This window comes from Serratia sp. CC22-02, assembly GCF_900182895.1.
In the GTDB taxonomy this organism is placed as follows: Bacteria; Pseudomonadota; Gammaproteobacteria; order Enterobacterales; family Enterobacteriaceae; genus Serratia; species Serratia nevei.
The window spans coordinates 341,900-398,783 of the sequence record NZ_FXUD01000001.1 but is presented as its reverse complement, the minus strand read 5'-3'; the positions used below and the strand labels follow the sequence as shown (position 1 = coordinate 398,783).

Sequence of the window (56,884 nt, the reverse complement as noted above, 5' to 3'; positions counted from 1 at the left end):
GTCTGACCTTCGGTTACATGGTGACGGACAACATCGGCGTTGAGTTGTTGGCCGCAACGCCATTCCGCCACAAGGTTACGCTGGGCGGCACCGATCTGGCGACCGTTCACCAATTGCCGCCTACGCTGATGGCGCAATACTACTTCGGCGACAAGCAGGACAAACTGCGGCCTTACCTGGGCGTCGGCGTTAACTACACCACCTTCTTCGACGAGAAGTTCAACGACTACGGCAAAAGCGCCGGGCTGAGCAACCTCGACCTGAAAGACTCCTGGGGTGTGGCGGCGCAGGCCGGCCTGGATTACAACCTGGATGAACACTGGATGCTGAACATGTCGGTGTGGTGGATGAACATCGAAACCAAAACTCGCTTCAACGATGCGAATGGCGGGCACCACAGCTTCGATACGCGTCTGGATCCGTGGGTGTTTATGTTCGGGGCGGGTTATCGCTTCTGATGAAGGCCACAGACAGGGAGGCGTTGCGCCTCCCTGTGTCGGTATTATTTAACCTGCATCACGTTTTCAACCGATTTTACGCCGGCCACGCCACGAGTGACCTGCACCGCACGGTTGGCGTCGTCGCTGGACGTCACGAAGCCGCTCAGCTGTACGCGTCCTTTAAAGGTTTCCACGCTGATCTCGCGCGACTTGATGTTTTTATCCGCCAGCAGTGCCGATTTCACTTTGGTGGTGACTACGGTGTCATCGATATAACCGCCTGTTCCCTCTGATTTTGCCGTCGGCGCGCAAGCGCTCACCGCGACCGCCACAACGGCTGCCATGCACAAGGCCGAAAGGGTTTTAAACAGCTTCATAAATTACTCTCCATGCAATGTTATGGTTGAAATTCGCTACGGTTTTTCGCCGCAGCGAGCGCATTCCCCAAATCAAACGAAGAAATGCATAGCGAACAAAGTTCATTGTGAGACAAGACCTGAGTTTGTTCAAATTTTTGCTGTAAATAAATGGAATAAACTTTGAGGGGAAACAAGCTGTTAAAGCGAGCGCCGGCGGGGCGCTCGCTGGAGAGGATCACGCCCGGGTGGCGCGCTTCATACTGCTGACGAAGGCCGCCAGCTTGGTCAGCATCTCCGCCGGGTTGGCATGGTGCTGTTCGATGATTTTGACGATTGCCGAGCCGGAGATCGCGCCGGCGGCCCCGGCCTGCAGTGCGGCCTTCACCTGCTCGGGTTCGGAGATGCCGAAGCCCTGCAGCGGCGGCGCGGCGTGATACTCGCGCAGCTTGTTCACCAGGTGATGCAGCGGCAGCTGAGCCCGGCTTTCGGTGCCGGTCACCCCGGCGCGCGACAGCAGATAGGTGTAGCCGCGGCCGTGCGAGGCGATTTCACGCAGCAGATCGTCATCGGCGTTCGGCGGGCAGATGAAGATCGGTGCGATACCGTGGCGCGCGGCGGCGGCGCGGAACGGCGCAGACTCTTCAAACGGCACGTCGGCGACCAGCACCGAATCCACGCCCACTTCGGCGCAGCGTTGGTAAAACGCATCTATGCCTTTATGGAACACCAGGTTGGCGTACATCAGCAGGCCGATGGGAATGGTCGGGTGCTTCTGGCGGATGGCCGCCAGCATCTCGAAGCACTGGGTCGGCGTGACGCCGGCGGCGAAGGCGCGCAGCGTCGCGCTTTGGATGGTTGGGCCATCCGCCAGCGGATCGGAGAAGGGGATGCCCAGCTCCAGCGCGTCCGCGCCGGCTTCGATCAGGGTGTCGATAATCTGCAGCGACAGCGCCGGATTAGGATCGCCCAGCGTCACGAACGGGACGAAGGCGCCTTCCTTGCTGCTTTCCAGACGCGTGAACAGTTGCTGATAACGTTCCATCAGATTTCTCCCCGTGCTTTCAAAATGTCGTGAACGGTAAATATGTCTTTGTCGCCGCGGCCGGACAGGTTGACCACCAGGATCTGCTCTTTCTGCGGCGTTTCACGGATCATTTTCAGCGCGTGCGCCAGGGCATGTGAGGATTCCAGCGCCGGGATGATGCCTTCATGGCGCGACAGTGCCTTGAACGCTTCCAGCGCTTCGTCGTCGGTTATCGACACGTATTCGGCGCGGCCGGTGCTGTTCAGGTAGGCATGCTGCGGCCCGACGGACGGGAAGTCCAGCCCGGCGGAAATCGAATAGGACTCTTCAATCTGGCCTTCGGCGGTCTGCATCATCGGCGCCTTCATGCCGAAGTAGATGCCGACGTGGCCGTGCTTGAGCGGTGCGCCGTGCTGGCCGGTTTCGATGCCCAGACCGGCGGGTTCCACCCCGATCAGCCCAACGTCGGCGTCATCGATAAAGTCGGCGAACATGCCGATGGCGTTGGAGCCGCCGCCGACGCAGGCGATAACCGCATCCGGCAGGCGGCCTTCGCGCTCCAGCACCTGCGCTTTGGTTTCTTCGCCGATCATGCGCTGGAATTCACGCACGATGGTGGGGTACGGGTGCGGGCCGGCGGCGGTGCCGAGCATATAGTGCGCGGTTTCATAGCTGCCGGACCAGTCGCGCAGCGCTTCGTTGCAGGCGTCTTTCAGGGTGGCGGAGCCGCTGTGCACCGGGATCACTTCCGCGCCCATCAGCCGCATGCGGAACACGTTCGGCGACTGGCGCTCGACGTCTTTGGCGCCCATATAGATGCGGCACTTCAGGCCGAGCAGCGCGCAGGCCAGCGCCGACGCGACGCCGTGCTGGCCGGCGCCGGTTTCCGCGATGATCTCGGTTTTGCCCATGCGCTTGGCCAGCAACGCCTGGCCCAGCACCTGGTTGGTCTTGTGCGCGCCGCCGTGCAGCAGGTCTTCACGCTTCAGATAAAGCTTGGTGTTGCTGCCGGCGGTGAGGTTTTTGCACAGCGTCAGCGCCGTCGGGCGGCCTGCGTAGTTCTTCAGCAGATCGATAAATTCCGCCTGAAATGCCGGATCGCGCTGGGCGCTGACAAAGGCTTCTTCCAGTTGTTTCAGGGCCGGCATCAGAATTTGCGGCACATACTGGCCACCAAATTCGCCGAAGTAGGGGTTAAGCAGCGTCATGAGATTTCCCGTTATTATCCGTTATTAATATAGAGCCGTATTCAGTAGGCGCGCAGGGTCTGGAAGACCGAGGCCAGGCGCGCGGGATCTTTGATGCCCGGTTCGCTTTCCACGCCGGAGTTGAAGTCCAGCCCGGCGCAGCCGAGCTTGGCCGCATCGACGCAGTTGTCGGCGCGCAGGCCGCCCGCCAGCATCACGTTAGTCAGATCTTCGCCTTGCAATACCGACCAGTCGAAGCGTTGGCCGGTGCCGCCGGCGCCGTTGTCCAGCAGATAGCGATCGACATGCTGCAGATCGCGCGCCGGCACCCGATCTTTCACGCTCAGCGCTTTCCAGATGCGGCAATCGGCCGGCAGGCGGGCGCGCAGGGCGCTGATATAGGCCTGGTCTTCCGCGCCGTGCAATTGCACCGCATGCAGCCCGAGGCGCTCAACGGTCAACGCCACGGTATCGACCTGGGCGTCGCAGAACACGCCGACGTACTTCAGCGGCGCGCCGGAGATCACTTCGCGGGCGCGGGTGATGTCCACATAGCGCGGTGAACGCCCAACGAAAATCAGCCCGCCGTAGATGGCGCCGGCCTGATAGGCGGCGGCGGCGTCCTGCGGACGGGTCAGGCCGCACACTTTGTTGTCGCCCAGGATCACGCGGCGCACGGCGGCGCGCAGATCGGCTTCCGACATCAGCGCGCTGCCGATCAGGAAACCGTTGGCGTAATGGCTCAGCTCGCGGATCTGCCCGTAGTTGTTGATGCCCGACTCGCTGATCACCGTCACGCCATGCGGCACGCGCGGCGCCAGTTGACGGGTGCGGTTCAGATCGATGCTCAGATCGCGCAGATCGCGGTTGTTGATGCCGACCACGCGCGCTTCCAGCGCGATCGCGCGCTGCAGCTCTTCTTCACTGATCACTTCGGTCAGCACGCCCATGTTCAGGCTGTGAGCCACCGCGGCCAGCTGGCGGTACTGTTCGTCGGTCAACACCGACAGCATCAGCAGGATGGCGTCGGCCTGATAGTAGCGCGCCAGGTAAATCTGATACGGGTCGATGATAAAGTCTTTGCACAACACCGGTTGGCTGACGGTTTTACTGACCAGCGGCAGGAAATCGAAGCTGCCCTGGAAGTATTTCTCGTCGGTCAGCACCGAGATCGCCGAGGCGAAGTCTTTATAGACCGTGGCGATCTCCACCGGATCAAAGTTCTCGCGAATCAGCCCCTTGGAAGGCGAGGCCTTCTTGCATTCGAGAATGAAAGCCGTCCGGGTGCCCTGCAGCGCGTGGTAGAAGCTGCGTTCGCTCGGTACGATGTCATTCTGAAAGCCGGCCAGGGGCTGTTGCTGTTGTCGCGCCGCGATCCATTGCGCTTTGTCGCGGACAATCTTGTGTAGCACGGTTTCCTGCATCATTTATCCTCTTGCCGCCAGTGCGATGACACGCTCATAGGCCTGCCCGCTGTTGATCATATCCAGTGCCTGCCGCGCATTTTGGCGCAGGTCTTCATGTCCGAATAACTTCAGAAGCAACGCGACGTTGGCCGCGACCGCCGCGGCGTGCGCCGGCTCGCCTTTACCTTGTAACAGCCGCGCCAAAATGTCACGGTTTTCTTCCGGCGTGCCGCCCAGCAAGGCTTCCAGCGGATAGGTTTCCAATCCGAAGGACTGCGGCGTGAGCTGGTAGCTGCTGATTTCGCCGTTGTTCAATTCCGCCACGTGCGTCGTGGCGTGGATCGCCACCTCGTCCATGCCGCCGCCGTGGACCACCGCCGCACGCTGATAACCCAGCACGCGCAGGGTTTCGGCAATCGGCAGCACCAGTTCCGGGCTGTATACGCCGATCAGCGCCAGCGGCGGACGCGCCGGGTTGATCAGCGGGCCCAGCACGTTGAACAGCGTGCGGGTCTTCAGCTGCTGGCGCACCGGCATGGCGTGGCGAAAACCGGTGTGATACTGCGGCGCGAACAGGAAGCACACGCCGAGATCGTCCAGCGCCTTGCGCGCTTCTTCCGCCGGCAGATCCAGGCGGATGCCGAACGCCGCGAGCAGATCCGAGGAGCCGGAGCGGCTAGAGACGCTGCGGTTGCCGTGCTTGGCGATCTTCGCGCCGCACGCCGCCGCCACGAAGGCGCTGGCGGTGGAAATATTGATGCTGTTGGTGCCGTCGCCGCCGGTGCCGACGATATCGGCGAACGGGTAGTCAGGGCGCGGGAACGGCTGAGCGTCGTCCAGCAGCGCTTTGGCGGCGCCGGCGATCTCTTCCGGGCGCTCGCCGCGAACTTTCATGCTGATCAACGCCGCCGCCAGTTGGCTCGGCTCCAGTTCGCCGCGCACGATGGCGCTGAACAGCTGTTGGCTTTCCTGCTGGCTCATCGACTCGGCGCGGTACAGTTTCTCAAGAATAGGTTGCATCGTCGTGTTCCTTATATTACTTCGCCAGCGCCCAGGCCAGGGTCTGCTCAAGCAGGCGCGCGCCGTGGGTGGTCAGAATCGATTCCGGGTGGAACTGGAAGCCGCACACGCGGCGACGGTCGTCGCGCACCGCCATCACCATCTCGCCGAAACGGGCGTTGACGGTAAGATCGGCCGGGATATTGCTGCCGACCAGCGAGTGGTAGCGCGCCACCGGCAGGGGGTTAGCCATGCCGGCGAACATGCCTGCGCCATCGTGAACGATTGCCGAGGCTTTGCCGTGCAGGATCTCGCCCGCCTGGCCGACCTGGCCGCCGTAGGCTTCGACGATCGCCTGGTGACCGAGGCAGATGCCGATGATCGGCAGCCGGCCGCGCAGGCGCTGCAGCAGTTCCGGCATGCAGCCCGCTTCTGACGGCGTGCCAGGGCCGGGCGACAGCATCAACACCGGCTGGGTCATGTGTTCCAGGCGTTCGATGATCACCTCGGCGGCGATCTGGTTACGGTAAATCACCACCTGGTGGCCGCTGGCGCGCAGCTGATCGACCAGGTTGTAGGTAAAGGAGTCGACGTTGTCGAGCAACAGGATATCGGCCATCAGAACACCTCCTTGGCATGGTGCGCAGTGGCGATGGCGCGCAGCACGGCACGGGCTTTATTACGGGTTTCGTCGGCTTCTGCCTGCGGGATGGAATCCAGCACCACGCCGGCGCCGGCCTGCACGGTGGCGATGCCGTCTTCAACGTAGGCGGAACGGATGACGATGCAGGTATCCAGATCGCCGGTGGCGGTGAAGTAGCCTACCGCGCCGCCGTAGCTGCCGCGGCGTGTGCCTTCGGAGGCGGCGATCAGCTGCATCGCGCGCACTTTCGGCGCGCCGCTCAGGGTGCCCATGTTCATGCAGGCCTGGTAGGCGTGCAGCACGTCGAGATCGGCGCGCAGAGTGCCCACCACCCGGGAAACCAGATGCATGACGAACGAATAGCGGTCCACCTTGGTCAGGTCGGCCACGTAGCGGCTGCCGGCCTGGCAGATGCGCGCCAGATCGTTGCGCGCCAGATCGACCAGCATCAGGTGCTCGGCCAGCTCTTTGTGGTCGGTGCGCATTTCCAGCTCGATGCGGCTGTCGAGATCCAGATCCAGCGAACCGTCCTTACTCCGGCCGCGCGGGCGAGTGCCGGCGATCGGGTAGATTTCGATTTGGCGATTGCCCGCGTCGTATTTCAACGCGCTCTCCGGCGAAGCACCGAACAGGGTGAAGTCATCATCCTGCATGAAGAACATGTACGGGCTGGGGTTGTTGTCTTTCAAGGTCTGGTAGGCCGCCAGCGGCGCCGGACAAGGCAGGGAGAAGCGGCGCGACGGCACCACCTGGAAAATCTCGCCCTGACGGATAGCCTCTTGCAGCCCGCTGACCACCGCGCCGTACTCTTCGTCGCTCTGGTTGCAGCTCAGCTGCATGTTCTCCAGCGTTTGATGCGGGATCGGCTGCGGGGTTTGTTGCAACTCGGTCTGCAGCTGTTCCAGACGTTGCTGCAAACGCTGCGCTTCACTCGCCTGCTCGCTGAAGACGCTGGCCTGCAGACGGGCCGTACCGCGTTGGTGATCCAGCACCAGCAGGGTTTCCGCCAGATAGAAGCAGAAATCCGGGCAGCGCTGATCCTGGCGCAGCGCCGGCAGGTCTTCGAAACCGGCGACCAAATCGTAGGCGAACAGGCCGCCCAGCATCACGGCTTCGCGCTCGTCCGCCGGGGAGTCCACCAGGGTCAGCAGCGTGCGCAGCGCATCGAACACCGACAGTGAACGCAAGCGGGCGTCTTCGTCCTGCACCGCGTCGATGGCCGGGAAGGTCAGTTCGCGGCCGTTGGGGCGCGCCCGATTGCGCACCTCGGGCGGCAGCGCTTCGTCCAGCAGCGGCAGCAGCGCTGCGCCGTTGGCGGTCAGCGCCTGTACGCTGACGGTATGACCCAGTGCGGTAATGCGCAGCGCGCTGTCAATCACCAGCAGGCTCTGCAGATTCTGTTTGCTGTTGATTTCCGCCGATTCCAGCAGCAGGGTGGCCGGACGAGCACCGCACAGCTGGTGGAAAATGGTGGTGGGGTCGCCCCGGTAGCTGGCTTGCGCCTTCAGCAATGTCAGTTGTGGTTTGGTGTTCATCATCGGTGGTTCCAGTGAATTCTGTCCATAAAAAAGCCCGCATCAGGTGCGGGCTCAGGAAATCTGCATTGTCAGATGACAGCTATGCGCGATTACACCGCCCGCAAGAGGGAGGTACGCCACCAACCGTGAAGAGAAATGTAGTTGTTCATTTGCCGACTCTCTCTGTTAACGCTCATCTGACACGGCCGTTGCCGTGAACTTGTGTACTAGTTAACTGGTTCGCGGCAGCAAAGTCAACCCTCTTTTTGCACAATGTTTTAGCGGTCAGCGTGAATTCTATTCATCATCCGCCCGGCGCCTGCGGCCAGGGCAGAATAGATTTCCGTCCGGCCGCCGATCGCGGGTATGATAGAAATCCAAGCCATTGCCGGATAGCCGTTTTGACAGACAGTAACCCCCAATCCACCGCTTTTACTCTGTACGACCTCCACAGCCACACGACCGCCTCCGACGGCTACCTGACGCCGACGCAGCTGGTGCAGCGGGCGGTCGAGATGCGCGTGGGCGTGCTGGCGATCACCGATCACGATACCACCGCCGGGTTGGCCGAGGCCGCCGCCGCCATTGCGGAGCAGGCGTTGCCGCTGCGGTTGGTCAACGGGGTGGAAATCTCGACGCTGTGGGAAAATCATGAGATCCATATCGTTGGATTGGGCATGGACGTCGCGCACCCGGCGCTGGTGGCGCTATTGGCGGAACAAACCGAACGCCGCAATCGCCGTGCGCAGGAGATCGGCGTGCGTCTGGGCAAGGCGCGCATTCCCGACGCCTATGCCGGCGCCCAGCGGTTGGCGGGGGCCGGTGCGGTGACCCGCGGCCATTTCGCCCGTTACCTGGTGGAGATAGGCGTGGCGGACAACATGGCGCAGGTGTTCAAGAAATACCTGGCCAAGGGCAAAACCGGCTACGTGCCGCCGCAGTGGTGTACAATAGAACAAGCCATTGATGCGATTCATCAATCGGGCGGTCAGGCGGTGATGGCGCATCCCGGCCGTTACGATCTGACCGCGAAGTGGTTGAAACGTTTGCTGGCGTATTTCGCCGAACACGGCGGCGACGCCATGGAAGTGGCGCAGTGTCAGCAGGCGCCGCATGAGCGCTCGCAATTGGCGAAATACGCCCAGGACTACCGCCTGTTGGCCTCGCAAGGCTCTGATTTTCATCAGCCTTGTTCGTGGATCGAACTGGGCCGCAAACTGTGGCTGCCGGGCGGCGTCGAGCCGGTGTGGCGCGATTGGCCGCAGCCGGGCGAGGCGGTCTGATTTTACGCGCGTGGCAACGCGCGCGGGCATCATTTTAGGAGCAAGTCATGAGTCAGCTTTTTTATATTCACCCGGACAACCCGCAGCCGCGTTTGATTAACCAGGCGGTTGACGTGCTGCGCAAGGGCGGGGTGATCGTTTATCCCACCGATTCCGGCTATGCGCTGGGTTGCATGCTGGAAGAGAAGGCGGCGATGGAGCGCATTTGCCGCATCCGTCAGCTGGACGGCAACCACAACTTTACCCTGATGTGCCGCGATCTGTCCGAGCTGTCGACCTATGCGCACGTCGATAATACGGCGTTCCGCCTGATCAAAAACAATACGCCGGGCAACTACACCTTCATTCTGAAAGCGACCAAGGAAGTGCCGCGCCGTCTGATGAATGACAAGCGCAAAACCATCGGCCTGCGCGTGCCGTCGAACCCGATCGCATTGGCGCTGCTGGAGGCGTTGAACGAACCGATGATGTCCACCACGCTGATGCTGCCGGGCAATGACTTTGCCGAGTCCGATCCGGAAGAGATCAGCGATCATCTAGGCAAGGTGGTCGATCTGGTGATCCACGGCGGCTTCCTCGGCCAACAGCCGACGACGGTTATCGATCTGACCGAATCCTCACCGGAAGTGGTGCGTGAAGGGGCGGGTGACGCGGCGCCTTTCCGTTGATGTCAATTGTTGCCACCTTGCCCATTGTCTGAAAATCGGCTGAAGCGACGCTATTTCGCATGAAAGCCGCTATTCTTGATTACTTCAGAATTGATAATGGGCAGGATGCGCAGCAATGATTAAACAGGTTTCTTTTTTAGCGGCCTTATTATTTTCCTCAATGGCAAATGCGGGGTTTTATTCGGGCAGCGGTTTGCTGGCGGAATCCGGCGGTTACGTAAAAAATAAAAACGGTGAAGCCACCGTGGCCGAAGCGCTGAATGGCGGCATGTTCATGGGATACGTCGCCGGCGTATTCGATACCTATTCCATGCAGGGCAATCGCAATATTTGCCCCGAAGCCGGGATGAGCATCGGCGTAGCCGCCGACGCGGTGATGCAATATTTGAACGAGCATCCTGAGCAGCTGCATTATTCCGCACCGTCGGTGATCATGCTGGCGTTAAGCGCCGCCTATCCCTGCGTGCGCCATTAAGTTCCTATTCCAATTCGTGCGCATTTTTTCATAAGGTGCGCTCGGACTCTTTCCGCACGAACTTCAATAGATCAATGCCTGCTGCGCTGTCACCTTATCCCCGTCGGTATTTCCCGAACGGGTCGGGGAGAGACGCGCAGGAGGTAATATGACCGCATTTCACAGCGCCAACATGGCGCTCGACTATCAGGATATCGGCTCAGGGCCGCTCACGTTGGTGCTGCTGCCCGGCTGGTGCGAGCCGAAAACCGTATTTGAGCCGTTCATCGCTCTGGCCGCCGAACGCTATCGGGTGATCAGCATCGACTGGCGCGGCCACGGCCTGTCGTCAAAAGCGGCGGGGATGTCGCTGGCGGCGGACGATTTGCTGGAAGATGTGCGTCAGCTGCTGTCGGCGCTGCGTTTGGACAACGTGATCACCCTGTCGGTGGCGCACGCCAGCTGGCTGGCGGTGGCGCTGGCCGAAGCATTGCCGCAGCGGGTACGGGGCATGGTGTTTCTCGACTGGATCATGACGCAGCCGGAGCCGGCGTTCTTTACGGCGGTGAGCCGCATGCAGCAGCCGCAGCAGTGGCTGGCGGCGCGCGACGCCTTGTTCGACTTCTGGCAGGGCGGCATCCGCCACGATCGGGTCAAACGCCATCTGGAGGTCGAGATGGCGCAGGAAGATTACCGGCTCTGGCGTGCCGCCGGCGTGGCCATCGAACAGGCCTACCGGCAATTCGGCTCGCCGCTGCAACGCCTGGCGGGAATGAGCGCGCCGCCGCCGTGCCGGCATATTTACTCGTTGGATCGCCGCGACGACTATCTGCGGCAGCAGCAGGCATTTGCCGCCGAGCAGCCGTTTTTCTCCGTGGTACGGTTAGGGGAGGCTCGTACTCACCTCGGCATTCTGGAACGGCCCGACGCGGTGCTGTGGGCGGTGGAGGATTTTTTAGCGCCGTGAACGCCGCCTGAAGGGGGGCACCGCCGATAAAGTGGGTTTCAACACCTTAGAAAGCCTGTATAATGCGCGGTTCGATCCTGATAAACGTATTATTACCGTGGTGGCGCTTGGCCGCGGCGGTTATCCCCCCGACGCCTGTGAAGGCGACATTAGAGGTTGCTCAATGAGCGAAAAGTTACAGAAAGTTTTAGCGCGCGCCGGGCATGGCTCGCGTCGTGAAATCGAAACCATGATTGAAGCCGGGCGCGTCAGCGTCGACGGCAAGGTCGCCAAGCTGGGCGATCGCGTTGAAGTGACGCCGGCGATGAAAATTCGTCTGGACGGTCATGTCCTGTCGATCAAAGAATCCGAAGAGGTGGTTTGCCGGGTGCTGGCTTACTACAAACCGGAAGGCGAGCTGTGTACCCGCAGCGATCCTGAAGGCCGCCCGACGGTGTTCGATCGCTTGCCGAAGCTGCGCGGTTCACGCTGGGTGGCGGTAGGGCGACTGGACGTCAACACCTCCGGTCTGCTGCTGTTCACCACCGATGGCGAACTGGCCAACCGTCTGATGCACCCGAGCCGTGAAGTGGAGCGCGAGTATGCGGTACGCGTGTTCGGCCAGGTTGACGATGCGAAAGTGAAGCAGCTGAGCAAGGGTGTGCAGCTGGAAGACGGCCCGGCCGCCTTCCGCACCATCAGCTTCCAGGGCGGAGAAGGCCTCAACCAGTGGTACAACGTGACCCTGACCGAAGGCCGTAACCGTGAAGTGCGTCGCCTGTGGGAAGCGGTGGGTGTGCAGGTGAGCCGTCTGATCCGCGTGCGCTACGGCGACATCGATCTGCCGAAAGGCCTGCCGCGCGGCGGCTGGGCCGAGCTGGATCTGCCGGCGATCAACTACCTGCGCGAGCTGGTGGAATTGAAGCCGGAAACGGTCAGCAAAATGCCGGTGGAGCGTGAACGCCGCCGCGTGAAGGCCAACCAGATCCGCCGCGCGGTCAAGCGCCACTCCCAGGTGGCCGGCAGCGGCCGCCGCAGTGCGCCAGGCAGCAAGCCGGGTAAACCGGGCAAGCCAAGCAAACGCAGCTAATCCCTCATTCTGGCCCCGTTCGGGGCCAGAACTTTTTGTTACCAATCGATCCCCTGTTGCGCCTTCACGCCTGCATCGAACGCGTGTTTCACCGGCCGCATCTCCGTGATCGTATCCGCCAGTTCCAGCAGATCGCGATGGCAACCGCGCCCGGTCAAGATCACCGTTTGGTGCGCAGGGCGCTCCAGCAACGCTGCCTTCAGCTCTTCCAGTTCCAGATAGCCGTAGGTCAGCATGTAGGTTACTTCGTCCAGCAGCACCAGATCCAGGCTGCTGTCGGCCAGCATGCGTTTGCCATGCTGCCACACCGCCTGACAGGCGGCGGTATCACCGGCTTTATTCTGCGTCTCCCAGGTAAAACCGGTGGCCATCACCTGGAATTCAACGCCGTGTTGCTGCAGCAGGTTTTTTTCGCCATTGGGCCACTCGCCCTTGATGAACTGGATCACCCCGGCGCGCATGCCGTGGCCAACCGCCCGGGTGACGGTGCCGAAGGCGGCCGTGGTTTTACCCTTGCCGTTGCCGGTAAACACCAGCAGCAGGCCGCGCGTGTCCTGCGCGGCGGCGATGCGGGCATCGACCTGTTCTTTCAGGCGCTGCTGGCGCTGTTGATGACGATCTTCCGCCATGAAACGCTCCTTATTATTCGGCCGCGCCGGGTTTACGGTTCGGCTGCGCGTCGAAGCTCATGCCGGTTTTGCGGCGGCTGTCTTCGCCCATCAGATACAGATACAGCGGCATGATATCGGCCGGGGTTTTCAGCTTGTTCTTGTCTTCGTGCGGGAAGGCAGATGCGCGCATTTTGGTGCGGGTGCCGCCCGGATTGATGCAGTTCACCCGCAAATTGCGGTTTTTATACTCGTCGGCCAACACCTGCATCATGCCCTCGGTGGCGAACTTCGACACCGCATAGGCACCCCAGTCTGCGCGGCCGGTGCGCCCGACGCTGGAACTGGTGAACACCAGCGAACCGGCGTGGGATTTCAGCAGCAGCGGCAGCAGCGCCTGAGTCAGCATAAAGGTGGCGTTGACGTTAACCTGCATCACCTCTTGCCACATGGTCATCGACAGGTCGGCCATCGGCGCGATGTCGCCGAGCAGGCCGGCGTTGTGCAGAACGCCGTCAAGGCGGGGGATCTGGCTCGCCAGATCGTCGGCTATCTGCCGGCATTGCTCCGGAGTGGCGTGCAGCAAGTCCAGTGTCACCACTAAGGCCGGGGCGCCGCCCTGGGCCGCGATCTCTTGTTGTACCGCCAGCAGTTTGCTCTCAGTGCGCCCCAGCAGCACCAGCTGAGCGCCGAAGCGCGCGTAGGTCAGCGCCGCTTCGCGGCCGATGCCGTCGCCGGCGCCGGTGACCAAAATGATACGTTGTTCGAGCAGATCTTGTTTGGGTTGGTAATGCACGATAAATCCTCGCCTGGGTGGCTGTTCTCCCGCGAATATCGGGGAGCAAGGGTGAAACGCGCGGCCGGGGCGGGAGCGAAGGCTCGACCGTCTGCGGGCCGCGCAGCGAATCCGTCTCATCGTATTGATGAATAATGGGTGTTATATGCCTTAATCCGTGGGCATTTTCAATGCGTAGCAGGCTGAAATGGCATTCTTTTGTAACAAAAGCACGGCGGCGGCGCCTTGGTTCGGCCTTGAATCGTCCCCATAGTGATGATCCGTGCGCAATGAATTTTCATTTAGCCGCGACAGCAGCCGCTGCGGTTGGCTAAAATGGAAAGAAGCATACTAACAACCTGTAAATAAAGGCGGAATCTGTGGAGTTTATATCTGTTTATGGCCTGTTTCTGGCCAAGGTCGCCACGGTGGTGCTTGCCATCGCCGCGTTGGCCATCCTGGCGGTCAGTTTGGGGCAACGCAAGAACCGCCAGAAAGGGGAGCTGCAGCTGACCGATCTCGGTGAACAGTATCGCGAGATGCAGCGTGATATGCGCCTGGCGCGTATGGATACCGCCGAGCAGAAGGTCTGGCTGAAACAGTTCAAGAAGCAGACCAAGGCCGACGACAAGCTGAAGAAGCAGCGCGCCAAGTCCGGCGCGGTGGAAGTGACTAAGCCGTGCCTGTATGTGCTGGACTTCAAGGGCAGCATGGACGCGCACGAGGTGACCTCGCTGCGCGAAGAGATCTCGGCGGTGCTGGCGGTAGCGTCGGCGCAGGATGAAGTTCTGTTGCGCCTGGAAAGCCCGGGCGGGGTGGTGCACGGCTACGGCCTGGCGGCCTCGCAGCTGGAGCGCCTGCGCAAAGGCGGCATTCGCCTGACGGTAGCGGTGGATAAAGTGGCGGCCAGCGGCGGCTACATGATGGCCTGCGTCGCGGATCGCATCGTGGCGGCGCCGTTCGCCATCATCGGCTCCATCGGCGTGGTGGCGCAGATCCCGAACTTCCACCGCCTGCTGAAGAAGAACGACATCGACGTGGAGCTGCACACCGCCGGGCAGTTCAAACGCACGCTGACGCTGTTTGGCGAAAACACCGAACAGGGGCGCGAGAAGTTCCGCGAAGATCTGAACGAAACCCACGAGCTGTTCAAGCGCTTCGTGCATGAGCAGCGCCCGTCGCTGGACATCGACAGCGTCGCCACCGGTGAGCACTGGTTCGGTTCACAGGCGAAAGAGAAGGGGCTGATCGACGCCATCGGCACCAGCGATGACTTGCTGATCGCCGAGCTGGACAACCACGAAGTGATCGCCGTGCGCTATACGCGCCGCAAACGCCTGATGGATCGCTTCACCGGCAGCGCGGCGGAAAGCGTCGATCGCTTGCTGTTGCGCTGGTGGCAGCGTGGTGAAAAGCCGCTGCTGTAACGGTGGCGATAGCGTGAATCAACGGGGGCCAGCTGCCCCCGTTTTCTTTTCTCAATCGACCAGGTGGTATTTTTCCGAAAGCAGATGGGCCAAATGTTTAAACATATTAAATACCGCGGTGGTTTTGGCGGTGGGCAATCCATCGGCATCCAAAAAGTATTCGCCGCGGAAAACTAAAACGCCGCTTTTTTGTTCAACGTCGGTGGCGATCATGCCGTGCAGATAATCTTCGTGTTGGCGGATGATGTTATTTGCTTCCGCCAGCAGGGCCTCGCGGCCGATAGGGGCAGTATTTGTGCGCATTTATTAGACTCCAAACTAAAAACTCTGCGCATATTCTAACGCCGGTTCGCTTTTATCCGCAAACCGACTAAGGTTTATTTGCCGTCTGGATGGCCATGGGCGGCCGCCGGTTGGCGAAATCGGTCTTTCCGTGCTAATTAGGTTGCGTGACGCTTTTTATCAGGTACAGTGTGGGATTTTGCGGCGTCGGGTGGAAGGTTTTGTTTACGCCATGAATAAAACTCACACAGCCATACTTCTGGGGCATGGGTGAATAGCAGGCAGGATCAACAACTTGCGTTCAGGTTGAGCAGTTGGGCAACCAAAAGAAAAAAATCTGTTGATCTCTTGCCAGACTGCCGCAATATAAAAAAAGAGACACGAATTGCCGCGGCACGGCGAGATAAAAGACTTCTTTTTAGAAGAAATAAATTAGGTAAAGGTAAATATGGGTAAAGCTCTCGTAATAGTTGAGTCCCCGGCAAAAGCCAAAACTATTAATAAATATTTAGGAAGTGACTACGTGGTGAAGTCCAGCGTCGGTCATATCCGTGATTTGCCGACCAGTGGCTCAGCCAGCAAAAAGAGCGCTGACTCAACCGAAGATAAAGCCAAGAAAAAAGTTAAAAAAGATGAGAAGGCGGCGCTGGTAAATCGCATGGGCGTCGACCCTTACCACGGCTGGAAAGCGCATTATGAAATCCTGCCGGGTAAAGAAAAAGTGGTCGCCGAGTTAAAATCGTTGGCGGAAAACGCCGACCACATTTATCTCGCAACCGACCTTGACCGCGAAGGGGAAGCCATCGCCTGGCACCTGCGGGAAGTGATCGGTGGGGATGACAAACGCTTTAGCCGCGTGGTGTTTAACGAAATCACCAAAAACGCGATCCAGCAGGCGTTCAAACAGCCGGGCGAGCTGAACATTGACCGCGTCAACGCGCAGCAGGCGCGCCGGTTCATGGACCGCGTGGTGGGCTATATGGTCTCGCCGCTGCTGTGGAAGAAAATCGCCCGCGGCCTGTCCGCCGGCCGCGTGCAGTCGGTGGCGGTGCGCCTGGTGGTCGAGCGCGAACGCGACATCAAGGCCTTCGTGCCGGAAGAGTACTGGGAGCTGCATGCCGATCTGCTGGCGAAGGGTGAAACTGCGCTGCAGATGGAAGTGACCCATGCGCACGACAAACCGTTCAAGCCGGTCAACCGCGAGCAGACTCACGCCGCGGTCAAACTGCTGGAAAAAGCCCGTTACACGGTGCTGGATCGCGAAGACAAACCGACCAGCAGCAAACCGGGCGCGCCTTTCATTACCTCCACGCTGCAACAGGCCGCCAGCACCCGCCTGAGCTTCGGCGTGAAGAAAACCATGATGATGGCGCAACGGCTGTATGAAGCCGGCCACATCACCTATATGCGTACCGATTCCACCAACCTGAGCCAGGATGCGCTCAACATGGTGCGTGGCTATATCGGCGACAACTTCGGCGACAAATACCTGCCGAAGGCGCCAAATCAGTACAGCAGCAAAGAGAATTCGCAGGAAGCGCACGAAGCGATCCGTCCTTCGGACGTGAACGTGCTCGCCGAGCAGTTGAAAGACATGGAAGCGGACGCGCAGAAGCTGTATCAGCTGATCTGGCGCCAGTTCGTCGCCTGCCAGATGACGCCGGCGCAATACGATTCCACCACGCTGACGGTGAAGGCCGGCGATTATCAGCTGCGGGCCAAGGGCCGTACGCTGCGCTTTGACGGCTGGACCAAGGTGATGCCGGCGCTGCGCAAGGGCGATGAAGATCGCACCCTGCCATACGTCGAAATCGGCAGCGAGCTGGATCTGCAGAAACTGATCCCGAGCCAGCACTTCACCAAGCCGCCGGCGCGCTATAGCGAAGCCTCGCTGGTGAAAGAGCTGGAAAAACGCGGTATCGGCCGTCCGTCCACCTACGCCTCCATCATCTCGACCATTCAGGATCGCGGTTATGTGCGGGTGGAAAGCCGCCGCTTCTATGCCGAGAAAATGGGCGAGATCGTCACCGATCGCCTGGAAGAAAACTTCCGCGAGCTGATGAACTATGACTTCACCGCGCGCATGGAAGACGGTCTCGATGAGGTTGCCAACAACCAGGCCGAGTGGAAAGCGGTGCTGGACGAGTTCTTCGTCGACTTCAGCGAGCAGTTGGAAACGGCGGAGAAGGATCCGGAAGAAGGCGGCATGCGGCCTAACCAGATGGTGATGACCAGCATCGACTGCCCGACCTGCGGCCGCAAAATGGGCATCCGTACGGCCAGCACCGGCGTGTTCCTCGGTTGTTCCGGCTATGCGCTGCCGCCGAAGGAGCGCTGCAAAACCACCATCAATCTGGTGCCGGAAGCGGAAGTGCTCAATATCCTCGAAGGCGACGACGCGGAAACCAACGCGCTGCGCGCCCGCCGTCGCTGCAAGAAATGCGGTACGGCGATGGACAGCTACCTGATCGACAACCAGCGCAAGCTGCACGTTTGCGGTAACAACCCGGCGTGTGACGGCTATGAAATCGAAGAGGGCGAGTTCCGCCTGAAAGGCTACGATGGCCCGGTGGTGGAGTGCGACAAGTGCGGCTCGGAAATGCACCTGAAAATGGGGCGTTTCGGCAAGTACATGGGCTGTACCAACGAGAACTGTAAAAACACCCGCAAGATCCTGCGTAACGGCGATGTCGCGCCGCCGAAGGAAGATCCGGTGCCGTTGCCGGAGCTGCCGTGCGAGAAGTCCGACGCCTATTTCGTGCTGCGTGACGGCGCTGCCGGCGTGTTCCTGGCGGCCAACACCTTCCCTAAATCGCGCGAGACCCGTGCGCCGCTGGTGGAAGAGCTGGCTCGCTTCAAGGATCGCCTGCCGGAGAAGCTGCGCTATCTGGCCGATGCGCCGGTGGCGGATGCCGAAGGCAATAAAACGCTGGTGCGTTTCAGCCGTAAAACCAAACAGCAGTACGTCTCTTCTGAAAAAGATGGCAAGGCGACCGGTTGGTCCGCGTTCTACGTGGACGGCAAGTGGGTCGAAGGCAAGAAGTAAGGCCGCTGTCCTGCCAGTAAGATGAAGAACCAGCCCCGGCGGCTGGTTTTTTTATTGGTGAAAAGCGACAAACGGATCTATCCTTTGCTGTTTTTATCCCTCCGCCACCGCCGTTTCACGTTGATACCAATGCAAAATAATCGTTATCATAGTGTGACGCGGACCTATACTTGAAGCTGCAACGTGGTATAGTGGTTATATAAAAAGTTTTTTTATTATTAAAGCTTATTAACAACGGCGTTTTCTTCACCATCAGGGTAAAACACGGTGTTTATGGCTTGTGAGTTTCAGCATACCGGGGCGACACCGATATACCTGGCTGCGGGTAAGCCGCAGTGTTTAACCTAGGATGGTATAAGATATGAAATTGCAGCAGCTTCGTTACATTGTGGAAGTGGTTAACCACAACCTGAATGTCTCCTCGACGGCAGAAGGGCTCTATACCTCGCAACCCGGCATCAGTAAGCAGGTGCGCATGCTCGAAGATGAGCTGGGCATCCAGATTTTCGCCCGCAGCGGCAAACACCTGACTCAGGTCACCCCAGCCGGCCAGGAAATCATTCGCATTGCACGTGAAGTGCTGTCCAAAGTGGACGCCATAAAAGCCGTCGCCGGTGAACACACCTACCCGGACAAAGGCTCGCTGTACGTCGCCACCACGCATACCCAGGCCCGCTATGCCTTGCCCAACGTAATCAAAGGCTTCATCGAGCGTTACCCGCGCGTCTCGCTGCACATGCATCAGGGCTCGCCGACGCAGATCGCCGAAGCGGTCTCCAAAGGGACCGCCGATTTCGCCATCGCTACCGAAGCGCTGCACCTGTACGACGATCTCATCATGCTGCCGTGCTACCACTGGAACCGCGCGGTAGTCGTGAAGCCCGATCATCCTTTGGCGGGCAAAAGCAGCATCAGCATTGAAGAGCTGGCGGCTTACCCGATCGTCACTTACACCTTCGGCTTTACCGGGCGTTCGGAGTTGGATACCGCCTTCAACCGCGCCGGCCTGACGCCGCGCATTGTCTTTACCGCCACCGACGCCGACGTGATCAAAACCTACGTGCGTCTGGGATTGGGGGTGGGGGTGATCGCCAGCATGGCGGTGGATCCGGTGCAGGATCCGGATCTGGTGACGGTGGATGCGCGTGATATCTTCACCTACAGCACCACCAAGATCGGTTTCCGCCGCAGCACCTTCCTGCGCAGCTACATGTACGACTTCATTCAGCGCTTCGCGCCGCACCTGACGCGCGATGTGGTAGACAGCGCGGTGGCGCTGCGCTCCAACGAAGAGATCGAAGCGATGTTCAAGGACATCAAACTGCCGATTAAGTAACTGTCGGCGATATCAAATCAATCCCGGTTAGGCGCCTGCCTAACCGGGTTTTTTTTAGCCCGGAAATCCGTACTGATTACCGTAAATGCCTGGTATCACAATGAAAAAAAGTCTCTGGATTGTTCTGTTCTTGTTGCTCACCCTTTTGTTGCTGCGCTACCTACCAGACGGCATTTTCGACAGCTTCGTTTCCAACAACATAGAAATTAGCGGTGATGGTGAAATAGGGATGAATAATTTCGACTCGGTTGTCATTGCCATTAAATTGGGTGTCTCTGCCATCATTGCGGCGGTTGTCCTAATAGTCTGTCGCCGCCTGGTGCGTAAACCCCGCTAAAGCTGCGAAATCTTCCCAGCCAAAACGCCGCCTCGTCGCGGCGTTTTTGTTGGCGCATTGCCTAACCCCTTGGCGGCGCTCGCACTTCCTTCCCGCTGATTGTTCCCGCCTATCGTTGTGATCAAATCGTGTTGTTATCAAAACGTTAACTTATCTTTGTGGTATCTTTAAACAAGACCTCACTGATTACCCTGTTTTAGTCACAATAAGAAATGGAGGAGCTATGTCGTCCGATCTTCGTGAAACAAGTCTGGATAAGCTGGTTGCGCTGAATAGCGAGTATTACTACTACAGCCTGCCGCTGGCGGCGAAGCAGCTGGGTGATATCGACCGGTTGCCGAAATCAATGAAAGTGCTGTTGGAGAACCTGCTGCGCCATGTGGATGGCGACACCGTGCAGGTTGACGACCTCAAGGCCATCGTTGCCTGGCTGCAAACCGGCCATGCTAACCGTGAGATCGCCTACCGTCCGGCGCGCGTGCTGATGCAGGATTTTACCGGCGTACCGGCGGTGGTGGATCTGGCGGCGATGCGCGAAGCGGTACGGCGGCTGGGCGGCAACGTCGACCAGGTGAACCCGCTGTCGCCGGTGGATCTGGTGATTGACCACTCGGTTACCGTCGATGAATTTGGCGATGACAACGCCTTTGAAGACAACGTGCGTATCGAAATGCAGCGCAACCACGAGCGCTACACCTTTTTGCGCTGGGGGCAGAAAGCCTTCAACCGCTTCCGCGTAGTGCCGCCGGGCACAGGCATCTGTCACCAGGTTAACCTTGAATACCTTGGCCAAACGGTCTGGCACAGCGACGAAAGCGGCCGCCGCGTGGCTTATCCCGATACGCTGGTGGGCACCGATTCCCACACCACCATGATCAACGGCCTCGGCATCCTCGGCTGGGGCGTCGGCGGCATCGAAGCGGAAGCGGCGATGCTGGGCCAGCCGGTGTCGATGTTGATCCCGGACGTGGTCGGCTTCAAGCTGACGGGCAAGCTCCGCGAGGGCATTACCGCCACCGACCTGGTGCTGACCGTGACCCAAATGCTGCGCAAGCACGGCGTTGTCGGCAAATTCGTCGAGTTTTACGGCGACGGGCTGGCCGATCTGCCGCTGGCGGACCGGGCAACCATCGCCAACATGTCGCCGGAGTTCGGCGCCACCTGCGGTTTCTTCCCGGTGGATGACGTTACGCTCGGCTATATGAAGCTCAGCGGCCGCAGCGCCGAACAAATCGCACTGGTGGAAGCCTACGCCAAAGCGCAGGGCATGTGGCGTAACCCGGGTGATGAACCGGTCTTCACCAGCTCGCTGGCGCTGGACATGTCAACCGTGGAAGCCAGCCTCGCCGGGCCGAAACGCCCGCAGGATCGCGTTGCGCTGCCGAATGTGCCGCAGGCGTTCAAGGCCGCTACCGAGCTGGATATCGGGGGGCACAAAGCCAATACCGACAGCAAAACCTTTACGCTGGACGGGCAGCAGCACGAACTGCGCGACGGCGCGGTGGTGATCGCAGCGATCACCTCCTGCACCAACACCTCCAACCCGAGCGTGATGATGGCGGCCGGCCTGCTGGCGAAAAATGCCGTCAAGAAAGGGCTGCGCAGCAAACCCTGGGTAAAAACCTCGCTGGCGCCGGGATCCAAAGTGGTAACCGACTACTTCGACAGCGCCAAACTCACCGCCTATCTGGAAGAGCTGGGGTTCAACCTGGTGGGGTATGGCTGCACCACCTGTATCGGTAACTCCGGCCCGCTGCCGGATCCGATCGAGCAGGCGATCAAAGAGGGCGATCTGACCGTGGGCGCGGTGCTGTCGGGAAACCGCAACTTCGAAGGGCGTATTCACCCGCTGGTGAAAACCAACTGGCTGGCCTCGCCGCCGCTGGTGGTGGCTTATGCGCTGGCGGGCAGTATGAAGATTGACCTGACCAAAGAGCCGCTGGGCGAGGGCAACGACGGTCAACCGGTCTACCTGAAGGATATCTGGCCGAGCAGTCAGGACATCGCTCAGGCGGTGGAAGAAGTGCGCACCGAGATGTTCCATAAGGAATACGGCGAAGTGTTCGACGGCGACGCCAACTGGCAGGCGATCCAGGTGGCCGGTTCGGCGACCTATCAGTGGCAGGAGGATTCTACCTATATCCGCCATCCGCCGTTCTTCAGCACCATGAAGGTGAAGCCGGATCCGGTACAGGACATCAAAGACGCGCGCATTCTGGCGATTCTGGCCGATTCGGTGACCACCGACCACATCTCGCCGGCGGGCAACATCAAGCGCGACAGCCCGGCGGGGCGCTACCTGAGCGAGCACGGCGTGGCGCCGCAGGATTTCAACTCCTACGGCTCGCGCCGCGGCAACCACGAAGTGATGATGCGCGGCACCTTCGCCAACATCCGCATCCGCAACGAAATGGTGCCGGGCGTGGAAGGCGGTTATACCCGCCATATTCCGTCGCAGCAGCAGCTGTCTATCTACGACGCCGCCATGCAGTATCAGCAGGAGAAGGTGCCGCTGGCGGTGATCGCCGGTAAAGAGTACGGTTCCGGCTCCAGCCGCGACTGGGCGGCGAAGGGGCCGCGCCTGCTGGGCGTGCGGGTGGTGATTGCCGAGTCCTTCGAGCGTATCCACCGCTCCAACCTGATCGGCATGGGGATTTTGCCGCTGGAGTTCCCGCAAGGAGTGACGCGCAAAACCCTGGGGCTGACCGGGGATGAGCAGATCAGCGTCGGCGGCCTGCAGCAGCTGCAGCCGGGCCAGACGGTGCCGGTGCACATCACCTATGTCGACGGGCGCAAGGAAGTGATCGACACCCGTTGCCGCATCGATACCGGCAATGAGCTGACCTACTACGAAAACGACGGCATTCTGCACTATGTGATCAGGAAAATGCTGTAATTAAGCAATAAAAAGGGCGCCGCAAGGCGCCCTGATTGTTTCCGCCGCGGCGGCGATCACTTCTGGTCGAGCAAATGGCCCATTTTGGCGGCCTTGGTCGCCAGGTAGTGTTCGTTCTTCGGGTTGCGGCCGACGATCAGCGGCACGCGCTCGCTGATGTTGATGCCGGCTTCGGTCAGGATCTCGACCTTTTTCGGGTTGTTGGTCAGCAAACGCACCGCGTCGACGCCCAGCAGTTTGAACATGTCGGCGCACAGGGTGAAGTCGCGCTCGTCGGCGGCGAAGCCGAGCTGGTGGTTGGCTTCCACGGTGTCTGCGCCCTTATCCTGCAGGGCATAGGCGCGGATCTTGTTCAACAGGCCGATATTGCGGCCCTCCTGGCGATGATAAAGCAGGATGCCGCGGCCTTCTTCGGCGATCTGCTCCAGCGCGGCTTCCAGTTGAAAACCGCAGTCGCAGCGCAGGCTGAACAGAGCATCGCCGGTCAGACATTCGGAATGCACGCGCGCGAGCACCGGCGCTTCGCCGGAAATATCACCGAATACCAGCGCCAGATGGTCATGCCCGGTCGCCAGTTCTTCGAATCCTACCATCAGGAAATCGCCCCAAGGTGTCGGCAGTTTAGCCTCTGCCACCCGTTTAAGCTGCATGTCACTCTCCACAAAAGCGTACGATTCAATCATTGTCGCGCATCCTAAGTCCGGTTCGGTAAATTGACCAAGACTAAAACGTGCTACGCCGATCTCTATTTCGTTAATTATCGGCTATTTTGCCACAACTTCTTGCCGGGCGGTGCTCAGCAAACCAGCAGATGGCGTTTTCTGGCCACCTATTATTGCGATAGGTTGCCTATCTGTTTAATTTTTCGCGTGTTATCAAGATTACACTCTTGTTACACTGCAGCCTGATTCACGCAGAGGAAGAATAGAATGTACGAGATAGCAAAACGCACGGCGGGCGGCGCACTGCTGCTGCTGTTGATGCCGCTGGCGGTCTGGGTATCCGGTTGGCACTGGCAACCCGGCGGCAATGAGCCGCTGCTCAAAGCGCTGTACTGGGTGACCGAAACCGTGACCTCGCCATGGGGCATTCTGACCAGCGCTATCCTCTGCGGTTGGTTTTTGTGGTGCCTGCGCTTTCGCCTGAAGGCGGCTATCGGTCTGGCGCTCCTGCTTTTCGCCGCGCTGGTGATCGGGCAGGGGGTGAAGTCGTTAATCAAGGATCGGGTGCAGGAACCGCGGCCGTTCGTGGTATGGCTGGAGCAAACCCACGGCGTGGACGGCAAATACTTCTATTCGCTGCATCGCAAAGAGCGCAGCGCGCTGGTGCGCGAGCAACTGCAGGATCAGACGCTGGTGCCGAACTGGCTGCGCAAGCACTGGCAGTTTGAAACCGGCTTCGCTTTCCCGTCGGGGCACACCATGTTCGCCGCCACCTGGGCGCTGTTGGGCGTAGGGCTGCTGTGGCCGCGCCGCCATTATAAAACCGTCGCGCTGCTGATGGTGTGGGCGACCGGCGTGATGGGCAGCCGTCTGCTGTTGGGCATGCACTGGCCGCGCGATCTGGCGATGGCCACGCTGATCAGTTGGCTGCTGGTGGTGGTTACCTGCTGGCTGGCGCAGCGCTGGTTCGGCCCGCTGACGCCACCGCCGCAAGAGCAGCAGGAAATTGCGGCGCGCAAGCCGGAATAAGCACGCTTCTCGCAGGCGCCAGTCAGGCGCCTGCCATCAACACCTTCACCCCTACCTTCTCAAAGGCCTGTATGGCGGTATTGCTGATACCGTCGTCGGTAATCAAATAGTCGATATGCTGCCAGTCACAGGGCAATGCGAACATCGACACCTTATCGATCTTGCTGGAGTCGGCAACCACATACACCGTGTTGGCTGCGTTGATCATCGCCATTTTCAGTTTGATGTCGGTTTCGCTTGGGAAACTGAGTCCGTGACGGGGTGAGATACAGGCCGTCGCGAGGAACAGTTTCTGGGCCAGCACGTTTTCGAAGAAGCTGGCGGCTTTATCCCCGGAAGTGGAGAGCGTCGGAAATTTGAACGAGCCGCCGGTCAGCAAAATGTTCACGCCCGGTTCGCCCCCCAGCTGCAGCGCGATATTGACGCCGGTGGTGATAACGGACAGTTTCTTGATGTGGCTCAGGTGATTGGCGATAGCCGTAGTGGTGGTGCCTGAATCAAGAATGATGGTGTCGCCCGGTTCGATAAAACCGGCGGCGAGCTTGCCGATGCGATCCTTGGCGGTCAGGTTGACCTGGCGTTCCAACAGCATGGCATGGGTATTTTGCTTGCCGTCGACCAGGGTTGCGCCACCGTGGAAGCGCTGCACGTAACCTTGTTGCTGCAGAACCCGCAGGTCGGTACGAATGGTCGCCTCGGTCAGCTTGAAGGTATCGGTAAGCATTTTGACCGTCGCCGAGCCGTCTTCGCGGATCATGTCGAGGATCTTTTCGCGCCGTTGCTGCATTTCCGCCAGCTGTTCGCTTTTGCTTTTCAATCGAAAGACTCCTGCACCTGTCAGTTCCCGCCGCGCGGTTTGCCACGGCAATTCCTTAATTGATGTGCTGAATTCTAGCTTGCGATTATTGATAAAGCTACGGATAAACCCGGGCAATCTCCTTTGGTTTTTATTCGAAAATCAATGAGGTCAGTAAAAAAACAGCGGTAAAAACGAACTTAAAGTAGTCTTGTGATTCATATGTAATTGTTATTTAAATATTTTAATGATTTGCGGCTTTGCCTTTTGAGTGCTTTTGTTTGAAATTTGATCTTGCCCACATTAATTATCGTTTTTGCTGCATATGATTTCCATTCGAAAATCAAAGGCGAGTTAGCGGATCGGTTTCGATGCGATAACGATAATCAAGGCGCTTAAGCAGAGGTGACGATGGACTTCCAGGCGATTAAAAACACGGCGCGCCTGGCGCGCCGATATGTGGTGACCATGAACCATAAGGCAGGCAAGGGCCATACCGGCGCCGACCTATCGGAAATCGACATCATCTGCACCTTGTATATGGCGGTGATGGATCGCAGCAATGTCCGGCCCGATCAGGATCGGTTTATTTTGTCTAAAGGGCACGGCGCCGGCGGTTTTTACTGCAGCTGCGCGGCGATGGGCCTGCTCGATCCGGCGGTGCTCGATCAGTTCATGGGCGACGACACCTTGCTGGCCGGGCATCCGGTGCGACAGAAACTGCCGGAACTGGTAGAGATTAACTCCGGCGGTTTAGGGCATGGCCTACCGATCGCCGTGGGGCTGGCGCTGGGCAACAAATTGGCCGGGCGCGCACATCGCCGCGCTTTTGTGCTGCTGGGCGACGGTGAGCTGGCGGAGGGATCCAACTGGGAGGCGGCAATGGCGGCCAGCAAATTCAAGCTGGATAACCTGATTGCCATCGTCGATCGCAACCGGCTGCAGTTGGCGGGTAAGACAGAGGCCATCATGCCGCTGGAACCGCTGGCGGAAAAATGGCGCGCTTTCGGTTTCGAAACCCTGGAGTGCGACGGGCACGATCCGGCGGCGCTGGTGGCGGCGATCCAACGCCCGAGCCAGGACAAGCCGCGGGTGATTTTGGCCAATACCGAAAAGGGTCACGGCGTGTCGTTTATGGCTAACGTTGCCGCCTGGCATCACGCGGTACCGGACGAACAACAGCTGGCGCAGGCGCTGGCGGAACTGGAGGGATGAACATGCAGGATTTACGCGATGCCGTGGTGACGGCGTTGATCGAAGAGCAGCTGGCGGGTGCAGATCTGAGCGTGATGGTCGCGGACTCCACGTCCACGTCGAAAATTGCACCTTTCGAGCAGGCTTATCCAGAGCGGGTGGTGAACGTCGGAATTGCCGAACAGAACATGGTGGGCATGGCCGCCGGCATGGCGCTCAGTGGCCGTACGGTCTTTACCGCCAATGCCGCGCCTTTTCTGTTTGCCCGTTCTAACGAACAGATGAAAAACGATGTTTGCTACACGGAAACCAACGTGAAAATGCTCGGCCTGAATGCCGGATTCGGCTATGGGCCGCTGGGGGCGACGCATCACTGCATGAACGATATCGCCATCGCCCGCACGCTGGGCAATCTCAGCGTCTATGCGCCGGCGGATGCGCGGCAAGCGGCAGAGATTGTCCGCCATGTCATCGCGCAACCCGGCCCGGCCTATATCCGCATGGACAGCGACAAGCTGCCGGTGTTGAACGCGAGCTATCACTTCCGCCCCGGAGAGCCGGAGGTGTTGCATCAGGGCTCTGACAATCTGGTGTTTTGCCTGGGGACGGTGGCTCATGAGGCGATGAAGGTACTGGCGTTGGGCGAAAATCCGACCATCGTCTCGTTGCCTTCGCTCTGGCCACTCAACGAGGCGGCGGTAGTGGCGTTGATGCGTTCGCACCGTCGGGTGCTGACCATGGAGGAGCACGCCCTCAGCGGTGGCCTGGGTACCATCATCGGTGAACTGTTGCTGCGGTATCAGCTGTCGCGACCGTTTACCGCACTGGGCGTGCCGGCTTACGAATTTACTCACAGCAGCAGCCGGGCGGCGCTGCGGCGTCAATATGCCATCGACGCTGCAGGATTACAGGCTCAGTTAACGCAATAGGGGGAATGCGATGGATCGGAACGAATACGACGTCAATTTACGCTACGGTGTCGATAGCCGGATGTCGCTGGCAGGGAAGGTTACCGTGATCACCGGCGGTCTGGGCGGCATCGCGATGGCCGCCAATCGCCTGCTGTTGGAAAAGGGCGCGCGCCTGGTATTGATGTATCCGGCCTTTGAAGAGGATAAGGCCGCGGCAGCGCTGCGAGAGTTGGGGGAAGAACAGGTGTTCTGCCAGGTATGTGACGTGACCGATTCCGACTCGGTGGCTGCCGCCTTCAACGCGGCTCAATCTCGCTTTGGTCGGCTCGATATCCTGGTCAACTGCGCGGGCTACGTCAATTTGCAGCCGGCGACGGAGGTCACGCTCGAGGAGTGGCAGCGCCATCTGGCGGTCAATCTCACCGGGCCCTTCCTGTGCTCGCAGGAACTGGCGCGCCGTGCGATAACCGCCGGCCACGGCGGGAAAATCATCAACATCGCATCACAGGCGGCCTCCATCGCCATTGACGATCACTGCGCTTACACCTCCGCCAAGGCAGGGCTGCTGGGCATGACCAAGGTGATGGCCAAAGAATGGGCGCCGCACGGCATTACGGTCAACACGTTATCGCCCACCGTGGTGCTGACGCCTATGGGAGAGAAAGCCTGGCGCGGCGAGAAGGGCGAGGCGATGAAAAAACTGATCCCGCTGGGGCGTTTTGCTTATACCGACGAAATTGCGGCGGCGATCCTGTTTTTTGCCAGCAACGGCAGCGACATGATTACCGGCGCGGACCTGATGATCGACGGCGGTTTTACCATTTGGTAAGCGGCAACCGCAGCGATCGCCAACACCAGACGATGTTCAACACAACGATAAGAGAACACCATCATGAGAAAAATAGCCACTTACCTTACCCTGCTCACCGGTTTTGCCTGCACCTCTGCCATGGCGGCGGAAAAGGGCACGATCGCCATTCTCGTCAATTCGCTGGATAACCCTTATTACTCCGCAGAGGCCAAGGGGGCCGAGAGCAAGGCCAAGTCGCTCGGTTACCAGACGCTGGTGTTGTCGCACGGCGAAGACGTTAAGCGCCAGGGGGAGCTGATCAGCCTGGTTATCGGCCGCAAAGTACAGGGTATCATTTTGGATAACGCCGATTCCCAGGCCAGCGTCGCCGCCGTGCAGCAGGCGAAAAACGCCGGTATTCCGGTGGTACTGATCAACCGCGAGATCCCGGTCGATGGCGTAGCGTTGGCGCAGATCACCCATAACAACTTCCAGGCCGGCTCGGACGTCGCCAACCAGTTTGTAGAAAAAATGGGAGAAACCGGCAAATACGCCGAGCTGACCTGCAACCTGGCGGATAATAACTGCGTCACGCGCTCGCAGTCGTTCCACAACGTGATCGACCAATATCCTGAGATGGTCAGCGTGGCGCGTCAGGATGCCAAGGGCAATCTGCTGGAGGGAAAACGCATCATGGACAGCATTCTGCAGGCGCATCCGGACATCAAAGGCGTGATCTGCGGCAACGGCCCGGTGGCGCTGGGGGCAGTGGCGGCGCTGAAGGCCGCCGGCCGGCAGGATGTCACCGTGGTGGGCATCGACGGCAGCAACGATGAACGCGACGCCATTCTCAACGGTAGCCTCTATGCCAGCGTGATGTTGCAGGCGCAGGCGATCGCCGCGCAGGGCGTTGAAATCCTCGACGGCTATTTCCAATCCGGCAGCTATACCGGCAAGGAGCGCGTGATGTTCCGCGGCATCCTGATCGGCAAAGACAATGCGCAACGGGTCAGTGACTTCAACTTCAAACCGTAATCCGCGCTGAGCGGTGTCTTTCATCACCCCGTCCCGGCGGCGGGGTGCGATCGGAGGTGTTGTTATGTCGATGCGCATTGCGCTGGCCGTCACCGTCGTCCTGACGTTGAGCGGTTGCCGTATCGTCTCGGAGAAAAAGCTGGCGGAGCTTCGCTCCCCGGTGAATCCGCATGTGGCGCAGGCGGCGGAGATTTACCGCAGCCAAATCGCCCCGCAAACGATCAAAACGGCGCAGCCGCTGGGCGAGCTGATCGCCCGGATCGCCCAGGCCAAGGATTTTGACAGCGCCTGTGGTCTGCTGGGGTACCGCGCTCAACCGGAGTTTCCTTGTTATTTCAACGTTAAGGTCAGCGGTGAAGTCGCGGCGGTGAACACCCGGTCGCGCAGCGGAAAATTAACGCTCAAACTGACCGATGCGCCGCTCAGCAGCGTGGAGGTGCAGATCGGGCCGGTTTATCGCGGTACGGCGTTGCGCGACAGCTATCGCGGCCTGAGCTACAGCGATTTCAATGACCAAGCGTTGTTCGGCGATTTTGCCAGGGCGATTAATCAGGCTTCGATCGACGAACTGGCCGGATCCCAACCCAAGGTGGGTGACCACATTACCGTGTATGGCGTATTCAGCAGCTGGCAGGCACCTGTCGAGCCGCTGTTGATCACGCCGGTACGCATTCAACCTTAAGGGGGCGTGATGAGCGAACCGGTCATTATTCAAACGCGCAACGTTTCGCGTCTCTATCCCGGCGTCACGGCATTGGATAGCGTGAGTTATCAAGTGTTTCGCAATCAGGTCAACGTGCTGATCGGCGAAAACGGCGCCGGTAAATCGACCATGATGAAGCTGCTGGCGGGGGTGGAAACCCCGTCCTCCGGCACCATCGAGCTGGAGGGAAAAGCGGTGACGTTAACCTCCACGCAGAAGGCGGAGCGGCTCGGGATCAGCATTATTTTCCAGGAGCTGAATCTGTTCCCCAACCTGTCGGTGATGGACAATATTTTTATGGCCAACGAGTTCTTCCAGCGTGGCCGCATCAATGTGGACTATCAATATCAGCTGGCCAAAGCCTTGCTGCAGCGGCTGGAGTTGGACATCGATCCGCATACGCCGTTGGGCAGCCTCGGCATCGGTCATCAGCAGCTGGTTGAAATTGCTCGCGCGTTGGCGAAGGACACCCGGGTGCTGATCATGGATGAACCAACATCGGCGCTGAGCCAGGCTGAGGTGCGCACGCTGTTTCGGGTGATCGCCGATCTGAAAAAACGCGGCGTCACCATCATCTACATTTCTCACCGTCTGGAAGAGCTGATGGAGATTGGCGATCGCATCACGGTGTTCCGCGATGGGCGTTTTGTTGCCGCCGAGCCGGTCTGCAACGTTAGCATTCCGTGGATCATCGAAAAAATGGTCGGGGAAAAGAGCAAGCACTTTGATTATTGCGCGGCAGAGCAAGGGGATGAAGTGCTGAAGGTCGAACGGTTGACGCTGCCGCGTGAAAGCGGCGGCTATTGCCTTGACGACGTCAGTTTTTCACTGCGCAAAGGGGAAGTGATCGGCATTTATGGCCTGTTGGGCGCCGGCCGCACCGAACTGTTCAAGGTGATCAACGGTGTGATGCGCCAGACCGCCGGCCGCATTCTGCTCAACGGCGAAAGCGTGGAGCGGCTGGGATTTCGTCAACGCATGGCATTGGGCATGGCGCTGGTGCCGGAAGACCGGCAGGCGGAGGGATTGGTGCAGATGATGTCGATCAAGGCCAACATGACCCTGGCCAGCCTGGGGCGCAATGCACTTCGGCCGTTGGCGGCGGCTGGGGAGTGCGCGCTGGTCGATGGCATGATCGAAAAACTGGCGATCAAGGTGAGCGACCGGGAGCTGCCAATCACCAGCCTCAGCGGTGGCAATCAGCAGAAAGTGGTGTTGGGCAAGGCGCTGCTGACCGGGCCGCAGGTGGTGTTTCTCGATGAGCCGACGCGCGGAATCGACGTCGGCGCCAAAACGGACGTTTATCACCTGATTGGCGCTATGGCACGCCAGGGGCTGGCGGTGATGTTCTCTTCGTCGGAGCTGGATGAGGTGGTCTCACTGGCCGACCGGGTGATGGTGATGGCGGACGGGAAGCTGACGGCCGATCTGCCGCGCGAACGGGCCGATCGCGAAACGCTGATCCGCGCCTCAACCCCACATGCATAAGGATAAGGCAATGCAAACCAAGTATCGGTTGTATATGTATTTGCTGCAGGCGCGCACCTTCATCGCCCTGTTGCTGGTGGTGCTGTTTTTCAGCAGCATGGTGCCGAATTTTCTGACCGTCTCCAATCTGCTGATCATGACGCAGCACGTGGCGATTACCGGGTTGCTGGCGGTTGGCATGACGCTGGTGATCCTCACCGGCGGCATCGATTTGTCGGTCGGCGCGGTGGCGGGCTTGTGCGGGATGATCGCCGGTGCGCTGTTGACCGTCGGTATCCCGCTGTGGGACGGCAACCGGCTGTTTCTCAACGTTTTCGAAGTGATCGGTGCGGTGGCGCTGTTGGGCGTATTGTTGGGGTTGGTCAACGGCACGCTGATTACGCGGCTCGGCGTTGCGCCATTCATCTGTACCCTGGGCGCAATGTACGTGGCGCGTGGGGCGGCGTTGCTGACGGCGGACGGCAAAACCTATCCCAATCTGGTGGGCATGGAAGCGCTGGGCAACACCGGTTTCGCGGCCCTGGGATCTGGCACCTTTCTGGGCATTTACAATCCGATTTGGCTGATGTTGGCCATCGTGTTGTTGGGGATCTATCTCACCAAGAAAACGCCGCTTGGGCGCTATATCTATGCGATTGGCGGCAATGAGCCGGCAGCGCGGCTGTCGGGGGTGCCGATCGTCAAAGTGAAAATGTTCGTCTATGCCTTTTCCGGGCTATGCGCGGCGCTGGTGGGGCTGGTTATCGCTTCACAATTGCAAACCGCGCACCCGATGACCGGCAATATGTTCGAGATGGACGCCATCGGCGCGACGGTACTGGGCGGTACGGCGCTGAGCGGTGGCCGCGGCAGGGTATTCGGTTCGATCATCGGTGCTTTTGTGATCGTTTTTCTGGCGGACGGCTTGGTGATGATGGGCGTCAGCGAGTTCTGGCAAATGGTGATTAAAGGATTGGTGATCGTCACCGCCGTGGTGATCGATCAGTTCCAGCAGCGTTTGCAAAGCAAGGTCATTTTGATGCAGCGCCAGGAAAAAAAAGCGGTGCAGCCGCTGGCTGAGGTGAGCCATGGCTAAAGCGGATTGCATTGTCGCGTTGGACGAGGGCACCAGCAACGCCAAGGCCGTGGTGGTGGATGCTCAGGGGACGATCGTTGCCAGGGCCAGCAGGCCGCTGACGCTGCAGACGCCGCAACCCGGTTGGGTGGAACAGCGGGGCGAGGCCTTACTGGAAGCCTCTCTGGCGGTGCTGCGGGAAGCGATTGCGTTGGCCGGGGCATCCCGTATTGCCGGTATCGCCATCAGCAACCAGCGTGAAACCGCCATCGGCTGGCGACGTTCCGACGGCCAGCCGATCGGGCCGGCCTTAACCTGGCAATGTGCGCGCGCTGCCGATTTTTGTGAACGGCTGCGGCACGATCGGCAGGCCGAAGTGGTGCGCCACGCCACCGGTCTGCCGCTTTCACCGCTGTTCTCGGCGTCGAAAATGCGTTGGTTGCTCGACCATTGCGAAGAGGGGCAACGGATGGCGGAGAACGGGGAGATCTGCCTTGGTACCATCGATGCCTGGCTGCTGTGGCAGTTGAGCGGAGGACAGGCATTCGGTTGTGATACCTCCAATGCCGCTCGTACTCAATTGCTGAACCTTGCTTCCGGCGATTGGGACGAGCGGATGCTGGCGCTGTTCAACATTCCCCGTCAGGCGCTACCGACGATCCACCCTTCCAGTCATCTGTTCGGCACGACGTTGGGATTGGAAGGCATTGCCGACGGCATTCCGATTGGCGCGATGGTGGGCGACTCGCATGCGGCGCTGTACGGCCATGCGCTTGGCCAGGCAGGGCAGGCTAAGGCCACTTATGGCACCGGATCATCGGTGATGGCGCCGATCGCCGAAGCGCTATGCGGTACGAGCGCTTTGGCAACGACCGTCGCCTGGCACGATGGTGGGCGTATGCAGTATGCGCTGGAGGGCAATATTCCCCACACCGGCGACGCCATTGCCTGGATGCTGGATATCACCGCCATACCGCCGGGGGACGAGGCGCTGTTAAGTGAGCTGCCTGTTCGCGTGCCCGACAGCGGAGGCGTTTATTTTGTACCGGCATTGACCGGGGCCGGTGCGCCCTGGTGGGACGAACAGGCGCGCGGCGTGATCTGCGGGCTCAGTCGCGGCACGCGGCGGGAACATGTGGTGCGGGCCGCTTTTGAAGCGGTGGCTTATCAAATCGCCGATGTGATCGACGTATTGCGGCAACAGCCGGGCTTTGTACTGCAGGGGTTAATGGCCGATGGCGGCCCGAGCCGCAATGACTGGCTGATGCAGTTTCAGGCCGATTTGTTGGGTTGCCCTGTGTGGCGCAGCAACACGGCGGAACTCTCGGCGCTGGGGGCGGCGCTGATGGCGATGCGCTGCCTGTGGGGGACTTCCGATCGGCAACTGGTGGCATTGTTGCCCCAACATGATGAATTTAAACCCGATATGCAGCGCCATCGGCAGCTGCAGGAAAACTACAGCGCCTGGCGGCAGGCGGTACAACGCACCTTGTGGCGGCCGCAAGCGGCTGCATTGATGACAGGAGAACAACCATGAATCGTGATTTCACGGGAAAAACCGTGGTGATTACCGGCGCATGCCGCGGCATTGGCGCGGGTATCGCCGAACGTTTCGCCAGTTTGGGTGCCAATCTGGTGATTGCATCGAATGCGGAACGCATTCTGACCACGGCGGAAACGCTGCGCCAGCGTTATCGGGTGGCGGTTCTGCCGATTATCCTCGACGTGACCGATGAAGCGCAGGTGATTGATTTTTATCGTCAGGCGTGGGAGCGATTCGGCGCGATCGACGTTTCGATTCAAAATGCCGGGGTGATCACTATCGATCGTTTTGACCAGATGCCCAAAAGCGATTTTGAGAAAGTGTTGGCGGTAAATACCACGGCGGTCTGGCTCTGCTGCCGGGAGGCGGCCAAATATATGGTCGGCCAACGCCGGGGGCGGCTGATCAACACCTCTTCCGGTCAGGGACGTAACGGGTTCATTTACACACCGCATTACGCCGCCAGCAAAATGGGCGTGATCGGCATTACGCAGAGTTTAGCGCTGGAACTGGCACCGCATGGCATCACCGTCAATGCATTCTGCCCCGGCATCATTGAAAGCGAGATGTGGGAATATAACGACCGCGTTTGGGGCGAAATTCTCAGTGGCCCGGAAAAAACCTATGGCAAAGGAGAGTTGATGGCCGAGTGGGTGGCGGGGATTCCGCTTAAGCGCGCCGGTCAACCCGAGGACGTGGCGGGCCTCGTGGCTTTCCTTGCCTCGGACGATGCCGACTATATTACCGGCCAGACCATCAATGTGGACGGCGGGTTAATCATGTCCTGACGTGACCATGTCACAAAAAGGCGGCGTCGGATCGGCGCCGCATTAACCGCTTACATTTTCCCGCCATTGCAATCCGCCCGGCCGCCCCCATATCCTTATAAATTCGACGTTTTGAGAAGCTTTCTCATCAATTTGTTCGCTAAGGCCGTTTACTGCCGAATATGCCAGCAGATATGTGGTTTTATCGTGCCGCAGGGTTTCCCTGCCGCAACGGGAAATGCTAACTTAAGGGTTAGGGACGCCACGTTTTGGCATCGTTCATCCGATTCACTCGGCATCGCGGGAAAGAATGTGAAATATTTGCTGATTTTTTTGTTGGTTCTGGTGATCTTCGTGATTTCCGTCACCTTGGGTGCGCATAACGATCAGGTGGTCAATTTTAACTATCTGGTTGCGCAGGGCGATTATCGCGTATCGACCCTGTTGGCCACGCTGTTTGGCGCCGGTTTCGTTCTTGGCTGGATCATTTGCGGCCTGTTTTACCTGCGCACGCGCATTGCGCTGGGCCGCGCCGAGCGCAAGATCAAAAGGCTGGAGCTGCAGCTTGAGCAGCCCGCTGAATCGGCGGCTCAGCCCGTTGTCAGCAAGGAATAATCCTCTATGTTAGAACTGCTGTTTCTGTTGCTGCCCGTGGCTGCCGCGTACGGTTGGTACATGGGGCGCAGAAGCGCTCAGCAGGATAAACAGCAAGAAGCCAACCGCCTGTCGCGTGAATACGTGGCAGGGGTGAACTTTCTGCTTTCCAACCAGCAGGACAAGGCGGTCGATCTGTTCCTCGACATGTTGAAAGAGGACAGCAACACCGTTGAAGCCCACCTGACGCTGGGTAACCTGTTCCGTTCGCGTGGTGAAGTCGACCGCGCCATCCGCATCCATCAGGCCTTGATGGAAAGCGCCTCTCTGACCTTCGAACAGCGTCTGCTGGCGGTACAGCAGCTGGGCCGCGACTATATGGCGGCCGGGCTGTACGATCGTGCGGAAGACATGTTCAGCCAGTTGACTGACGAAGCGGATTTTCGCGTATCGGCGCTGCAGCAACTGCTGGTGATCCATCAGGCCACCAGCGATTGGCAAAAAGCGATCGACGTGGCGGAAAAGTTGGTCAAGCTGGGTAAAGAGAAACAACGTGTCGAGATCGCACACTTCTATTGTGAACTGGCGCTGCAGGCGATGGGCAGCGACGATCTCGATCGGGCGATGAGCCTGCTCAAGCGTGCGGACGCAGCCGATAAACAGTGTGCGCGCGTGTCCATCATGTTCGGCCGCATCTATATGGCGCAAAACGACTACGCCAAAGCCGCCGAGTCGCTGCAACGCGTACTGAGTCAGGATAAAGAGTTGGTCAGCGAAACGCTGCCGATGCTGCAGGAATGCTACACCCATCTGCCGGAACAACAGCACAACTGGGCTGAATTCCTGAAGCGCTGCGTAGAAGAGAACACCGGTGCCACCGCCGATCTGATGCTGGCCGAGATCATCGAGCAGCACGAAGGGCGCGACGTGGTGCAGGTCTATATCAACCGCCAGCTGCAACGCCATCCGACCATGCGGGTATTTTACCGGCTGATGGATTATCACCTGGCGGACGCCGAAGACGGCCGGGCGAAAGAGAGCCTGCTGCTGTTGCGCGATATGGTCGGCGAGCAAATTCGCACCAAACCGCGTTACCGCTGCCACAAATGCGGCTTCACCGCGCACTCGCTCTATTGGCATTGCCCGTCGTGCCGCGCCTGGTCATCGGTTAAACCGATCCGCGGCCTGGATGGGCAATAACGCCGCGGCACCAAAATAAAACGGGGCGATTTATCGCCCCGTTTTTTTATGTTTGTCTGTTCGTCGTTTACTTTTTCTTGCCGCCTTTGGCGCCGGTTTTCAACAGCTGGCGGAGTTTCTTCAGCTCTTTCTGGCTCAGAGGCTGTTCAATTTCTTCTTCGGTGCTTTGGTTGTCGATCTCGCCATGGTGCAGCTCATCCGCCTTTTTGGCCGGTTTTTCTGCCTTGGCGGCGGGCGCACTGAAGCTGCTTTCCAGGCGCTGGCACACTTCCACGCTCAACGAAAATTCGTTTTCAGCGGCGGCGGCGCGGATTTTTTCCTTGAGTTCCAGAGGAATTTTAATGGTAAGTGTCGATATCTCGCTCATTTTGAAAGCCTTTCTGCAGGAAGATGCCTTCAAGCTAAGCCACTGGCGATCGGGTGTCTAGTGTGTAATAAAAATTTAATATTTCTGTAACAAATAGGGGCGGGGGAAAACGCGGGTTTTTTAGGCGAGAAACAGAGGCAGGGCCCGAACGCGCGGGCCCTGTACCAGAAATGTTATTTGTAGATGATGGCGGTGCCGCTCAGCATGTTGTTACCACCGGCGGAGATGATGCGGTAGCTGCTGGCGCCTTGAGCGTCGGCCTTAGCGGCCAGCTTTTTCTCCAGGCTGCTGAGGGTGGTCGCGTGGCCTGCGGAAACGATGCCGGTGGCGGTCAGGTTATCGGCCTGCTGGCTGTTGACCGGTTCAGCGGCGAAGGTGGCGAAAGAGGTCAGTGCGATAGCAGCAGCGGCTGCAAAATATTTGATGGTTTTCATAGGTGACTCCAGTCTGTTTATTTAGGAAGGAAGCCATTCGCTTCCGATGGACTGAATAATAAAGCATCTGCAAAGATTGAAAATCTGATAATGCTGAGTAATTCATTCAAAATATCTGATTAACAATTTACGCATCTTTACGGCGTTTTACGCTGCGTGGTTTATCGCTGATGCGCTTTCGTTGACGCGCCATGACAAAGGTGAGAGGTAACATGACAGAGCGCCGCTGTGCGCTGCGGCTGGGATTTCTGCCCCCCGACATGTAGAATGCGGCGGTCAGTTTCGCGGGTGAGTCCCTGATTATGTCTATTTTAGAGAAGGTAGAAGAAATGAAGTCTGAAAATAACGCTAATAACAATGACTTAAAATCATCTCCAATCGTTGTGGCGTTAGATTACGCCGATAAGAACGCTGCGCTGGCGTTCGCCGACCGTATCGATCCGCAAGACTGCCGGCTGAAAGTGGGCAAAGAAATGTTCACGCTGTTTGGGCCGCAGCTGGTGCGCGATCTGCATGGGCGTGGCTTCGACGTGTTTCTCGACCTGAAATTCCACGATATTCCCAATACCACCGCGCATGCGGTCGCGGCGGCGGCCGAGCTGGGCGTTTGGATGGTCAACGTCCACGCCAGCGGCGGCGCGCGCATGATGACCGCCGCTAAAGAAGCGCTGGCGTCATTCGGGGCGGATGCGCCGCTGCTGATTGCCGTGACGGTGCTCACTAGCATGGAAGCGGAAGACCTGCGCGGCATCGGCATCGAGGCCAGCCCGGCGGAACACGCCGAGCGCCTGGCGCGCCTGACCCGCGACTGTGGGCTGGACGGCGTGGTGTGTTCGGCACACGAAGCTCAGCGGCTGAAGGCGGCCTGCGGGCAGGCATTCCAGCTGGTTACGCCGGGGATCCGCCCTGAAGGCAGCGCAGCGGGCGATCAGCGCCGTATCATGACGCCGGTGCAGGCACAGGCCGCCGGCGTGGACTACATGGTGATTGGGCGTCCGATCACCCAATCTGCCGATCCGGCCGCGACGCTGCGCGCGATCCGCGCCTCTTTGGCCTGAGGAGCCGCCAATGAATGACGATAACAGCCGCCTGGTGTATTCCACGGACACCGGCCGTATCAAGCAGGAAGAGGTTAAACCGCAACGCGCCAAGGGTGACGGCATCGTGCGCATCCAGCGTCAAACCAGCGGCCGCAAGGGGAAGGGCGTGTGCCTGATCGCCGGTGTCGATCTGGATGACGCTGCGCTCGACAAACTGGCGGCCGAGCTGAAAAAGAAATGCGGCTGCGGCGGTTCGGTGAAAGACGGGATCATCGAAATCCAGGGCGATAAACGCGATCTGCTCAAGCAGCTGCTGGAAGCCAAAGGCATGAAGGTCAAACTGGCGGGCGGTTGAGCTGAATCGCCATACCGCGGTGCAATGCCGCGGCATGGCTTGAGGTTGTTGCTGCCGGGGGTTAGCCCGTTAACGGCAAAAGAACCATAGACTTAAAGTAAAACAGACCTGAAATCATCGTTATTCTGGTTAATACGTCAAAGCGCCGAGGCGCTTTTGCCAGCCTGTTGGCCGAGGACGCTCGGTCAGGTTATTTGCCAACCTGGTGACCGATAATGCCCCCCACCGCAGCCCCACCCAGCGTGCCCAACGCGCTGCCGTTGGTCAGCACTGCACCGCCGACTGCACCGGCACCGGCACCGATTGCGGTGTTGCGATCGCGTTTGGACATGTTGGAACAGGCGCTGAGTGAAAACGCCAGAGTCAGTGCCAGAGCGGCGGTGGCGAAACGTTTATTGATAATCATCATAATGACTTCTCCTTAGCATTGGCTATATGGAAGTGCCCTATAAGTATAGGCGTTAACCATAAATCAGGCCTGCCGTTGGTTCCCATACAGTATCGATATAAAAAATGGCATTTTTTGTTAAAAGCCGAATAATTAGCAAGTTACGGCCCAAAAGTTGCCGAAACTGAGTATAGGTTTCTCGGGAAGGATAAACAGGTAAATAGTCTTAAAATCCCGCTGCGCAGGGGGAAAGGCGCGCGGCGTGGCCCGCGCGGCGCGCTTGGTATGATGGGGGCCCGCGTTAGTCGTTGACCAACTCCACCTGTATGCCCTGGCGTTTCAGCTGATGCTGATACTCGAGCGCCAAGCGCGAATCGGTGATCACCCGGCTGATCTGGCCCGGCTGCGCCAGCGGGTTGGGCTGGATCTGGCCGAATTTGCTGGAGTCCGTTAGCACGATATTCTCCACGCCCTTGGCCAGCACTGCGCTGACCACGTCGGCGCGCATCATGTCGCGGCCGGTAAAGCCGGTTTCGGCCTGAAAGCCGTCAATGCCGATAAACGCCTTGTTGAAATGCACCTGCTGAATGCACAGCCGCGTGAGTGGGCCGACCACGGTCTCGCTTTTCTTCTGGTACATGCCGCCCAGCACAATCACGTCGCAGTCAGTTTCTTTCAGCAGGTTGGCGATGTAGTGGCTGACGGTGATCAGCGTAATGCGCTTGCGTTCGGCGATGTAGCGCGCCAGCAGGGCGTTGGCGCTGCCGCTCTCGATAAAGATCGTCTCGCCGTCGTTGACCTGCGCGGCGGCATACTGCGCCAGCCGCTGCTTGAGAGTGAAGTTGGACATCATGCGGGCGTCGACGTCGTCGCTCTCCAGCGCCACGGCGGAGCCATGTACCCGCTTCAGGTAGCTGCGCTTTTCCAGCAGGTTGAGATCTTGCCGGATGGTGACTTCCGAGACGCCCGAGGCGCGCGCTAGCTCATTGACGCTGATCCGCCGGCGATCGTTAACCAACTGCAATATGGTCTGTTGTCGTAAATTCATATCGGCCTGATGATGCGGCCGCCAAGGTGCGGCCGCTAAGAGTCAAAGGTTTAAAGAGTATGTTCTGTGCGCGCAATAATATCATCCTGCGCCTCAGGGGATAATGCGGTAAAGAAGGCGGAATAGCCAGCTACGCGAACCACTAAATCACGATATTGGTCAGGGTGTTGCTTCGCTGCCAGCAGCGTTTCGCGCGACACGATGTTGTACTGCACATGCCAGCCGCGATAGCTCTCGAAGAAGGTGCGCAACATCAGCATCAGCTTTTCCCGATCGCGTGGGTTGTCCAGCGTCGTCGGGTTCAGCTTTTGGTTGAGCAACACGCCGCCGAGGATCGCTTCGGTCGGTAGCTTGGCGAGCGAATTGAACACCGCCGTCGGCCCCAGGTGGTCGGTGCCGGACGCCGGGCTGGCGCCTTCCGCCAGCGGCTGGTGCGCCTTACGGCCATCCGGGGTCGCCAGGGTGGCGGCGCCGAAGGGCACGTTGGCTGAGATAGACGACGTACCGGAGTAGTAGCCGCCGCCGATCGGCCCGCGGCCGAAGCGGGTGTTGCGATACTGCTTCAGTTCCTCGATGTAGGTTTGGTAGGCGCGCACCAGCAGCCGATCGACGTCGTCCACGTCGTTGCCGTATTTGGGCGCGGCGTTGAGCAGCCGCTGGCGCAGCTGTTCGCCATCCAGCCCGGCGAAGTCGTCGGCCAGCGCCGCCGCCAACTGCTGCTGGCCGATTGTCCCTTGCTCGAACACCAGTTTGCGCACCGCCGCCAGGCTGTTGCCGAGGTTGGCGATGCCGACCTGCAGGCCGGAAACCCAGTCGTACTTGGCGCCGCCTTGCTTGATGCTTTTGCCGCGTTCGATGCAGTCGTCCACCAGCGCGGAACAGAGGATATCGTGGGCGTTCTCCTCCAGCACGCTGTCCACCACGCATTCGACCTCAATTGACTTGCGCGTGTAGTAACGGATTTGCCGATCCCACGCTGCCATCACCTGCTCGAAATCGGCGAAGTTCCCTTTGGACAGCGCCTGTTCCTGCGGCAGGAAAATCTGCCCGGAGGTGGCGTCGCGGCCCTGTTCCAGCGCCGCCAGCAGCACGCGGGCGAAGTTGATGAAGCTCATGCCGGTGCAGCGATAGCCCCATTTGCCGCCGACGGCGGTCTCGATGCAGCCGATGGCGGCATAGTCGTAGGCGTCCTGTGGCTCAACCCCCAGTTTGATGAACTCGGGAATGACGATTTCGTCGTTGTTGAACGCCGGCATGCCGAAGCCGCAGCGGATCACCTGCACGCAGGCGTCGAGGAAATCGGCGCTCATTCCGGCGTGGTAACGCACGCTGAGGTTGGGCTGGGTGGAGCGCAGGCGGCCGCAGGACTCGAGAATGGCGTAGGACAGCGGGTTGACCGCGTCGCACGGCCGGCCGTCGATCAGTTTTTGGCCGCCGATGGTGACGTTTTGGTACAGCGGGCTGCCGGCGGAGGCCTTGGAGTGCGAGCCGGAGCGGATCTTGTTGACCTCCAGCAGCTTCAGCCAGCAGCTGTGCAGCAGCTCGATGGCGTCTTCCCGCGCCAGGTTTTGCTCCAGCTCGACGTCGCGCCGATACCAGGGATAGAGATATTGGTCGAGACGACCAAAGGAAACCGAATGGCCGTTGGATTCGATCTGCAACGTCAGCTGGATGAAATAGCACAGCTGCAGCGCCTGCCAGAAGGTCTGCGGCGGACGATGGGCGATCAGATCGCAGTTGTCTGCGATAGCCAGCAGCTCGGTGCGCCGCCAGTCGCGGGTTTCGCGTTGCGCCATGTCGCGCGCCATGCGAGCGAAGCGCAGGATGTGCTCGCTCAGCGCCGCCAGTACGATGTCGATGGCGTTGAGAAACTGCGCTTTGTGCAGATCTTCCCATTCGGTCAGGTGCAGGCGGCTGCGGCGCGCGTTCACCTTTTCACGCAGGCCGTCGAGGCCTAGCGCCAGCAGCAGCGGGAAGTTGACCGCCAGGTGGGCGTCGCCGGAGGTCATGTTGCCCTCGGCCTTGATGATGCCGGTGGCCAGCAGCGCCTTCTGTTCGTCGGTAAACATGCCGTAGCAGCGATCCTGCACCGTTTGGCCGCGCCACCAGGGGCAAAGACGGTGCAAAATCGCCTTGTTCTCTTCGCTGACCGAGAAGCCGGCGCCCGGCCGGTCGGCCAACTGGTCGATCTCGTTTTCTATCCAGCCGACGGTGTATTCGGGGAAGATCGGCGCGGCGCGCAGCTCACTGGCCTGGTTGCCGATGATCAGCTCGTCGTTGGCGATCCAGATACTGCGCTTCGCCAGGTGGTTGGCCAGCGCCAGCGCACGGCGCACCGGCAGCGGCCGATCCTGATGCTGTTGATAGGCTTCGGTATAGTGCTGCGCGCGTTCGGTGCACACCGGCGGTTTGACGATGTGGATCAGCGCGTTCTTATGCGCCTGAATACGGGCGCTGAGGGTGGTCAAATCCAATGTGGTCATGGCGTTATCCTCGCAAAATGGCGGTCAGGCCTTTGGCGCCGGCGTACGCTTCGGCGAAGGCCAGCAGATCGGGCGCGTCCAGCGGCGTGCGGGCGGCGCGGTAGGGCTCGCCGAGCAGGTGATACTTGTTGATGCCCAGCGTGTGGTACGGCAGAAAATGGATCTCCGATACGCCGATCTCGTCGGCGGCGAAGTCGACAATCGCGCGGACAGAGTGGCGATCGGCGTTGAAATCGGGGATCAGCGGCACGCGCACGGTCATTGGCACGCCGTGCGCCGCCAGACGACGAAAATTGTTCATCACCCGACGGGCGGAGCCGCCGGTCCAGGTTTTAAAACGCGCTTCATCGGTGTGTTTGAGATCGGCCAACAGCAGATCCAGCCAGGGCAACGAAGGGGCGATGTAGCGCCAGGGAACGTGCAGACAGGATTCGACGGCGGTGTGGATGCCGGCTTCCCGGCCGCGCCGCAGCAGCTCCGCCGCGATTTCCGGCTGCATAAAGGGTTCGCCGCCGGACAGCGTTAAACCGCCGCCGCTGCGCAGGTAGAAAGGCTTATCCCGCATCACCTCGGCCATGATATCGTCGGGGTTGACCACGCTGCCGCACAGGCTGAGCGCGCCGGTCGGGCAGGCGGCGGCCAGCGCCGCATAGTCGTCTTTGCTGATGACGTCGCGCCGCAGCGTCAATGCTCCCTCGTCACGCCGCAGGCCTTGCGGGCAGCGCTCGGTGCACAGCGTACAGCCGCTCAGGCACAGGCGCTCGTCAAACAGCAGATCCGCGTGGCGCGAGCGGCTTTCCGGGTTCTGACACCAGCGGCAGCTCAGCGGGCACCCTTTTAAAAAGACCACGCTGCGGATGCCAGGGCCATCATGGGTCGAGTAGCGCTGCAGATTGAAGAACATGAGTCACCCGTTTGGCGTTGCTGAATCTTTCGCCATTAAAGATGTTTCGAATGAAAGTTGAATTGATTTTGGTCAAAAGTTGGCAGGGTTTTTGCCCTATGATGATCAGAGTTTGAATCCGCCCACAGAACATGACACAGGAGTCCGTGATGGAGCTTTATCTCGATACCGCCGATGTGACTGCGGTAAAACGCCTGGCGCGCATTCTGCCGCTGCACGGCGTCACCACCAACCCGAGCATCGTGGCGAAGGAAGGCAAGCCGATCTGGGAAGTGCTGCCTGCGCTGCGCGACGCCCTCGGCGGCACCGGCAAGCTGTTCGCGCAGGTGATGGCGGCCGATGCCGAGCGCATGGTGGCGGAGGCGGCGCTGCTCAGCCAGCGCGTACCGGGGCTGGTGGTGAAGATCCCGGCAACCGCCGAGGGGCTGGCTGCGATCAAGAAGCTTAAAACGATGTCCATTCCGACGCTGGGCACGGCGGTATACGGCGCCGGGCAGGGGCTGCTGGCGGCCTTGGCCGGGGCGGAATATGTGGCGCCTTACGTCAATCGGGTAGATGCGCAGGGCGGCGACGGTATCGAAATGGTGCACGAGCTGCAGCAACTGCTGAGCCTGCACGCGCCGTCGGCGCATGTGCTGGCCGCCAGCTTTAAAACGCCGCGCCAGGCGCTGGAATGCCTGCTGGCGGGCTGCCAGGCCATCACGCTGCCGGTGGATGTGGCGGAGCAGTTCCTCAGCGCGCCAGCGGTGCAGGCCGCGGTCGAGAAGTTCGAGCAGGATTGGCAGGGGGCTTTCGGCTCCACGCTGCTGGGTTAAAGCCTGGCCAGTAAAAAGGGCGCCGCGGCGCCCTTGCTGGATGACTGAAACGCTTAGCTGCGGCCGGTTTCTTCCCTAAGCGCGGCGCTCACCTCATGCGCCGTCGGCTGTTCGGCACGCAGCGCCCGGCGGATCGCGAAGAAGGCGGCGATCAGCATGGTTACCGCCACCAGCATAAAGAACCCGCACAGCGCGGCGTTGATTTGGTTGCTGAACACGATGGTCTCCATGTCTTTCAGCGATTTGGCCGGCGCAATGATCGTGCCTTGCTCAATGCCGGTGGAGAATTTCTTCGCCTGCGCCAGGAAACCGATGCTCGGTTTCTCGTGGAAGATTTTCTGCCAGCCGGCGGTCATGGAGGTCACGAACAGCCAGGCGGTCGGCAGGATGGTAACCCAGGCGTAACGCTGTTTTTTCATCTTGAACAGCACCACAGTGCCGAGGATCAGCGCCATCGATGCCAGCATCTGGTTGCCGATGCCGAACAGCGGCCACAGGGTATTGATGCCGCCGAGCGGATCGACCACGCCTTGATACACGAAGAAGCCCCAGCCGGCTACCGCCACCGTGGTGCCCGCCAGATTGCCGAACCAGGAACGGTTGTTGGCCAGCTGTGGCACCGCCACGCCCACCAGATCCTGCACCATAAAGCGGCAGGCGCGGGTACCGGCGTCGACGGCGGTCAGGATGAACAGCGCTTCGAACAGAATGGCGAAGTGGTACCAGAAGGCCATCATCGCCCGGCTGTTGAACACCTCGCTGATGATGTGCGCCATGCCCACGGCGAAGGTTGGGGCACCGCCGGCGCGCGACAGGATGGAGTTCTCACCTACCTCTTTGGCGATCAGCGCCAGCGTTTCCGGCGTGACGATAAAGCCCCAGCTGTTAATGACCTGCGAAGCATTTTCCACCGTGGTGCCGATCAGCGCCGCCGGTGAGTTCATGGCGAAGTAAACGCCCGGATCCAGCACCGAGGCGCAGATCAACGCCATGATGGCGACGAAAGACTCCATCAGCATGGCGCCGTAACCGATAAAGCGAATGTGGCTTTCGCGTTCCACCAGCTTGGGCGTGGTGCCGCTGGAGACCAGCGCGTGGAAGCCGGAAATGGCGCCGCAGGCGATGGTGATGAACAGGAACGGGAACAGGGCGCCGGCGAACACCGGGCCGCTGCCGTCGATGAAGCGCGAGACCGCCGGCATTTTCATCTCCGGCATGGCGAAGACGATGCCGATGGCCAGGCCGATGATGACGCCGATTTTCATAAAGGTGGAAAGGTAGTCGCGCGGTGCCAGCAGCAGCCACACCGGCAGCACCGAAGCGACGAAGCCGTAGATCACCAGCACCCAGGTCAGGGTGGTGCCGTGCAGCGTGAAGAACGGCCCCCAGTAAGGATCTTGCGCCACGTTGCCGCCGTAAATAATCGCCAGCAGCATCAGCACGAAGCCGATCACCGAGATTTCAGCGATCTTGCCCGGCCGGATAAAGCGCATGTAGATGCCCATGAACAGGGCGATCGGGATGGTGGCGGCGATGGTGAACAGCCCCCACGGGCTGTCGGCCAAGGCTTTTACCACCACCAGCGCCAGCGCCGACAGGATGATGATCATCACTCCCAGCGCGCCGAGCATGGTGATTACCCCGGCGAACGCGCCCAGCTCTTGCTTGGCCATTTCCCCCAGCGAACGTCCGTCGCGGCGTGTGGAGATGAACAGCACCAGGAAATCCTGCACCGCGCCGGCCAGCATAACGCCGACCAGGATCCAGATGGTTCCCGGCAGGAAGCCCATCTGCGCGGCCAGAATCGGCCCCACCAGCGGCCCGGCGCCGGCGATGGCGGCGAAGTGGTGGCCGAACAGCACCCATTTGTTGGTGGGCACGTAGTCCAGGCCGTCGTTGTGGCGTTCTGCTGGGGTCAGACGGCGGTCGTCCAGTTCAAAGACCTTGTCGGCAATGAACCGGCTGTAGAAGCGGTAGGCGATGCTGTAGCAGGCGACGGCGGCGACCACCAGCCAGACGGCGTTGACGTGTTCGCCGCGGCTGAGCGCCAGCATGGCGAAGGCGAAGGCGCCGACCAACGCCACCAGCAGCCAGATAAGTCCTGACCTGATGTTTTTCATGAAACAACTCCTTGGCGTACAGAGGTAAAAATCGACGTTGTTATTAGGAATGACGTTTTAACAGTAGAAGTTTTGCCGCCGAACCGCGGCAGGTCGGATGAGAAATGTGAAGCAGGTGGGGTTTTAGTGTAAAAACAACGTGATGAAACCGCGTTGGCGCAGGCTGCCGCCCATGCAACCCCCGGCAGTTATTCATTCTGCATTTTCACGGCGCGTACAGCGAATCATCGTCGTTTTTTATTCGGGCACGGCGTCTGGCGAATTATTATTTTATCTGTCGAGGCGTGCCGAAATAAAATCATCCGTGCCGTGTTATACCTTTATTTCAACCCGCAGGTTTAATCATTCATAAAATAAATAATAAAGTCACGAAAGGAATTTAATTATGATAAATAAAATCATCGAAGGGTATTTACCGCAGCTCACGGCCATTCGGCACGATATTCATCAACACCCTGAACTGGGTTTCGAAGAGTTTCGCACCAGCGATCTGGTGGCGGATTATCTGAATTCGTGGGGCTATGAGGTGCACCGCGGATTGGCGGGCACCGGCGTGGTGGGCACGCTGCGGGTGGGCGACGGCGTTAAACGCCTCGGGCTGCGCGCCGATATGGACGCCTTGCCGATCGAGGAGAACAACGGCAAGCCCTGGAGCAGCAGCGTGGCCAACCGCATGCACGCCTGTGGCCATGACGGCCACACCACCATGCTGCTCGGTGCCGCTCGTTACCTGGCGCAAACGCGCAACTTCAACGGCACGCTGCACCTGATTTTCCAACCGGCGGAAGAGATGCTGAACGGCGGCGCGCGCATGGTCGAACAGGGGCTGTTCGAGCGCTTCCCCTGCGACGCCATCTTCGCCATGCACAACATGCCGGGGATGCCGCTCGGCGAGTTCTTCTTCCAGCACGGCCCGTTTATGGCCTCGATGGATCAGTTCAACGTGCGGGTGCAGGGGCGCGGCGGCCACGGTGCCATTCCGCAGCTGACGGTCGATCCGGTGCTGGTGGCTTCGCATATCACCGTCGCGCTGCAGAGCATCGTTTCGCGCAATATCGATCCGCTGGAGGCGGCGGTGATCACCGTCGGCAGCATCAAGGCCGGTGAGGCGGCCAACGTGATCCCGGACAGCGCGGAGATGAAGCTCAGCGTGCGCTCGCTGGATCGCCAGGCGCGTGCCACCTTGCTGGCGCGCATTCCGGCGCTGATCGAAGCGCAGGCGGCAAGCTTCGGCGCTCACGCGGTGGTGGAACACGTTAACGGCACGCCGGTACTGGTCAACGACGAAGCGATGACCCGTTTCGCCCACCGCGTGGCGCAGCAGCAGTTCGGCGATGACCGCGCACACTACGGCGCCCGGCCGCTGATGGGCAGTGAAGATTTCGCCTTCATGCTCGATGCGCATCCGCAGGGCTGCTACCTGATCATCGGCAACGGCGATGGCGAAGGCAGCTGCATGGTGCATAACCCGGGATATGACTTTAACGACGGCTGCCTGGCGGCCGGCAGCCAGTATTGGGGAGCGTTGGCGGAAGCGTATTTAAAATAAACTCGAAAATAATAACAGGGAAGGTAATGATGAGTGAAAATACGGCTGAAACCCAGGCGGCAATAATATCGGCCCCGAAGGCCGGCGGCAAAAAGGTCATATTCGCCGCCTCCTTCGGCAATGCGCTGGAGTTTTTCGATTTCGGTATTTATAACTTCTTCGTTATTTACATCAGCGTATTGTTCTTTCCGCCGTCCAGCGATCCGCATCTGGCGTTGCTGTTGGCGTTTGCCACGTTCGGCGTCAGCTTCTTCATGCGGCCGCTGGGCGGCATTCTGATTGGCGCCTATGCCGATCGCCATGGCCGCAAGCCGGCGATGATCCTGACGATTTCCTTGATGAGCCTGGGCACGGCGATGATCGGTTTTGCGCCGACCTACGCCAGCGCCGGCTATTGGGGAACCGTCACGCTGGTGGCGGCACGCCTGATCCAGGGCGTGGCGGCGGGCGGCGAGGTGGGGGCATCGATGTCGTTGCTGGTGGAGTCGGCGCCGCCCAACCGGCGCGGCTTCTATTCCAGCTGGTCGCTGGCGACGCAGGGCATCGCTACCGTGGTCGGCGGCGTCACCGCGCTGGCGCTCAGCGCGGCCTTGCCGGTGCTTTCCGGTGAGCCGAACGCTATGGCTGAGTGGGGATGGCGCATTCCTTTCTTTATCGGCGTGGCGCTGGCGCCGCTCGGTTGCTGGCTGCGCCTCGGGTTGGAGAGCGATCGGCCGTCGGTGTCGCGAGCCCACGAGCCGCCTGCGCAGTTGCGCCAGCACTCGCGGGCGGTGGTGCTCGGCGTGATGTTGACCATCGGCGCGACCGTCGCCACTTACATCTCGATGTATTATCTCGGCACCTACGCGGTGAAATACCTGGGGATGGCGCAGGCCTACGGCTATGCCGCGATGCTGCTGGCGGGCCTCGTCACCTTCGGCGGCAGTCTGCTGGTCGGGCACTGGTGCGATCGTTACGGCCGTTTGCCGCTGATCCGTGGGTCGCGGATCGCGATTCTGATCGTGGCCCTGCCGGCATTTTGGTGGCTGAGCGCGGTACCGCATCCGGCGGTGCTGCTGCTGATTGTCGCGGTGCTGGTCGGGTTGACCACGCTCGGTTCGGTGCCGACCATGCTGATGATTTCGGAGCTGTTCCCGCAGCGCATTCGGGCGCTGGGGTTTGCCTTGGTCTACAGCCTCGGGGTGGCGATCTTCGGCGGCTTCGCCCAGTACATCGCTTCGCAGTCGATCGCGCTGAGCGGTTCGCTGCTGGCGCCCGCCGTCTATCTGATGCTGGCGACGCTGGCTTCGCTGGCGGTGCTGCCGCTGCTGCGTGAAACCGGCGGCGAGCCGCTGCGCTAGTCGAAAAAAAACGCCGGCGGTTTTCACCGTCGGCGTTTTGCGTTGCGGCCGTTTCAGGCGGGCGTTCAGGCCGCCGGACGGGCGATCACGCTGCGGGTTTCCATGCGCACTTCGGCGATGGTGACCTGCAAGGTGTCGCTCTGGCGGTAAACCACTTCACCCTTGATCTGCACGGTGCCGGTTTCCTGGCTGCACTGCATCTCGTCGCGCACCGCGTGAATAAACGGTGCCGGGATGAAGGCAACCGCACCATTGTCCAGCAGGCGCACGCGCAGGCCGCCGCGGGTCACGTCGATGATCTCGGCGTTGAAGCGGGTATCGGTACCGGCCTTGTCCTGCAGGAAGCGGGCGTACAGCCAGTCGCCGACGTCGCGCTCCGCCATGCGGTTCAGGCGGCGGCGTTCCGCCAGCTGCACCGTGACGTCATCCTGCGGTTTTTCTGCCGGCTGCTGGTTGATGATCGCCTTCAGCAAGCGATGGTTGACCATATCGCCGTATTTACGGATCGGTGATGTCCAGGTGGCGTAAGCCTCCAGACCCAGACCGAAGTGTGGCCCCGGCGTGGTGCTGATCTCGGCGAAGGTCTGGAAGCGGCGGATGCGGCTGTCGAGGAACTGGGTCGGCTGCGCATCCAGGTGGCGGCGCAGTTCGCAGAAACCGTCGAGGGTCAGCAGCTTCTCGGCCTCGGCTTCCACGCCGTTGGCCTGCAATACGGTGACCGCTTGCTCGACCAGAGCAGGATCGAAACCGGTGTGCACGTTGTACACGCCGAAGCCCAGGCGATCGCGCAGCACGATGGCGGCGCAGACGTTGGCGGCGATCATGCACTCTTCAACGATGCGGTTGGCGCTGCGGCGTTGCTCGGTAACGATCTCGAGCACGTCGCCTTTTTCACCCAGCACGAAGCGGTAGTCCGGGCGGTCTTTGAACACCAGCGCATGCTGATGGCGCCAGGCGTTGCGCGCGTCGCAAACGCGCTTCAGCAGGGTGATTTGTTGCGCGATGGCGTCGCTCGGCGGCTGCCAGCCGGCAATGCCTTCCAGCCAGTCGGAGACTTCGTCGTATACCAGCTTGGCTTTGGATTCGATCTCGGCGGCGAAGAACTGAATATCCTCGCCCAGCGCGCCGTCGGCGGCGATGGTTACGCGGCAAGCCAGCACCTGGCGGCGCTCGTTAGGGCGCAGCGAGCACAGGTTGTCCGACAGATCGCGCGGCAGCATCGGGATGTTGAAGCCCGGCAGGTAGTTGGTGAAGGCGCGCACGCGGGCGATATCGTCCAGCTTGCTGCCTTGTTCGACGTAGGCGGTCGGATCGGCGATGGCGATGGTCAACTGCAGCGAACCGTCGCCGTTGTCGGTCACATACAGCGCATCGTCCATGTCTTCGGTGCTGGCGCTGTCGATGGTGACGAATTCGAGCGCGGTCAGGTCTTCACGCACCAGCGCAGCGGCCGGCTCGCTGAGAGCCTGCATCTCCGGTGCCTCTTTCTCCAGGTTGTGACGCGCCAGCGTCACCCACCACGGGGCGAAATGGTCTTCACCTTCGGTGATAAAGTGGGTCAGATCGGCGTTGAAGCTGCGATCGCCTTTCAGCGGGTGACGGCGCATTTCCGCCACCGCCCAGTCGCCGGCCTGGAAGTTGTGGGTCAATTCACGCACCGGGCGGCACGGAATCGCATCTTTCAGCAACGGATGATCGGGCACGATGGACAGACGGTCGTCGCGCTTTTGCACGCGGCCGACAAAGCGCGACAGGAACGGCTCGACCAGGGTTTCCGGCTCGGCGATTTCGCGCTCTTTCTCGGTGTGCAGGGTGGCGATAATGCGATCCCCGTGCATGACTTTCTTCATGTACGGCGGCGGAATGAAGTAACTTTTTTGACCGTCTACTTCAAGAAAGCCAAAGCCTTTCTCAGTCCCTTTCACTACGCCTTCAACGCGCGGGGTCTGAGAGTGAAGTTGCTGTTTAAGCTGCGCCAGCAGCGGGTTATCTTGAAACATATCGTCCAGTGAATGGGTTGTGAGTGGCAAGATTTGCGGCTGACAGTTTTACGCGAATCACCCGCTGCGAGCAAGCCTAACGTCACGGAACCCCGCGTTGCCACGCGATTTTGCGCAAGAATGGTCAATCGGAGTGCTATCGATGGAAAACCCCGGCGCGAAGGCCGGGGTGGAGGGCGGGTGGCGATCAGTCCCGCAGCGGCGTCGGCTGCAGGATTTCAATCCAGTAATCGTCCGGATCGCGAATGAACGCCACGTAGTTCATACGGCCTTCATGCAGGCGCTTTTGGAAGGTGACGCCGAGGCGCTCAAACCGCTCGCAGGCGGCGCGCACGTCCGGCACCGTGACGCACAGGTGGCCAAAACCGCGCGGCTCACCGTTGCCGTTGTGGTAGTGGAAATCGGCCTGATTTTCGGTGCCGTGGTTATGGGTCAGCTCGAGAATGCCCGGCTGGCTCAGCGCCCAGCGTTTGCGCTCATCGTCGTCCTGCGGTATCTGTTCACGCGGGCTGCGTGTCAGGTAGCAGATGGTAAAAGCGGCTTCTTCGAACGTTTCCAGATAGACCGGGGTAAAGCCCAGCACGCGGGTGTAGAAATCCAGCGCTTTGGTCAGATCCTTCACGCGGATCATGGTGTGGTTGAACACGTAACCGTCGGTTACCGCGTCCGGTTGGGCCGCCACGCCGGGCAGCGTCAGTAGATCATTCAGTGGCATCAGAGATCCTCCTCAGGGTGTCGGCAGACTGTAGGTGAAATCGATGCTAATCTAAAGTGATTGTTTTTAACTAAAACACTAACTAAAAGTGAATGATAGATGAAGCTGAGCCAGCTGAAGTTTTTCTGTACCGTGGTGGAGCACAAAACCATCGCCGCGGCCGCGCGCGAGCTGCACTGCGTGCCTTCCAACGTCACGCTGCGGCTGCGCGAACTAGAGGAGTCGCTGGGCGGCGAACTGTTTTTCCGCGACAAGAATCGGCTGTACGTCAATCCCAAAGGGCGGCTGTTCTATCAGCAGGCGCGCGACATTGTGGCGCAGGCGGAGCGCAGCAAGCAGCTGTTCGCCGGCGAGCATCAGCGTGGGCTGCTGAACCTCGGGGCGCTGGATTTCTCGCTGGTCAGCCATTTGCCGGCGCGCATTGCCCGGCTGCGCCGTTTACAGCCTCATCTGCACATCAACGTGCTGAGCCGCGACTCGCTGGTGCTGGAACGCATGCTGATCGACAGCGATCTCGACCTGGCGATCACCGACGGCCCGATTGAACATCCGCTGCTCGCCAGCCAAAAGGCATTCGATGAACGGCTGGTATTGTTGATGCCGGCCGATGCAGGGGAACCCGACGCCGCCACGCTGGCGCCGCTGGAGTTTTACACGTTCAGCCGCGAATGTTCGTTTCGTCTGAAGGTGGATCACTGGCTGGCCTCGCGTGGGCTGAAACCGCGCATGACGCTGGAAATGGAGTCTTATACCGCGATGGCGGCCTGCGTACAGGCCGGTTGTGGTGTCGCCTGCGTCCCCGGTTCGTTGCTGCCGCTGATCTTGCCGGCGCCGGGGCTGAAGGTGGTGGAAATGGGCGAAGAGGGGCTGAGCGACCTGTATTTCGTCTGGCGACGGCATCAGCTGTCGGACGAGTTGCAGACCATCCTGGGGATATTGGCGCACCCGGCGTGAACCGGGCGCGCATTTTCAGGCGATGCGCAGCGAAGGTTGCTGTTCGCTGCGGCGGATCACCACCGGAATCGACTTCGAGGTCGGGGTACCGGTACCGTCGCCGAAGCTGGCCAGTGGCACCAGCGGGTTGGTTTCCGGGTAGTAGGCCGCCAGGTTGCCACGTGGAATGTCGTAACTCACCAGCTTGAACCCGTCCACTTTGCGCACCACGCCGTCGTTCCACAGGGTTTCTATCTGTACCCGTTCGCCATCCTGCAGGCCCAGCGCCGCCAGATCCTCCGGATGGATGAACAACACTTCACGTTGACCGTAAACGCCGCGGTAGCGGTCATCCAGACCATAGATGGTGGTGTTGTACTGATCGTGCGAGCGCAGCGTTTGCAGGGTGAACGGCGCTTTCTCGCTGCCCAGCTGTGGGAACAGGGTGGTCGGCAGCGCGGCGGCGCTGAATTCCGCCTTGCCGCTCGGCGTGGCGAAGCGCAGTTCGGCGGCGGCATTGCCGAGGTAGAAACCGCCGGGCTGGTCGCAGCGCCGGTTGAAATCTTCGAAGCCGGGAATGGTAGCGGCGATGTGATCGCGGATCAGCGAATAGTCGTCGGCCAATTCCAGCCAGTCCAGCTGCTGGGTGCCCAGCACCGCGTCGGCGATGCCGCAGACGATCGCCGTCTCCGAACGTTGGGTCTCCGCCAGCGGCTTGCCGATGCCTTCCGAGGCGTGGACCATGCTGAACGAATCCTCGACCGTAATGTACTGCGAGCCGCTGGCCTGCATGTCCAGCTCGGTGCGGCCGAGCGTCGGCAGGATCAGCGCGTCTTTACCGGTCACCAGATGGCTGCGGTTAAGCTTGGTGCTGATATGCACCGTCAAATCGCAGTTGCGCAGGGCGCGGGCGGTGCGTTCGGTGTCCGGCGCCGCGGCGGCCAGGTTGCCGCCCAGCGCGATCAGCACTTTCACTTCGCCGCGCAGCATCGCTTCGATCGCTTCCACCGTGTTGTGGCCCAGCGCGCGATTGGCGGTGAAGTTAAAGTGGCGCTCCAGGCTGTCGAGCAGCGCCTTCGGCGACTTCTCGTCGATCCCCATGGTGCGGTTACCCTGGACGTTGCTGTGGCCGCGTACCGGGCACAGGCCGGCGCCCGGTTTGCCCAACTGCCCGAACAGCAGCTGCAGGTTGGTGATTTCACGCACCGTCGCAATAGAGTGTTTATGCTGAGTCACGCCCATCGCCCAGGTGCAGATCACCCGTTCGGCGCCCTGATAGGTGGCCGCCGCCTGGCGCAGCTGCGCCTCGCTCAGGCCCGACTGCGCGGTAATGGTCTGCCACTCGGTGGCGTCTACCTGCGCCAGGTAAGCCTCCACGCCGACGCTGTGCCGTTCGATAAACGCCAGGTCGAACAGGGCGGGCTCGCCGGAGGCTAAACGCTGACGGTGGGTTTCCAGCAGGGCTTTCACCATGCCGCGCACCGCCGCCATATCGCCGCCCAGATTCGGCTGGTAATAGGAAGAGCTGATCGGCGAGGATTTTGGCGTCAGCATCTGTACCGGATCCTGCGGATCGGCGAACCTTTCCAGCCCGCGCTCGCGCAGGGTGTTGAAGCTGACGATGCGCGCGCCGCGTCGGGCGGCGTTCTTCAGGCTGTGCAGCATGCGCGGGTGGTTGGTGCCGGGGTTTTGGCCAAACACGAAGATGGCGTCGGCCTTTTCGAAGTCATCGATGCGGATGGTGCCTTTGCCGACGCCGATGCTCTGCTTCAGCCCGACGCCGCTCGCCTCGTGGCACATATTGGAGCAGTCGGGGAAATTGCTGGTGCCGAGCATGCGGCCGAACAGCTGATAAAGGTATGACGCTTCGTTGCTGGCGCGGCCCGAGGTATACAGCTCGATCTGGTTCGGGTTGTCCATGCCGTTGATGTGTTTGGCGATCAGCGCCAGCGCGTCCGGCCAATGGATAGGTTCATAGTGGTCGGTTTCGGCGTTGTAGCGCATCGGATGGGTGAGGCGACCCTGATACTCGAGGAAATAGTCGCTCTGCTGCTGCAGCGTGCTGACGCTGTGGGCGGCGAAGAACTCAGGCTCCACGGCGCTGCGCGTCGCTTCCCAACTGACCGCTTTGGCGCCGTTTTCGCAGAAGCTGAAGGTGCTGTGATTGTCGTCGCCCCAGGCACAACCGGGGCAGTCGAAGCCGCGAGCTTTGTTGACGCGCATCAGGTTGCGCATGTTTTTTAGCGTTTGTTTACTGTCGAGGACAAAGCGGGTGGTGGCTTCAAGCGAACCCCAGCCGCCCGCCGGGCCGGTATAAGGCTTGATTGACGGTTTGAATTTCATGGTGACACTTCGCAGGTGGTTGTAGCTAAAAAGTAAACGCTTTTTTATGCGTCTTGCGTATTTATGTCACAAGTTTAGGGGCGCTGCGGGGTGGCGTCTAATCGAATGGGGCAATGGCGGCATAGAGCGCATCTATCGCCGGCGGGCGGTGCCGTAAACAAATGGTTGCATAAAGACACCCGCTGCAAAAGAGTAATGGTTTCGTCTGAAAGTGAATTCATGCAGTCTATCTCGCGGATTATATTGGCATTTTATTCAGCCTGCGGGCCTGAGGAACACAGCGTGAAGCGTTCAGTATCAGTGGTAATCGGCGGCATATTGCTGCCTTTAGCGGCGCAGGCGGCGGAAACGACGCCCAATTTTCCTACCATGACCCCGCCGGCGATAGACGCCGCCTCTTACGTTTTGATGGATTACACCACCGGCCAGGTGTTGGCCGCCGGCAATGCCGACGAACGGCGCAACCCGGCCAGCCTGACCAAACTCATGACCGGGTTGGTGATCGACCACGCGCTCGATCAGCACAAGATTGGCCTCGACGATGTCGTCACCGTGGGGAAAGACGCCTGGGCGCAGGGCAACCCGGTGTTCAAAGGATCTTCGTTGATGTTCCTGAAGCCAGGTGACAGGGTCACGGTTCGCGATCTCAGCCGCGGTATCATCATCGATTCCGGCAACGACGCCTGCGTAGCGATGGCGGATTATGTGGCGGGCAGTCAGGCCAACTTCGTCAAGCTGATGAACGAGAAGAGCGCGCAGCTGGGCCTGCAGAACACCCATTTCGAAACGGTACACGGGCTGGATGCGCCGGGGCAGTTCACCACCGCCGGCGATCTGGCGGTGATTGCGCGCGCCATCATCATGAGTGAACCGGCGGAATACCATATGTACAGCGAGAAGTCGCTGACCTGGAATGGTATCACGCAGCAGAACCGCAATGGCCTGCTGTGGGATAAGACGCTGCACGTCGATGGGCTGAAAACCGGGCACACCGCCTCGGCCGGCTTCAACATCATCGCCTCCGCCACCGAAGGGGATCGCCGCCTGATCGCCGTGGTGATGGGCGGCAAAAGCGCTAAAGGGCGTGAGGAGCAGGCGCGTAAGCTGTTGACTTGGGGGCTGCGCGACTTTGCCACCGTACACCTGTTCAGCGCCGGCCAGAGTCTGGGGGAAGAGCCGGTCTGGTACGGCGAGAATCACCGGTTACCGGTCGGTAGCGCGCAAGAGCAGTCGCTCAGCCTGCCGAAAAGCGAGGCGGACAAGCTGAAGGCGCAGTACGTGATCAATGCCGCACGGCTGGAAGCGCCGATTGGCAAAGGGCAGACCGTTGGCGAGATCCGCATCAGCGACAATGGCCAGGTGGTGAAAACCTTGCCGCTGGTGGCGCTGCAGGCGGTGCCGCAGGGCGGCGTGTTCTCGCGCCTGGTGGATTACGTGAAGCTGAAGCTCTGACTCGCCGGGCGGACGAAGGTGCCCGGTGGTATACTGGTGCGAATGCCGATCATTGAGCCGCGCTATGGATATTAAACAACTGATTTATTTGTGTAATTTAGAACGAGAA

Annotated in this window: 51 protein-coding genes, 1 pseudogene and 1 other annotated feature (2 of these 53 cut by a window edge); of the genes and pseudogenes, 31 read left to right on the top strand and 21 right to left on the bottom strand. The window is 60.1% G+C overall.

The annotated features are described in order from the left end of the window. Positions 1–458, top strand: the 3' portion of a protein-coding gene (gene ompW / locus QOL81_RS01795; protein WP_019452715.1) for an outer membrane protein OmpW. It extends 175 nt beyond the left edge of the window; the window shows 458 of its 633 coding nt (coding positions 176–633); its start codon lies off the left edge, out of view; its stop codon occupies positions 456–458. Positions 459–502: 44 nt separating this feature from the next. Here the strand turns inward: ompW and QOL81_RS01790 are convergent, their stop codons facing one another. The 6 genes and pseudogenes from QOL81_RS01790 to QOL81_RS01765 all read right to left on the bottom strand — a co-directional run bounded on the left by QOL81_RS01790 (position 503) and on the right by QOL81_RS01765 (position 7,596). Continuing rightward, entirely contained in the window at positions 503–817 is a 315-nt protein-coding gene (locus tag QOL81_RS01790; protein ID WP_016927515.1) for a BON domain-containing protein, read from the bottom strand. A gap of 217 nt (positions 818–1,034) precedes the next feature. Then, complete coding sequence (gene trpA, locus QOL81_RS01785) at positions 1,035–1,841, bottom strand: tryptophan synthase subunit alpha (protein ID WP_060439812.1); 807 nt, start codon at positions 1,839–1,841, stop codon at positions 1,035–1,037. After that, the gene (gene trpB / locus QOL81_RS01780; RefSeq protein WP_033634762.1) at positions 1,841–3,031 is read right to left on the bottom strand and encodes a tryptophan synthase subunit beta; all 1,191 of its coding nucleotides are present in this window, start codon (positions 3,029–3,031) and stop codon (positions 1,841–1,843) included. Before trpB ends, trpA begins: the two co-directional genes overlap by 1 nt. A gap of 41 nt (positions 3,032–3,072) precedes the next feature. After that, a complete protein-coding gene (gene trpCF / locus QOL81_RS01775) occupies positions 3,073–4,434 on the bottom strand; it encodes a bifunctional indole-3-glycerol-phosphate synthase TrpC/phosphoribosylanthranilate isomerase TrpF (protein WP_080432917.1) in 1,362 nt (453 codons plus the stop codon). Between the two features lie 3 nt (positions 4,435–4,437). Continuing rightward, positions 4,438–6,034: pseudogene (gene trpD, locus QOL81_RS01770) on the bottom strand (bifunctional anthranilate synthase glutamate amidotransferase component TrpG/anthranilate phosphoribosyltransferase TrpD). After that, positions 6,034–7,596, bottom strand: coding sequence for an anthranilate synthase component 1 (locus tag QOL81_RS01765; protein ID WP_283439592.1), 1,563 nt, complete (start codon positions 7,594–7,596; stop codon positions 6,034–6,036). Before QOL81_RS01765 ends, trpD begins: the two are co-directional and overlap by 1 nt. A gap of 24 nt (positions 7,597–7,620) precedes the next feature. Next, positions 7,621–7,724: a sequence feature (Trp leader region), on the bottom strand. 252 nt (positions 7,725–7,976) lie between these two features. On the opposite strand from QOL81_RS01765, the gene rnm reads away from it, so the two are divergent. The 5 genes from rnm to rluB all read left to right on the top strand — a co-directional run bounded on the left by rnm (position 7,977) and on the right by rluB (position 12,016). Then, positions 7,977–8,858 (top strand): RNase RNM, encoded by an 882-nt coding sequence (gene rnm / locus QOL81_RS01760; protein ID WP_049232948.1) that lies wholly within the window; start codon positions 7,977–7,979, stop codon positions 8,856–8,858. Between the two features lie 47 nt (positions 8,859–8,905). After that, positions 8,906–9,526, top strand: coding sequence for an L-threonylcarbamoyladenylate synthase (locus QOL81_RS01755; RefSeq protein ID WP_049232951.1), 621 nt, complete (start codon positions 8,906–8,908; stop codon positions 9,524–9,526). Positions 9,527–9,641: 115 nt separating this feature from the next. Continuing rightward, positions 9,642–10,001, top strand: a complete 360-nt coding sequence (locus QOL81_RS01750) for a Rap1a/Tai family immunity protein (protein ID WP_070913657.1) — start codon at positions 9,642–9,644, stop codon at positions 9,999–10,001. Between the two features lie 148 nt (positions 10,002–10,149). Beyond that, a complete protein-coding gene (locus QOL81_RS01745) occupies positions 10,150–10,947 on the top strand; it encodes an alpha/beta fold hydrolase (protein ID WP_070913658.1) in 798 nt (265 codons plus the stop codon). Between the two features lie 163 nt (positions 10,948–11,110). Beyond that, positions 11,111–12,016: a 23S rRNA pseudouridine(2605) synthase RluB gene (gene rluB, locus QOL81_RS01740; protein WP_025303042.1), complete on the top strand. Its 906-nt coding sequence runs from the start codon at positions 11,111–11,113 to the stop codon at positions 12,014–12,016. Positions 12,017–12,054: 38 nt separating this feature from the next. Here the strand turns inward: rluB and cobO are convergent, their stop codons facing one another. Both cobO and QOL81_RS01730 read right to left on the bottom strand, forming a co-directional pair. Continuing rightward, positions 12,055–12,645: a cob(I)yrinic acid a,c-diamide adenosyltransferase gene (gene cobO, locus QOL81_RS01735; protein WP_070913659.1), complete on the bottom strand. Its 591-nt coding sequence runs from the start codon at positions 12,643–12,645 to the stop codon at positions 12,055–12,057. Positions 12,646–12,658: 13 nt separating this feature from the next. Then, the gene (locus QOL81_RS01730) at positions 12,659–13,420 is read right to left on the bottom strand and encodes a YciK family oxidoreductase (RefSeq protein ID WP_060439818.1); all 762 of its coding nucleotides are present in this window, start codon (positions 13,418–13,420) and stop codon (positions 12,659–12,661) included. Between the two features lie 359 nt (positions 13,421–13,779). Between QOL81_RS01730 and sohB the strand changes: the two genes are divergently transcribed. Continuing rightward, the gene (gene sohB / locus QOL81_RS01725) at positions 13,780–14,826 is read left to right on the top strand and encodes a protease SohB (RefSeq protein WP_038877302.1); all 1,047 of its coding nucleotides are present in this window, start codon (positions 13,780–13,782) and stop codon (positions 14,824–14,826) included. A gap of 51 nt (positions 14,827–14,877) precedes the next feature. On the opposite strand, the gene QOL81_RS01720 is transcribed toward sohB, so the two are convergent. Next, positions 14,878–15,129 carry a YciN family protein gene (locus tag QOL81_RS01720; protein ID WP_004930700.1) on the bottom strand — a complete coding sequence of 84 codons (252 nt, stop codon included), beginning with the start codon at positions 15,127–15,129 and terminating at the stop codon, positions 14,878–14,880. Between the two features lie 427 nt (positions 15,130–15,556). On the opposite strand from QOL81_RS01720, the gene topA reads away from it, so the two are divergent. From topA to acnA, 4 genes are all read left to right on the top strand, one after another. After that, entirely contained in the window at positions 15,557–18,154 is a 2,598-nt protein-coding gene (gene topA / locus QOL81_RS01715) for a type I DNA topoisomerase (RefSeq protein ID WP_038881773.1), read from the top strand. A 361-nt stretch (positions 18,155–18,515) separates the two neighbouring features. After that, positions 18,516–19,490, top strand: a complete 975-nt coding sequence (gene cysB, locus QOL81_RS01710) for an HTH-type transcriptional regulator CysB (RefSeq protein ID WP_004930690.1) — start codon at positions 18,516–18,518, stop codon at positions 19,488–19,490. Positions 19,491–19,590: 100 nt separating this feature from the next. Further along, on the top strand, positions 19,591–19,827 hold the full coding sequence (locus tag QOL81_RS01705) for a hypothetical protein (RefSeq protein WP_060424102.1): 237 nt from the start codon (positions 19,591–19,593) through the stop codon (positions 19,825–19,827). A 223-nt stretch (positions 19,828–20,050) separates the two neighbouring features. Next, entirely contained in the window at positions 20,051–22,723 is a 2,673-nt protein-coding gene (gene acnA / locus QOL81_RS01700; RefSeq protein ID WP_283439591.1) for an aconitate hydratase AcnA, read from the top strand. 56 nt (positions 22,724–22,779) lie between these two features. On the opposite strand, the gene ribA is transcribed toward acnA, so the two are convergent. Beyond that, on the bottom strand, positions 22,780–23,373 hold the full coding sequence (gene ribA / locus QOL81_RS01695) for a GTP cyclohydrolase II (protein ID WP_019452695.1): 594 nt from the start codon (positions 23,371–23,373) through the stop codon (positions 22,780–22,782). A 279-nt stretch (positions 23,374–23,652) separates the two neighbouring features. On the opposite strand from ribA, the gene pgpB reads away from it, so the two are divergent. Continuing rightward, entirely contained in the window at positions 23,653–24,414 is a 762-nt protein-coding gene (gene pgpB / locus QOL81_RS01690) for a phosphatidylglycerophosphatase B (protein WP_049271297.1), read from the top strand. Between the two features lie 22 nt (positions 24,415–24,436). Here pgpB and QOL81_RS01685 read toward each other — a convergent pair whose 3' ends face one another. Then, entirely contained in the window at positions 24,437–25,231 is a 795-nt protein-coding gene (locus QOL81_RS01685) for a DeoR/GlpR family DNA-binding transcription regulator (RefSeq protein ID WP_070914755.1), read from the bottom strand. 390 nt (positions 25,232–25,621) lie between these two features. On the opposite strand from QOL81_RS01685, the gene QOL81_RS01680 reads away from it, so the two are divergent. From QOL81_RS01680 to lapB, 11 genes are all read left to right on the top strand, one after another. Next, complete coding sequence (locus tag QOL81_RS01680) at positions 25,622–26,425, top strand: transketolase (protein WP_060423750.1); 804 nt, start codon at positions 25,622–25,624, stop codon at positions 26,423–26,425. Positions 26,426–26,427: 2 nt separating this feature from the next. Continuing rightward, positions 26,428–27,333, top strand: a complete 906-nt coding sequence (locus QOL81_RS01675) for a transketolase family protein (RefSeq protein WP_049200073.1) — start codon at positions 26,428–26,430, stop codon at positions 27,331–27,333. A gap of 10 nt (positions 27,334–27,343) precedes the next feature. Further along, positions 27,344–28,144 carry a GolD/DthD family dehydrogenase gene (locus QOL81_RS01670; protein WP_283439590.1) on the top strand — a complete coding sequence of 267 codons (801 nt, stop codon included), beginning with the start codon at positions 27,344–27,346 and terminating at the stop codon, positions 28,142–28,144. A 63-nt stretch (positions 28,145–28,207) separates the two neighbouring features. Next, entirely contained in the window at positions 28,208–29,140 is a 933-nt protein-coding gene (locus QOL81_RS01665; protein WP_043147551.1) for a D-ribose ABC transporter substrate-binding protein, read from the top strand. A 64-nt stretch (positions 29,141–29,204) separates the two neighbouring features. Then, a complete protein-coding gene (locus tag QOL81_RS01660; protein ID WP_060423744.1) occupies positions 29,205–29,822 on the top strand; it encodes a DUF2291 family protein in 618 nt (205 codons plus the stop codon). Between the two features lie 9 nt (positions 29,823–29,831). Continuing rightward, positions 29,832–31,331, top strand: coding sequence for a sugar ABC transporter ATP-binding protein (locus QOL81_RS01655; protein ID WP_060423741.1), 1,500 nt, complete (start codon positions 29,832–29,834; stop codon positions 31,329–31,331). Positions 31,332–31,341: 10 nt separating this feature from the next. Then, positions 31,342–32,406: an ABC transporter permease gene (locus tag QOL81_RS01650; protein ID WP_060423738.1), complete on the top strand. Its 1,065-nt coding sequence runs from the start codon at positions 31,342–31,344 to the stop codon at positions 32,404–32,406. Then, positions 32,399–33,922, top strand: coding sequence for an FGGY family carbohydrate kinase (locus tag QOL81_RS01645; protein WP_060423733.1), 1,524 nt, complete (start codon positions 32,399–32,401; stop codon positions 33,920–33,922). Before QOL81_RS01650 ends, QOL81_RS01645 begins: the two co-directional genes overlap by 8 nt. Beyond that, entirely contained in the window at positions 33,919–34,716 is a 798-nt protein-coding gene (locus QOL81_RS01640; RefSeq protein ID WP_049271279.1) for an SDR family oxidoreductase, read from the top strand. Before QOL81_RS01645 ends, QOL81_RS01640 begins: the two co-directional genes overlap by 4 nt. Before the next feature lie 291 nt (positions 34,717–35,007). Then, positions 35,008–35,310 carry a LapA family protein gene (locus tag QOL81_RS01635; RefSeq protein WP_060423730.1) on the top strand — a complete coding sequence of 101 codons (303 nt, stop codon included), beginning with the start codon at positions 35,008–35,010 and terminating at the stop codon, positions 35,308–35,310. A 6-nt stretch (positions 35,311–35,316) separates the two neighbouring features. Beyond that, entirely contained in the window at positions 35,317–36,489 is a 1,173-nt protein-coding gene (lapB, locus tag QOL81_RS01630; RefSeq protein WP_025303023.1) for a lipopolysaccharide assembly protein LapB, read from the top strand. Between the two features lie 67 nt (positions 36,490–36,556). Here lapB and QOL81_RS01625 read toward each other — a convergent pair whose 3' ends face one another. Next, positions 36,557–36,856, bottom strand: coding sequence for an Arc family DNA-binding protein (locus QOL81_RS01625; RefSeq protein ID WP_038876228.1), 300 nt, complete (start codon positions 36,854–36,856; stop codon positions 36,557–36,559). Positions 36,857–37,029: 173 nt separating this feature from the next. Next, on the bottom strand, positions 37,030–37,290 hold the full coding sequence (gene bhsA / locus QOL81_RS01620; protein ID WP_049200066.1) for a multiple stress resistance protein BhsA: 261 nt from the start codon (positions 37,288–37,290) through the stop codon (positions 37,030–37,032). A 329-nt stretch (positions 37,291–37,619) separates the two neighbouring features. Between bhsA and pyrF the strand changes: the two genes are divergently transcribed. After that, positions 37,620–38,348, top strand: a complete 729-nt coding sequence (gene pyrF / locus QOL81_RS01615; protein WP_042705513.1) for an orotidine-5'-phosphate decarboxylase — start codon at positions 37,620–37,622, stop codon at positions 38,346–38,348. 10 nt (positions 38,349–38,358) lie between these two features. Then, complete coding sequence (gene yciH, locus QOL81_RS01610; RefSeq protein WP_060418537.1) at positions 38,359–38,685, top strand: stress response translation initiation inhibitor YciH; 327 nt, start codon at positions 38,359–38,361, stop codon at positions 38,683–38,685. Between the two features lie 190 nt (positions 38,686–38,875). On the opposite strand, the gene osmB is transcribed toward yciH, so the two are convergent. The 4 genes from osmB to QOL81_RS01590 form a co-directional block, all read right to left on the bottom strand. Next, a complete protein-coding gene (gene osmB, locus QOL81_RS01605) occupies positions 38,876–39,094 on the bottom strand; it encodes an osmotically-inducible lipoprotein OsmB (RefSeq protein ID WP_004930634.1) in 219 nt (72 codons plus the stop codon). A gap of 280 nt (positions 39,095–39,374) precedes the next feature. Further along, positions 39,375–40,121, bottom strand: a complete 747-nt coding sequence (locus tag QOL81_RS01600) for a DeoR/GlpR family DNA-binding transcription regulator (RefSeq protein ID WP_038876236.1) — start codon at positions 40,119–40,121, stop codon at positions 39,375–39,377. A 50-nt stretch (positions 40,122–40,171) separates the two neighbouring features. Then, on the bottom strand, positions 40,172–42,604 hold the full coding sequence (locus tag QOL81_RS01595; protein ID WP_060418540.1) for a formate C-acetyltransferase/glycerol dehydratase family glycyl radical enzyme: 2,433 nt from the start codon (positions 42,602–42,604) through the stop codon (positions 40,172–40,174). A gap of 4 nt (positions 42,605–42,608) precedes the next feature. Continuing rightward, on the bottom strand, positions 42,609–43,508 hold the full coding sequence (locus QOL81_RS01590; protein WP_169318472.1) for a glycyl-radical enzyme activating protein: 900 nt from the start codon (positions 43,506–43,508) through the stop codon (positions 42,609–42,611). Between the two features lie 149 nt (positions 43,509–43,657). Here QOL81_RS01590 and fsa point away from each other — a divergent pair, with 149 nt between their 5' ends. Beyond that, complete coding sequence (gene fsa, locus QOL81_RS01585; RefSeq protein ID WP_283439589.1) at positions 43,658–44,323, top strand: fructose-6-phosphate aldolase; 666 nt, start codon at positions 43,658–43,660, stop codon at positions 44,321–44,323. Between the two features lie 53 nt (positions 44,324–44,376). Here the strand turns inward: fsa and QOL81_RS01580 are convergent, their stop codons facing one another. After that, positions 44,377–46,443 (bottom strand): carbon starvation CstA family protein, encoded by a 2,067-nt coding sequence (locus tag QOL81_RS01580; protein ID WP_047730578.1) that lies wholly within the window; start codon positions 46,441–46,443, stop codon positions 44,377–44,379. A gap of 385 nt (positions 46,444–46,828) precedes the next feature. Between QOL81_RS01580 and QOL81_RS01575 the strand changes: the two genes are divergently transcribed. Both QOL81_RS01575 and QOL81_RS01570 read left to right on the top strand, forming a co-directional pair. After that, positions 46,829–47,992, top strand: a complete 1,164-nt coding sequence (locus tag QOL81_RS01575; RefSeq protein WP_060418549.1) for a M20 aminoacylase family protein — start codon at positions 46,829–46,831, stop codon at positions 47,990–47,992. A gap of 29 nt (positions 47,993–48,021) precedes the next feature. Continuing rightward, positions 48,022–49,332 carry an MFS transporter gene (locus tag QOL81_RS01570; RefSeq protein WP_070915146.1) on the top strand — a complete coding sequence of 437 codons (1,311 nt, stop codon included), beginning with the start codon at positions 48,022–48,024 and terminating at the stop codon, positions 49,330–49,332. 65 nt (positions 49,333–49,397) lie between these two features. On the opposite strand, the gene QOL81_RS01565 is transcribed toward QOL81_RS01570, so the two are convergent. Together QOL81_RS01565 and gloA are read right to left on the bottom strand one after the other, a co-directional pair. Continuing rightward, a complete protein-coding gene (locus QOL81_RS01565; protein WP_060418556.1) occupies positions 49,398–51,332 on the bottom strand; it encodes an exoribonuclease II in 1,935 nt (644 codons plus the stop codon). 187 nt (positions 51,333–51,519) lie between these two features. After that, positions 51,520–52,047, bottom strand: coding sequence for a lactoylglutathione lyase (gloA, locus tag QOL81_RS01560; protein WP_015378023.1), 528 nt, complete (start codon positions 52,045–52,047; stop codon positions 51,520–51,522). 99 nt (positions 52,048–52,146) lie between these two features. Here gloA and QOL81_RS01555 point away from each other — a divergent pair, with 99 nt between their 5' ends. After that, a complete protein-coding gene (locus QOL81_RS01555; RefSeq protein WP_060418559.1) occupies positions 52,147–53,001 on the top strand; it encodes a LysR family transcriptional regulator in 855 nt (284 codons plus the stop codon). A 15-nt stretch (positions 53,002–53,016) separates the two neighbouring features. Here QOL81_RS01555 and QOL81_RS01550 read toward each other — a convergent pair whose 3' ends face one another. After that, complete coding sequence (locus QOL81_RS01550) at positions 53,017–55,323, bottom strand: FdhF/YdeP family oxidoreductase (protein ID WP_060418562.1); 2,307 nt, start codon at positions 55,321–55,323, stop codon at positions 53,017–53,019. Between the two features lie 282 nt (positions 55,324–55,605). On the opposite strand from QOL81_RS01550, the gene dacD reads away from it, so the two are divergent. Beyond that, the gene (dacD, locus tag QOL81_RS01545) at positions 55,606–56,775 is read left to right on the top strand and encodes a serine-type D-Ala-D-Ala carboxypeptidase DacD (protein WP_060430144.1); all 1,170 of its coding nucleotides are present in this window, start codon (positions 55,606–55,608) and stop codon (positions 56,773–56,775) included. A gap of 64 nt (positions 56,776–56,839) precedes the next feature. Beyond that, positions 56,840–56,884 carry the 5' portion of a LysR family transcriptional regulator gene (locus QOL81_RS01540; RefSeq protein WP_025303008.1) on the top strand. The gene runs 861 nt beyond the window's last position, so 45 of the gene's 906 nt are visible here — the first part of the coding sequence; it begins with the start codon at positions 56,840–56,842; its stop codon lies beyond the right edge, outside the window.

What these genes read in the sequence shown, in the direction of transcription:
- QOL81_RS01790 (WP_016927515.1), bottom strand. Translation starts at nt 817, where the DNA reads ATGAAGCTGTTTAAAACCCTTTCGGCCTTGTGCATGGCAGCCGTTGTG.
- trpA (WP_060439812.1), bottom strand. Translation starts at nt 1,841, where the DNA reads ATGGAACGTTATCAGCAACTGTTCACGCGTCTGGAAAGCAGCAAGGAA.
- trpB (WP_033634762.1), bottom strand. Translation starts at nt 3,031, where the DNA reads ATGACGCTGCTTAACCCCTACTTCGGCGAATTTGGTGGCCAGTATGTG.
- trpCF (WP_080432917.1), bottom strand. Translation starts at nt 4,434, where the DNA reads ATGCAGGAAACCGTGCTACACAAGATTGTCCGCGACAAAGCGCAATGG.
- QOL81_RS01765 (WP_283439592.1), bottom strand. Translation starts at nt 7,596, where the DNA reads ATGATGAACACCAAACCACAACTGACATTGCTGAAGGCGCAAGCCAGC.
- QOL81_RS01755 (WP_049232951.1), top strand. Translation starts at nt 8,906, where the DNA reads ATGAGTCAGCTTTTTTATATTCACCCGGACAACCCGCAGCCGCGTTTG.
- QOL81_RS01750 (WP_070913657.1), top strand. Translation starts at nt 9,642, where the DNA reads ATGATTAAACAGGTTTCTTTTTTAGCGGCCTTATTATTTTCCTCAATG.
- QOL81_RS01745 (WP_070913658.1), top strand. Translation starts at nt 10,150, where the DNA reads ATGACCGCATTTCACAGCGCCAACATGGCGCTCGACTATCAGGATATC.
- rluB (WP_025303042.1), top strand. Translation starts at nt 11,111, where the DNA reads ATGAGCGAAAAGTTACAGAAAGTTTTAGCGCGCGCCGGGCATGGCTCG.
- cobO (WP_070913659.1), bottom strand. Translation starts at nt 12,645, where the DNA reads ATGGCGGAAGATCGTCATCAACAGCGCCAGCAGCGCCTGAAAGAACAG.
- QOL81_RS01720 (WP_004930700.1), bottom strand. Translation starts at nt 15,129, where the DNA reads ATGCGCACAAATACTGCCCCTATCGGCCGCGAGGCCCTGCTGGCGGAA.
- topA (WP_038881773.1), top strand. Translation starts at nt 15,557, where the DNA reads ATGGGTAAAGCTCTCGTAATAGTTGAGTCCCCGGCAAAAGCCAAAACT.
- cysB (WP_004930690.1), top strand. Translation starts at nt 18,516, where the DNA reads ATGAAATTGCAGCAGCTTCGTTACATTGTGGAAGTGGTTAACCACAAC.
- QOL81_RS01705 (WP_060424102.1), top strand. Translation starts at nt 19,591, where the DNA reads ATGAAAAAAAGTCTCTGGATTGTTCTGTTCTTGTTGCTCACCCTTTTG.
- acnA (WP_283439591.1), top strand. Translation starts at nt 20,051, where the DNA reads ATGTCGTCCGATCTTCGTGAAACAAGTCTGGATAAGCTGGTTGCGCTG.
- ribA (WP_019452695.1), bottom strand. Translation starts at nt 23,373, where the DNA reads ATGCAGCTTAAACGGGTGGCAGAGGCTAAACTGCCGACACCTTGGGGC.
- pgpB (WP_049271297.1), top strand. Translation starts at nt 23,653, where the DNA reads ATGTACGAGATAGCAAAACGCACGGCGGGCGGCGCACTGCTGCTGCTG.
- QOL81_RS01680 (WP_060423750.1), top strand. Translation starts at nt 25,622, where the DNA reads ATGGACTTCCAGGCGATTAAAAACACGGCGCGCCTGGCGCGCCGATAT.
- QOL81_RS01675 (WP_049200073.1), top strand. Translation starts at nt 26,428, where the DNA reads ATGCAGGATTTACGCGATGCCGTGGTGACGGCGTTGATCGAAGAGCAG.
- QOL81_RS01670 (WP_283439590.1), top strand. Translation starts at nt 27,344, where the DNA reads ATGGATCGGAACGAATACGACGTCAATTTACGCTACGGTGTCGATAGC.
- QOL81_RS01665 (WP_043147551.1), top strand. Translation starts at nt 28,208, where the DNA reads ATGAGAAAAATAGCCACTTACCTTACCCTGCTCACCGGTTTTGCCTGC.
- QOL81_RS01660 (WP_060423744.1), top strand. Translation starts at nt 29,205, where the DNA reads ATGTCGATGCGCATTGCGCTGGCCGTCACCGTCGTCCTGACGTTGAGC.
- QOL81_RS01655 (WP_060423741.1), top strand. Translation starts at nt 29,832, where the DNA reads ATGAGCGAACCGGTCATTATTCAAACGCGCAACGTTTCGCGTCTCTAT.
- QOL81_RS01650 (WP_060423738.1), top strand. Translation starts at nt 31,342, where the DNA reads ATGCAAACCAAGTATCGGTTGTATATGTATTTGCTGCAGGCGCGCACC.
- QOL81_RS01645 (WP_060423733.1), top strand. Translation starts at nt 32,399, where the DNA reads ATGGCTAAAGCGGATTGCATTGTCGCGTTGGACGAGGGCACCAGCAAC.
- QOL81_RS01640 (WP_049271279.1), top strand. Translation starts at nt 33,919, where the DNA reads ATGAATCGTGATTTCACGGGAAAAACCGTGGTGATTACCGGCGCATGC.
- lapB (WP_025303023.1), top strand. Translation starts at nt 35,317, where the DNA reads ATGTTAGAACTGCTGTTTCTGTTGCTGCCCGTGGCTGCCGCGTACGGT.
- QOL81_RS01625 (WP_038876228.1), bottom strand. Translation starts at nt 36,856, where the DNA reads ATGAGCGAGATATCGACACTTACCATTAAAATTCCTCTGGAACTCAAG.
- bhsA (WP_049200066.1), bottom strand. Translation starts at nt 37,290, where the DNA reads ATGAAAACCATCAAATATTTTGCAGCCGCTGCTGCTATCGCACTGACC.
- pyrF (WP_042705513.1), top strand. Translation starts at nt 37,620, where the DNA reads ATGAAGTCTGAAAATAACGCTAATAACAATGACTTAAAATCATCTCCA.
- yciH (WP_060418537.1), top strand. Translation starts at nt 38,359, where the DNA reads ATGAATGACGATAACAGCCGCCTGGTGTATTCCACGGACACCGGCCGT.
- osmB (WP_004930634.1), bottom strand. Translation starts at nt 39,094, where the DNA reads ATGATGATTATCAATAAACGTTTCGCCACCGCCGCTCTGGCACTGACT.
- QOL81_RS01600 (WP_038876236.1), bottom strand. Translation starts at nt 40,121, where the DNA reads ATGAATTTACGACAACAGACCATATTGCAGTTGGTTAACGATCGCCGG.
- QOL81_RS01595 (WP_060418540.1), bottom strand. Translation starts at nt 42,604, where the DNA reads ATGACCACATTGGATTTGACCACCCTCAGCGCCCGTATTCAGGCGCAT.
- QOL81_RS01590 (WP_169318472.1), bottom strand. Translation starts at nt 43,508, where the DNA reads ATGTTCTTCAATCTGCAGCGCTACTCGACCCATGATGGCCCTGGCATC.
- fsa (WP_283439589.1), top strand. Translation starts at nt 43,658, where the DNA reads ATGGAGCTTTATCTCGATACCGCCGATGTGACTGCGGTAAAACGCCTG.
- QOL81_RS01580 (WP_047730578.1), bottom strand. Translation starts at nt 46,443, where the DNA reads ATGAAAAACATCAGGTCAGGACTTATCTGGCTGCTGGTGGCGTTGGTC.
- QOL81_RS01575 (WP_060418549.1), top strand. Translation starts at nt 46,829, where the DNA reads ATGATAAATAAAATCATCGAAGGGTATTTACCGCAGCTCACGGCCATT.
- QOL81_RS01570 (WP_070915146.1), top strand. Translation starts at nt 48,022, where the DNA reads ATGAGTGAAAATACGGCTGAAACCCAGGCGGCAATAATATCGGCCCCG.
- QOL81_RS01565 (WP_060418556.1), bottom strand. Translation starts at nt 51,332, where the DNA reads ATGTTTCAAGATAACCCGCTGCTGGCGCAGCTTAAACAGCAACTTCAC.
- gloA (WP_015378023.1), bottom strand. Translation starts at nt 52,047, where the DNA reads ATGCCACTGAATGATCTACTGACGCTGCCCGGCGTGGCGGCCCAACCG.
- QOL81_RS01555 (WP_060418559.1), top strand. Translation starts at nt 52,147, where the DNA reads ATGAAGCTGAGCCAGCTGAAGTTTTTCTGTACCGTGGTGGAGCACAAA.
- QOL81_RS01550 (WP_060418562.1), bottom strand. Translation starts at nt 55,323, where the DNA reads ATGAAATTCAAACCGTCAATCAAGCCTTATACCGGCCCGGCGGGCGGC.